Consider the following 56,592-nt stretch of genomic DNA (forward strand, 5'->3'; position numbering starts at 1 on the left):
CCGTCGACGGTGAGGAAGCCGTGCGCAAACACGTTCGTCGGCGTGCGATGACCGGAGAATTCGAGCATCGCCGGCCAGAACAGCGTGTGGAAGTACAGGATGTCCTTGCCGATGAAGTGATATTGCTCGGCCTTCGAGCCGGGCTTCACCCATTCATCGAAATTCACGCCGACGCGATCCGCGAGATTCTTGAAACTCGCGTAATAGCCGACCGGCGCATCGACCCAGACATAGAAATACTTGCCCGGCGCGCCCGGAATCTCAAAGCCGAAGTACGGCGAATCGCGCGAAATGTCCCAGTCTGCGAGCTTGGCTTCGCCCTTGTCGCCGAGCCACTCACGCATCTTGTTCGTGGCTTCCGGCTGCGCGAGGCCGCTCACCCAGCCGCGCAGGAACTGCTCGCAACGCGGATCGGAGAGTTTGAAGAAATAGTGCGTCGATGTCTTGCGGATAGGCGTCGCGCCCGATACCACCGAATACGGGTTGATGAGCTCGGTCGGTTGATACGTCGAGCCGCAGACTTCGCAGTTGTCGCCGTATTGGTCCTTCGCGCCGCACTTCGGACACTCGCCCTTGATGAAGCGGTCCGGCAGGAACATTTCCTTGACCGGATCATAGGCTTGCTCGATGTCGCGCGCCTCGATCAGCCCTGCTTGCTGAAGCGCGCCATAGATCGTGTTGCAGAGGGCGCGGTTTTCCTCGGCATCGGTCGAATAGTAGTTGTCGAACGAGATGCCGAAGCTGTCGAAGTCGCGCTTGTGCTCTTTCCAGACGCGCTCGATCAATGCCTTGGGCGTGATGCCTTCCTTCTCGGCGCGCAGCATGATCGGCGTGCCGTGGGTATCGTCCGCGCCGACGTAATAGACCTCGTGGCCATGCATTCGCAGCGTCCGAACCCAGATATCCGTCTGAATGTATTCGACCATGTGGCCGATATGAATCTGACCGTTTGCATACGGCAACGCGGACGTGACGAGGATCTGGCGGCGGCCGTTCTGGACGGCAGGCGCGGCGGCGGCAGTGGCGGAAATCGGTGCTGACATAAAGGCGCGGCCCGGTGGGAGTGGCTCGAAGTGACTGAAAAAAGCGGAATATCGATTCTAGCAGGGCAAGGGAAGGGGCCGGGTTGGCGCGTTGGCCGAGGCGTCGCCGCGGGACGGCGATGAAAACCGACCGCCCAAAAAAAACCGGGGTCCAATCGGGCCCCGGAGCAACAACGACAAGAGGAGAATGGCAGGCGATGGCATGGCCATCCACCTACCGTAAAGACAGACAACTCCACCGCGCCCAAGTTTCAAAAATTTTTCAGGCGATTTACCGGTGCTTGACCTCTGCTTCGGCCGCCGCCATTGTGGCGGCAACTTCTCCTTTTAAATCAAATGCTTTACTGGCTTTGGCCCGGCTGCGCGGTCGCGCGCAGATAGATCTCCACGCGGCGGTTCTGCGCGCGGCCCGCTTCCGTCGAGTTGTCGGCGACCGGCTGGTTCTGGCCCATGCCCTGCGACGACAGACGCTGCGCCGGGACACCGTGCGTCGCGATGTACGAAGCCACGCTCTGCGCGCGATTCTGCGACAGCGTCTGGTTGTATGCCGGCTGACCCGTGTTGTCCGTATGGCCGATGACGTTCGCGATCAGTTCCGGATGCTGCTGCATCGTCTGCGTGACGGAATTCAGCACCGGATCGAACGAGGGCTTGATCGCGTAGCTGTTCGTGTCGAACGAGATCGAGTTGGGGATGTTCACCTTCAGCGAGCCGTCCTGCTGCTCGGACACTTGCGTGCCCGTGCCCTTCGAGTCGCCCGAAATCTTGTTCTTGATGTTCTGCCAGTTGTAGCCGGTGATGCCGCCGACCGCCGCGCCCGTGGCCGCGCCGATCGCCGCGCCCTTGCCGCCGCCGAAAATGGCGCCGATGCCCGCGCCGGTTGCAGCGCCGACGCCAGTGCCAACCGCCGTGTTGGTGCCTTGCTGCGTCGCGCAGCCGGCGACGAGTGCGCCGGCCACGGCGAACACGGACAGGCGGGTCAAGAACTTGATATTCATCTTCGATCTCCTATGAATCGACAAGCAGTTCGGCGATGCGCCGACAGTGCGAAAGGGTCTTCGGACGAGCTTCCGGACGAGCCTCTACAATATTGAGAAGGCGCCCGGTTACACGATGCGATGCGTCCCCGGAAAGATTTGCAGCGGCATAGTGCAATGCACGCGAGCCGCGCGCAACGGCGCTAACAATTCCTTTCAATTTCTTCAGTTTGTTGCAGTGCGCCGCTGGCTTTGAGCAACAACTGTTCCATGGAGTTTCGATGAGTATTGACCGCGCGAAGATCGACATCGCACTCGCCACACTGACCGATCCCAATACCAACCGCAAGTTCGTCGACACGAAAAGCATTCGCAACGTGACCGTCGAAGGCGCGAATGTCGCGGTGAACGTCGTGCTCGGCTATCCGGCGAAAACGCAGTTCGGCGCGATCCGCGAGCAGGTGGAAAGCGCGCTGCGTCAGGTGCCGGGCGTCGCGAATGTGACCGTGGACGTTGCGTCGCAGGTCGTCGCGCACGCGGTGCAGCGCGGCGTCAAACTCTTGCCGAACGTCAAGAACGTCATCGCGGTGGCGTCGGGCAAGGGCGGTGTCGGCAAGAGCACGACGGCCGCGAACCTCGCGCTCGCGCTGGCGGCGGAAGGCGCATCGGTGGGCATGCTCGACGCGGACATTTACGGTCCCTCGCTGCCGATGATGCTCGGCATCACCGGCCGCCCCGAATCGCCCGACAATCAGACGATGAACCCGCTCACGGGCCACGGCATCCAGGCGAATTCCATTGGCTTTCTGATCGAGCAGGACAATCCGATGGTCTGGCGCGGCCCGATGGTCACCTCGGCGCTCGAACAATTGCTGCGCCAAACCAACTGGAAAGATCTCGATTACCTCGTCGTCGACATGCCGCCGGGCACGGGCGACATTCAGCTCACGCTGTCGCAGAAGGTGCCGGTGACGGGTGCGGTGATCGTGACGACGCCGCAGGACATCGCGCTGCTCGACGCGAAGAAAGGCCTGAAGATGTTCGAGAAGGTCGGCATTCCGATTCTCGGCATCGTCGAGAACATGAGCACGCATGTCTGCTCGAACTGCGGCCACGAAGAGCACATCTTCGGCGCGGGCGGCGGCGAGCGCATGGCGAAGGAGTACGGTGTCGAGATTCTCGGCCAGTTGCCGCTCGATATCGCCATTCGCGAGCGCACCGACGCGGGCCAGCCGACGGTCGTGTCGCAGCCTGAAAGCCGCATCGCGGAGACGTATCGGGCGATCGCCCGGCGCGTCGCGATCTCGATCGCCGAGCGTCAGCGCGACATGACCTCGAAGTTCCCGAGCATCGTCGTGCAGAACACCTGATCCAGAGCATTCGATCGAATCTTCGCGAGCCTTGTGCGATGCGGCTCGCGGTATCATGTCGCCTTCGAAGCGCGGCAGCGTCGACGCACTGGGCGTCGGCGGGCCGCCGAGAGGATCGCATGAGACACAGATTCGACGGGAGGGCGCTTCACGCCTTGATCGCGATGGCCGCTTGCAGCGTCATGCTGAGCGGTTGCGGCCTCATCTTCCAGAATCACGAGAAACGTGCGGACGCGGTGCTGAAGCCCACGACCGGCAACGCCACGCGCGGCACCGTCACGCTGATCGAGCGCGCGGACGGCGTGCAAGTGTCCTACAGCCTCACCGACATGCCGCCGAACAGCGAGCACGCGCTGACCGTGCACGAACGCGGCGACTGCATCGCCGTCAACGGTCCGGACGCGAGCCCCGTGTTCGCGCTGCCGGCCGAGCGCAGGAAGCCGGCAGCGCGGCTCGAGGGCGAGCTGGGCAATATCCGCGCGGACGCGACCGGCTCGGCCACGGGCTTCATTGTCGCGACCGACGTCTCGCTCGACGGCGTGCGCTCGGTCATTTCCCGCGCGATCATGCTGCACCGCGAAGCCCTGGACCCGTACGCGAGCGCGCCGCACAACGTGGGCCCGGCGCTCGCTTGCGGCGTCATCCGCCGCTAGGCGCCATGGCCGTGCGCGTCGCGCCTGACGCCGCGGCTCAATCGCGTAAAATACGCGCTTTCGTTTGGCCCGCGCGCGGCGAGCACGCCGCCCGAGGCCATGCCCCGTTTCACCGCAGGCGGCGGTCGCGAGACCGAGCCGTTCACCGTTGAGTAGCGTCCCCCTATGAGCATCAAGTCCGACAAGTGGATTCGCCGCATGGCCGAAGAGCACCGCATGATCGAGCCGTTCGTGCGCGATCAGGTGCGCGTGACCGAGGATGGCCGCAAGATCGTGAGCTATGGCACGTCGAGCTACGGCTACGACATCCGCGTCGCAGACGAATTCAAGATTTTCACGAACATCAATTCCACGATCGTCGACCCGAAGGCTTTCGATGAGAAATCCTTCGTCGACTTCAAGGGCGATGTCTGCATCATTCCGCCGAATTCTTTCGCGCTCGCGCGCACGGTCGAGTATTTCCGCATTCCGCGCTCGTGCCTGACCGTGTGCCTCGGCAAGTCGACCTACGCGCGCTGCGGGATCATCGTCAACGTGACGCCGTTCGAGCCGGAATGGGAAGGGTATGTCACGCTCGAATTCTCGAATACGACACCTTTGCCTGCAAAAATCTACGCGAACGAGGGCGTCGCCCAAGTCTTGTTCTTCGAAAGCGATGAAATGTGCGAGACGTCGTACGCGGATCGCGGCGGGAAGTATCAAGGACAGCACGGCGTGACGCTGCCGAAAACCTGATCATCGCCGCGCTTTAAGAAACGCACACGGCAAACGCTTGTCGAAAGACCGCTGGCCTTTCGGATTGCATCCGAGCCAGCGGTCGTTCCATTTGGAGATTCGCCTCATGAAGTTCCGCTTCCCCGTCGTCATCATCGACGAAGACTTTCGCTCCGAGAATATCTCGGGTTCCGGCATCCGCGCGCTTGCCGAGGCGATCGAGAAAGAAGGCGTCGAAGTCCTCGGCCTGACGAGCTACGGCGATCTCGCCGCGTTCGCGCAGCAGTCGAGCCGCGCGTCGTGTTTCATTTTGTCGATCGATGACGACGAGCTGCTGCCTTACGCCGACAACGTCGTCGTGGAAGGCGACACCCCGGAACTGGCATCGGCCATCGTCGCATTGCGCGCGTTCATCAACGCGGTGCGCCGCCGCAACGCCGATATCCCGATCTTCCTGTACGGCGAAACGCGCACCTCGCGCCACTTGCCGAACGACATCCTGCGCGAACTGCATGGCTTCATCCACATGTTCGAGGACACGCCGGAGTTCGTCGCGCGCCACGTGATCCGCGAAGCGAAGGTCTATCTCGATGCGCTCGCGCCGCCGTTCTTCAAGGAGCTCGTGCAGTACGCGGACGAAGGCTCGTATTCGTGGCACTGTCCGGGACACTCGGGCGGCGTCGCGTTCCTGAAGAATCCGCTCGGACAGATGTTCCATCAGTTCTTCGGCGAGAACATGCTGCGCGCGGACGTCTGCAACGCGGTCGAGGAACTCGGCCAACTGCTCGATCACACCGGTCCGGTCGCGGCGTCGGAACGCAACGCGGCGCGCATTTTCGGCGCGGATCATCTCTTTTTCGTGACCAACGGCACCTCGACCTCGAACAAGATAGTGTGGCACGCGACCGTTGCGCCGGGCGACATCGTGCTGGTGGACCGCAATTGCCACAAGTCGATCCTGCACGCGATCACGATGACCGGCGCGATCCCCGTGTTCCTCACGCCCACGCGCAATCACTTCGGCATCATCGGGCCGATTCCGCGCGACGAGTTCAAGCCGGAGAACATCCGCAAGAAGATCGAGGCGAATCCGTTCGCGCGCGAGGCGCTCGCGAAGAACCCGAAGATCAAGCCGCGCATCCTGACGATCACGCAGAGCACGTATGACGGCGTGATCTATAACGTCGAAATGATCAAGGATCTGCTCGGCGACCTGCTCGACACGCTGCACTTCGACGAAGCTTGGCTGCCGCACGCCGAGTTCCACTCGTTCTATCAGGACATGCACGCTATCGGCGCGGGGCGTCCGCGTACGGGCGCGCTCGTGTTCGCGACGCACTCCACGCACAAGCTGCTCGCGGGCATTTCGCAGGCGTCGCAGATTCTCGTGCAGGACAGCGAGAACAGCACGTTCGACCGGCATCGTTTCAACGAGGCGTATCTGATGCATACGTCGACGTCGCCGCAATACGCGATCATCGCGTCCTGCGACGTCGCTGCCGCGATGATGGAAGCGCCGGGCGGCGAGGCGCTCGTGGAAGAATCGATCGCGGAAGCCGTCGACTTCCGCCGCGCGATGCGCAAGGTCGACGCCGAATACGGCGACGACTGGTTCTTCACGGTCTGGGGCCCGGACGCGCTGGCGGAAGAGGGCATCGGCGACCGCGAGGACTGGGTTCTGAAGCCCAACGACCGCTGGCACGGCTTCGGCGCGCTCGCGGAAGGCTTCAACATGCTCGATCCGATCAAGGCGACGATCATCACGCCGGGACTCGATGTGGACGGCGAGTTCGGCGAGCACGGCATTCCGGCCGCGATCGTGACGAAGTATCTGGCGGAGCACGGCATCATCGTGGAGAAGACGGGGCTGTACTCGTTCTTCATCATGTTCACGATCGGCATCACGAAGGGCCGCTGGAACTCGATGGTCACCGAACTTCAACAGTTCAAGGACGACTACGACAACAACCAGCCGCTGTGGCGCGTGCTGCCGGAATTCGTCGCGCAGCATCCGTCGTACGAGCGCATCGGCCTGCGCGATCTATGCGAGCAGATTCACAGCGTCTATCGCGCGAACAACATCGCGCGCCTGACGACGGAGATGTACCTGTCGAGCATGGAGCCGGCGATGAAACCGTCCGAAGCGTTCGCGAAGCTCGCGCACCGCGAGATCGATCGCGTGCCCATTGACGAGCTCGAAGGGCGCGTGACGTCGATCCTGCTGACGCCGTATCCGCCGGGCATTCCGTTGCTGATTCCGGGCGAGCGTTTCAATCGCACGATCGTCGATTATCTGCGCTTCGCGCGCGAGTTCAACGAGCGCTTCCCGGGCTTCCATACGGATATCCACGGGCTCGTCGGCGAGATGATCAACGGACGCATCGAGTATTTCGTCGATTGCGTGCGGGATTGATCGCGACGGCGACATTCGGCTCGCCCGGAAGTTGATTCGGAAGCTGATCGTCGCCGTGATCGTGTCGTGGTGGTGTCCCGCGGCCCTGGCCGGTCGCGGTGGCACCGGCGGCACCTGGCCATGCACCGTGAACGTCTGCGCGGAGCCGGTGCCGACGCTGTGCGTCACCGTTGCGCCGTTCGTGCCGTCTCCCCGAATCTGGACGCGCACGGGAACGTAATAGATCTGATAGTCGATCGTTTCCCACGCCGCCTTCCGAGGGCGCGAGCTTGTGTGCCGCGACGGTGCCACCTTCCGTCGTCTCCCCCGCCGTATTGTGGCGAGCAGATTGTCGAGACGTTGGATTGGACCGTCCGGATGAAAGAACGGCCTTCGGATGAAGGCCGCTTCGCCGGGTGCTCCGGGTGCTCCGGGTGCTCCGGGTGGTCGGGCAGTGGGTTTAGATGAGCCCTTCGGCCTTCATCGCCGCCTGCACGCCGGGACGCGCGCCGACACGCGCCTGATACGCGACGAGCGCGGGCCACTTGCCCAGGTCGAGATCGATGTGCTTCGCCCAGCCGAGCACGGTGAAGAGATATGCATCGCCGATGCTGAATTCGTTGCCGAGCAGGAATTGCTGGTCGTCGACCTGTTGCGCGACGTAAGCGAGACGGCGCTCGAGATTGGCCATCGCGGCGGCTTTCCAGTCGCTGCTGGCGGCCGGATTGAAGAACGGCGAGAAGTTCTTGTGCAGTTCCGTGCCGATAAACGTGAGCCAGCCTTGCAGACGATAGCGCGCCATGGCGTCGTTGAGGGGCGCGAGATGCTTCGCCGGAGCCTGGTCCGCGATGTATTGCATGATCGCCGGGCCTTCGGTCAGCAACTCGCCGTTGTCGAGCAGCAGCGCAGGCACGTAACCCTTCGCGTTGATTTTGGTGAAATCCGCGCCGCTCGCGGTGAGCTTGGTCTTGAGGTCGACGGCTTCGGTTTCGTAAGGAAGCCCGGATTCTTCGAGGGCGATGTGCGATGCGAGGGAACAGGCGCCTGCCTTGTAGAACAGTTTCAAAACATGATCTCCAGAGTGAATCGCGCACGATTATGAACGATGTCGTGTGCGCGCCGCATCCGCTGTCATGAAACTATCTGTGTCGTCGGGTGAAAGATAGGACTCGACGGAATGGCTGCTGCTTTGAGGCAGTGAATCGATCGATGTCAGTCGAGGATGAAATCGCGCGGAGGTGTGAACGGCTTCGGCGGCATCGCGAACTCCGGGTCCGCGGCCATATCATGCAACGCGACCTCTATGGTGTCGCACATGGCATTGAGCGCGAGATCGTTCTCTTCGAGCCCGAACGGATCCTCGATCTGCGCGGCGATCGCTTCGAGCGCCATGAACGCATACGCGACGAGCAGCGCGAACAGCGGCGTGAGCAGACCTGCGCCATCGACGAGTCCGAAGGGCAGCAACACGCAGAAGAGATAAACCGTGCGGTGGATCATCACCGAGTACGAGAACGGCAGCGGCGTGGTCGCGATGCGCTCGCATCCGCCGATCACGTCAGACAGCGCGTTCAAATTGTGCTGAATCGCGAGCATCGCACAGCCGTCGAGCGCGCCTTCGCGCTTGCGCCGTGCGACCCATTCGCCGAGCCAGACGAGAATCAACGCGGGCCGGTACTGCGCCGCGGTCACGCGCGCGTGCAACCCGGCTGGCAAGCGCGGTGCAAGATCGGCGAGCGCGTCGGTGCCGCGCAGTTGATGCCGCAGCGCATGCGCCAGTCCGCCCAACGCAGCGAGAAAGTCTCGCGTGTGCATCGGATCGCGCGGATCGGGCAACGACAACACCTGCTGCGCCAGCGCCCGCGACGTGTTGAGCAGCGAGCCCCACAGCTTGCGGCCTTCCCACCAGCGCTCATAACTCGCGCCGTTGCGAAACCCCAGAAACACCGCGAGCGCGATGCCAACGAGCGCGAACGGCGGCGTGCCGAGCCCGATCGGGTAGTGGCGCATGTGATCGTGCATGAAGATGGCCGCCACCGACAGCGTGAAGATCAGCGCGAGCCGCGGCAGCATTTGCGGCAGCACGGAGCCGCGCCACACGAACAGCAGCCGGAACCAGTTCAGTTGAGGGCGGATGATCATATCGCGGGCGCCGGGCGAGTCGGAATCATGAATGATCGACATCATAAGGGAGCTTATCGATTCGCGGAAACGTCACGCTGGTTTCGTCACCGCATCACACGCGATCGATGCGAGGAACGCGCCATTGCGTTGTCTGCTCGTGCGTATTCGTGCTGACTCATAGCCGCCGGGCGGGAAACCAGAATGAAAGCTCCTTCCCGCAGAGCTCGGTCAATTAATCAGGAAACCGGAGCGAATAAGGCCGTTGATCGTTTGAATCCGCATCTTGCGTGCGACGTATAACCATTTCGAATTGCTCGAATACGTCGCCACACCACGGACATCACTTGAGCCCGTCGCTCGTGACTTTCAGCAGCTCAGATTTGGGACCGTCGCCGTCGAGTTGCCACGTGAAGGCGCCGCGCAGGTTCTGCGTTTTGACGTAGTCCATCTTGATCTTGATTCGGGAATTAACCGGCCGGCCGACGCAGGTTCGAAGACCGCGCATTCTTCCCTTCTTCTTTTGCGTTTCAGAACCAATGGCAGGAAAACATGCTCGCCATGTAAAACACCCCAAAGGCCGGACGGATATCCAGCCTTTGGGGTGCGAACGAGCTGATGCGGGACGTTTCAGTCGAGCGCCGCGCGCGCCGCCTTTGCCGCTGCCCGAACCTGATCCGGCGCCGTGCCGCCCGCGTGATTGCGGCTCGCCACCGACCCTTCGAGCGTCAGATATTCGAACACGTCCTCGCCGATGAGATGCGCGACGTTCGGCAGTTCCTTCTTCATTTCTTCGAGCGACAGGTCCGCGATATCGCACTCGCGATCCACGCAAATGCGCACCGCATGCGCGACCGCTTCGTGCGCATCGCGGAAGGGCAGGCCGCGCTTCACGAGATAGTCCGCGAGATCGGTCGCGGTCGAGAAGCCTTGCAGCGCCGCCGCGCGCATCGCTTGCGGCTTCACCGTGATGCCCGCCGCCATTTCCGCGAAGATGCGCAGCGTGTCCGCGACCGTATCGACCGTATCGAACAGCGGCTCCTTGTCTTCCTGATTGTCCTTGTTGTATGCGAGCGGCTGGCCTTTCATCAGCGTGAGCAGCGCCATCAGGTGGCCGTTCACGCGGCCGGTCTTGCCGCGCGCGAGCTCGGGCACGTCGGGGTTCTTCTTCTGCGGCATGATCGACGAACCCGTGCAGAAGCGGTCCGCCAGATCGATGAAACCGACGCGCGGGCTCATCCACAGCACGAGCTCTTCCGAGAAGCGCGACACGTGCGTCATGATGAGCGCCGCTGCCGCAGTGAATTCGATGGCGAAATCGCGATCCGAAACGGCGTCGAGCGAGTTCGCGCAGATGCCGTCGAAGCCGAGCGTCTTCGCGACCGCGTGGCGGTCGATCGGATAGCTCGTGCCCGCCAGCGCCGCCGCGCCCAGCGGCAGGCGATTCACGCGCTTGCGTGCATCGCGCATGCGCTCGGCATCGCGCGAGAACATTTCGACGTAGGCCAGAAGGTGATGCCCGAACGTCACCGGTTGCGCCACCTGCAGGTGCGTGAAGCCGGGCATGATGGTGTCGGCATGCTTTTCGGCCATGTCGATGAGCGCGACGCGCAGATCCTTCAGCAGCCCGCCGATTCGGTCGATCTCGCCGCGCAGCCACAGGCGGATGTCGGTCGCGACCTGATCGTTGCGCGAGCGGCCGGTGTGCAGGCGCTTGCCCGCATCGCCGATCAGCGCGGTCAGACGCGCCTCGATATTCAGATGCACGTCTTCCAGATCCAGCTTCCACTCGAACTCGCCGCGCTCGATTTCGCCCTTGATCTGCGCCATGCCGCGCTCGATGGCGGCGACGTCGTCGGCGCTGATGATCTTCTGCGCCGCGAGCATCGACGCGTGCGCGAGCGAGCCTTGAATGTCGACGAGGGCGAGGCGCTTGTCGAAGAACACCGACGACGTATAGCGCTTGACGAGCTCCGACATCGGCTCGGAGAAGCGAGCCGACCAGGCTTCGCCTTTTTTGTGGAGTTGGGACGTCATGGTGATGTGCAGTGGCGGTTGAGGCGGCTTTCTGCAAGCCGGAAGCCTACGATTTTAACAAAACGAGCTACGCGTCCCCGACGAGAATCACGAGCTTCAAATCCTCCCGATGCGCCGGCTTGAACGTGATCTGATTGAACACCACGCGCCCGTGCGCCGGATGGTTGAACGCGCGCTCGCCGCCCTCGCGCTCGAACACGTCCTGCGACGCCCAGAAGCGCGCGAATGCGTCGCTGGCGGCGCTGAGATTGTCGATGAGCGCGCGCGTCGGCGCATCGTTCAGATGGCGGATCGAGTCGGCGCGGAATTCGGCGGCGAGGCGTCGCGCGCGCGTTTCCCAATCGACGATGAGATCGCACGCCGCCGGCGATGTGAACGTGTACGTCAGCAAATTGCGATCGTTCGTGCCGTCGAGCCAGCCGACGAAGAGATCGGCCGCATGCTGGTTCCAGCGCAGCGCGTTCCATTGACGATCGAGCACGTAGGCCGGCGCGCCGATCAGCGCGACGGTCTGAAGCAGCGCGGCGGGCGCGTCCTGGCTCGCGGGATCGGGCTCGGCGGGATCGCGCTGCGCCGCGAGCTCGAAAAGATACGCACGTTCGGCGCGCGACAGCTGAAGCGCGACCGCGATGCGCGCGAGGGCATCGGCGGAAGCGGACACCGGGCGGCCTTGCTCGATCCACGTGTACCAGGTGGGACTCACGCCGCAGAGTTGCGCCACTTCCTCGCGGCGCAGGCCGGGCGTGCGGCGGCGCGGACCGGCCGCGAGGCCGACGGCTTGCGGCGACAGCCGTTCTCGATGCGCGCGGATGAATTCGCCGAGTGCGTGCGCGGGCGTTTCGGCGAGGGGGTCGTGCTTGTCGGGATGGTTCATTCAGACTTCGAAACGCGTGTTCTGGCGTCGACGGGTGGTATAGATACCAGAATATCTGCTCAACTTGTACTGGTACAAAGGCGGCTCTATTGTAGCGGCAGGCACTAGAGCCATAACGAAACCGGAGCCCACGATGAAACACCACGACCAGGTCGCCGATGCCTTCGGCAGCACCGCCGCCGCCTATCTCACGAGCGCCGTCCACGCGAGCGGCGCCGATCTGCAGAATCTCTCCGCGACCTTCGCGGCCACCTGCGGCAACGCGAGCGTGCTGGACATGGGCTGCGGCGCGGGCCACGCGAGCTTCGCGATCGCGCCGCACGTGCGCGAGGTGGTCGCGTACGACATCGCGCCGCAGATGCTCGCGACGGTCGAAGCCGCCGCGAAGGAGCGCGGCCTGACGACGATCCGCACGCAGCAGGGCGCGGCCGAAACGCTGCCGTTCGCCGACGCCGCGTTCGACTGGGCCGTGAGCCGCATGAGCGCGCATCACTGGCGCGACGTGCCGGCCGCGTTGAATGAAGTGCGGCGCGTGCTGAAGCCGGGCGGGCGGCTGAAGTTCATCGATATCGCGGGCATTGACGATCCGCTCTACGACACGCACATTCAGGCGATCGAAATCCTGCGCGATGCATCGCATATCCGCGACTATCGCGCCGACGAATGGATCGCGATGCTCGATGCCGCCGGCTTCGACGCGCAAGTGACCGAGCGCTGGCGCATTCCGCTGGAATTCGAGTCGTGGGTAACGCGCATGCGCACGCCGCCGGAGCGCGTGACGGCGATCAGGTCGATGTGGAACAGCGCGCCCGATGAAGTGCGCCAGTACTTCGGCGTGAAGGACGATTGCTCGTTCGAGCTGGACGCGATGATGATCGAGGCGAAGCGAAGGGGCTAGGAAGGAAAACGGCGTCGTGCCGCAACGACACGACGCCGCGAAACATCAACCCGTATTGCGCAGCCCCGCCGCGATCCCGTTGATCGTCAGGTGAATCCCGCGCCGCAGCCGCACGTTCTGATCGCCGGCGCGGTGGCGCTTCAACAGTTCCACCTGCAAGTGATTGAGCGGATCGAGATACGGGAAGCGGTTCTTGATCGAGCGCGCAAGCAGCGGGTTGTCCGAGAGACGCTCGCCCTTGCCCGTGATCTCCGCGAGCACGTTCGACGTGCGCTCGTGCTCCGCGACGATCTTGTCGAACACCGTCTTGCGCAGCTTCTTGTCAGTGACGAGCTGTGCGTAGCGCGACGCGACCGCGAGATCGGTCTTCGCGAGCACCATGTCCATGTTCGACAACAGGTTCTTGAAGAACGGCCACGTCTTGTGCATCTTGCGCAGCGTCGCGAGCCGCTTCGCGCGTTCTTCCTCGGAGCCGGCCTTGTCGAGATAAGCGGTCACAGCGCTGCCGAAACCGTACCAGCCGGTCAACAGCAAACGGCACTGGCCCCACGAGAAACCCCACGGAATCGCGCGCAAATCCTCGATCTTGCGCTGCTTCGGGTCCTGCAGCTTGCGCGACGCCGGCCGGCTGCCGATGTTCAGTTCCGCGATCTCGGAGATGGGCGTCGACAGGAAGAAGTAGTCGGTGAAGCCGGGGGTCTCGTAGACGAGCGCGCGGTATGCGGCCATCGCCGAATCGGAGAGCGTCTGCATCGTCGCCTCGAATTGCGGCAACTGCGCGGGCGCGTTCTCGTGCGGCAACAGCGATGCTTCCAGCGTCGCCGCGACGACCGTCTCCAGATTGCGCCGCCCGATCTCGGCGTTGGCGAACTTGCTCGCGATGACTTCGCCTTGCTCGGTGAGGCGGATTTGCCCGTCGACCGTGCCGGGCGGCTGCGACAGAATCGCCTGATAGGTCGGGCCGCCGCCGCGGCCGACCGTGCCGCCGCGGCCATGGAACAAACGCAAGGTCGTGCCGCGTTCCTTGAACAGCGTGACGAGCGCCAGTTCCGCGCGATACAGCTCCCAGTTCGACGTGAGGAAGCCGCCGTCCTTGTTGCTGTCGGAGTAGCCGAGCATCACTTCCTGCTCGTTGCCCTGATTCTCGATCAGCTTGTCGATGCCCGGCAGCGCGAAGAACTCGCCCATGATGACAGGCGCGTTGCGCAAGTCGGCGATGGTCTCGAAGAGCGGAATGACCATGAGGCCGTCGCGCGCCGCGTCGTCCCTGGCGCCGAGGCAACCGTGCAGCACGCCCGTTTCCTTCTGCAGCAGCATCACTTCCAGCAGGTCGCTCACCGTTTCCGTGTGCGAAATGATGTAGTTGCGCACCGCGCGCATGCCGAACTTCTCGCGCGTCTCGCGCGCCGCTTCGAGCACGCCGAGCTCGCTCTTCGCGAGATCCGAATATTGCGCGTAGGGCAGGCGCAGCGGACGCGGCTGCGCGAGTTCCTTCAACAATACTTCGCGCTTCTGTTCCTCGGACAGCGACGCGTAATCCGCGACGACGCCCGCGCGCGCGAGCAACTCCGTGACGACCGCTTCGTGAATGTCCGAGCTTTGCCGTAAATCGATGCTCGCCAGATGAAAGCCGAACACTTCGGCCGCGCGCGCGAGCGGCGACAGTCGCAGGATCGACATCGACGCGCCGTGATGCTCGGCGAGCGAATCGATCAGCACGTGCAGGTCGCGCACGAATTCGGAGGCGTCGGCGTAAGGCTTCGCGCGGATCTGCGGCGCGCCCGGGCCCGCGCTGCGCACGGCGACGACGCCTTCGCCGAGCCGCACGCGCGCGCTCGCCGCGAGCCGCGTGTAGATGCCGATGAGCGCGCGCCGATACGGTTCGTCCGTGCGATGCGGCGACTGGTCGGGCGAGGCATCGGCGAGCGCTTTCAATGCATCGCTCGAACCGGCGAGCAGGTTCGACACGGACAGCTCCGCGCCGAGCTTGTGCACCTCTTCCAGATAGTGTTCGAAGATCACGATGGCTTGCCGCGTGATCGCCGTTTCGAGCGTCTCGCCGGTGACGAACGGATTGCCGTCGCGGTCGCCGCCGATCCAGCTTCCCATCTGGAAGAACGGCGGCAGGCGCACGGGCAGGCCGTGTTCGGCGAGCGCGCCTTCGATATCGGCGTAGAGCGCGGGAATCTCCGCGAGAAAGGTCGCGCGATAGTAGGACAGCGCGTTGTCGATTTCATCGGTGACGGAGAGGCGCGCGTCGCGCAGCATGCGCGTCTGCCATAGCGACGTCACTCGCGCGCGCAGCACGGCTGCATTCTGCGCGCGCTCGCGGGCGGTCAGCTCCTGATCGCGCTCGGCGAGCAGGCGCGCGATGTCGTGCTGCGCATCGAGAATGCTCTTTCTCGACACTTCGGTCGGATGCGCGGTGAGAACGGGGACGATCAGCGCATCGCCGAAAAATTTCTCCAGCATCTTGCGCGTCGCGCTGATGTTCTTGTGCTCGCGCATGCGCTCGATTGCATAGGCGATCGTGCCCGGCTGGGAGCCTGAGCCCGCGAGCGCGTGAATGCGGCGGCGGCGATTGTGATGCCGGTCTTCGGCGATGTTCGCGAGATGCGAAAAGTAGCTGAACGCGCGCACGACGGACACCGTCTGCTCCGGCGTCAGCGCACGCAGCTTCTTCTCCAGCGCCTGGGCGGCTTCGCTGTCGTCCTCGCGGCGGAACTTCACGGCCGTCTGACGAATGGCTTCGACCACATCGAACACGGCGTCGCCTTCCTGCTCGCGCAGCACTTCGCCGAGCAGGCGGCCGAGGAAGCGGATGTCCTCGAAGAGCGGGCGGTCCTTGTCGTCGCGCGTGCGGCTCGTGGGCTTGGAACTGGCCGCGCCGTTCGCACGCAGCGTTTTCGCCCGGGTTGCGACGGGTTTCGCCGCGGCCTTGATGCCTGGCTTCGCCTTCGGCGCGATGGCCGCTTTCGATGCCTTCGCGGCCGTGGCGGCCTTCGTGACGATGGGCGACGACGCCGGGCGGGGCGCGTCGGAGGAGGAAGACTTGGGCAATGCGGCGTTGCGGCGCGCCGCGCGAGCCGATCCAGAAGACGTCACGTTGGGTTCCTCTCAGAAGCTGCGAAGCCAGGGCACATCGACGCGACGCCGCGACCGGAAAGGGCGAGGCATCGAGCAGGAAACCGCAGACCGTGCGAACGGCCGTGCGTCAAACCGGCGACAGCATGCCGCGGCGTTCGGCGCGCCCCGAAGCGTTCATCGCACGCGACACGGCGAGCGCCGCCGTTCACATCGATAGAAACGCACCGCGGACGCCCCGAAAGGCGCATCGGACAAGGCTCTCGCGCGCTGCCTGGGTGTCGGTGGACCTTGGCGTGCGTGCTACCATTGTTCGCTAATGTCTATTCATCCATCCCGTCATTCGATCGAGCATCAATGAATTCCGAGACGCGTTCCACGACACCGCCCACGAGCATAACCATCGCTTCGCGGGAAAGCCGGCTGGCGATGTGGCAGGCCGAGCACGTGCGGTGTGCGCTGCACAAATTATATCCATCTTGCGACGTGAAAATCCTCGGAATGACAACGCGCGGCGATCAGATTCTCGATCGTACGCTGTCGAAGGTCGGCGGCAAGGGTTTGTTCGTGAAGGAGCTCGAAGCCGCGCTCGCCGATGGCCGTGCGGATCTCGCCGTGCATTCGCTGAAGGACGTGCCGATGGAACTGCCCGAAGGCTTCGCGCTCGGCGCCATTCTGGAACGTGAAGATCCGCGCGATGCCTTCGTGTCGCCGCATTTCGAATCGCTCGACGCGCTGCCGGCGGGGAGCATCGTCGGCACGTCGAGCCTGCGCCGCGAAGCGATGATCCGCGCGCGCTTTCCTCATCTCGAAGTGCGCCCGTTGCGCGGCAATCTCGATACGCGTCTCGGGAAGCTCGACCGCGGCGAGTACGCGGCCATCATTCTCGCGGCCGCGGGCCTGAAGCGGCTCGGGCTCGAAGCGCGCATCCGTGCGCTGCTCGATCCCTCCGAGAGTTTGCCGGCGGCGGGCCAGGGCGCGCTCGGCATCGAGATCCGCGCGGATCGCGCCGATATGGCCGCGTGGCTCGCGCCCTTGCACGATGAACGAACCGCGCTCGCGGTCGAGGCGGAGCGCGCCGTGTCGCGCGCGCTCGGCGGCAGTTGCGAAGTGCCGCTCGCGGCGCATGCCGTATGGCACGAGGGCGCGCTGCATCTGCGCGGCGCGGTGTCGATGCCCGACGGCAAGCGCGTGCTGCGTGCCGAAGAAACCGTGCGTTCGCCCGATCTCGCCGCCGCGCTCGCGCTCGGCCAGCGCGTCTCGGCCGATCTCGAAGCGCAGGGCGCGATGGACATCGTCAAGGCACTCACGACGATGAGCCGCGCGGACGGCCCCAACACCGCGCCCCCGGGGCCGAAGTCCTGATGGCGAGCGCACGCCGCGCTACCGTCGTCGTCACGCGTCCGGACGGACAGTCGTCCGCGTTGCTCGCGATTCTTTCCGGCGCCGGCTTCGACACGCTGGAATTCCCGCTCATCGATATCGCGCCCGTTGCCGACGATGCCCCGCTGCGCGCCGCGCTCGACGAGCTCTATCTGCCGCCGGATGCGCCCGCGCGTTACGCGCTCGTCGTATTCGTGTCGCCGAATGCGATCGATCATGCGTTCAGCCGGCTCGCCGCGCCGTGGCCCGCGGATCTGCCGGTCGCGGTCGTCGGTCCCGGCTCGGTGGCGGCGCTCGCGCGGCAGGGCGTGCATGCGCCGTCGCATCGCGTGATCAGTCCGTCGACGGAAGAAGCCGATCCGCGCTTCGACTCCGAAGCGCTCTACACCGCGATCGAAGCGCATTTCGGCACGAACGGTCTGGAAGGCCGGCGCGTGCTGATCGTGCGCGGCGACGGCGGCCGCGAATGGCTCGCCGAGCGGCTCATCGAGACAGGCGCGCGTGTCGAAAAGGCTGCCGCGTATCGCCGCGTGCTGCCCGAGCCGTCGATGCAGAAATGGGAGCGCATTCACGAACTGCTGGCAGGTGAGCCGCATGCGTGGCTGCTGACGAGCTCGGAAGGCGTGCGCAATCTCGCCGAGCTCGCGCACGAGCATCTCACCGCCGACGAAATCGTGCGCCTGAAGCGCGCGCCGCTCGTGTGCCCGCACCCGCGCATCGCCGAAGCCGCGCGCGGGGCGGGTTTTGATAGGATTACGGTGTCCGGCGCGGGCGACGAACGCATCGCACACTCGCTGGAGGCGCTGTTCCCGCCCGCTAGCGCCGCCGCGTCCGCGCAAGCGGCGACATCACGCGATCCGGAGGCCCACGCACACGCGAGCGCATCGAGCTCGATCCATTCCTCATCCGCGCCGACGGACGCCAACCCGGCCACCGCGCCGGCCCACCAAACGGCTCAATCACGCATGACTGACTCGAACGATTCCAAGAAAGCTTCACCTCAGCCGAACGTGACACCGCCCTTGCCGCCGAACACGCCCTTCACGCCTTACGAGCAGCAAAAGCGCCGCGGCGGCGCGGGCATCGTGGTGTTGTGGTTCGTCGTCGTCATTCTGGCGGTGGCGGCGGGCGCGGGCGCCTTCGTCCTGAACCGCAAGTTCGACCGCGCCGACGCGCAACTCTCGCAACGCGTCGCTCAGTCCGACGAGCAGAACGCCGATCTTCGCGCGAAGGCCGATCAGGCCGCGAGCGCCACCACGGCGCTCAACACGCAGATCATCCAGTTGCAGGGCAAGCTCGCCGACGCCGAAGCGCACAGCCAGGCGCTGCAGCAGCAATATCAGGATCTCGCGAGCAACCGCGACGACTGGACCGTCGCCGAAGTCGAGCAGATTCTGTCGAGCGCGAGCCAGCAGTTGCAACTGACGGGCAACGTGCAGCTCGCGCTATTCGCGCTGCAAAGCGCCGACACGCGTCTCGCCGCGACCACCGGCCCGCAGGTGGTGACGATCCGCAAGGCGATCGCGCAGGACATCGACAAGCTGAAGGCCACGCCCACCACGGACCTCACCGGCCTCGCAATCAAGCTCGACACGGCCATCGATCAGGTCGACCAGTTGCCGCTTTCGGGCGAGGCGCCGATCGCGCGCGCCCGTGCGCAGGCAGCCGAGCCGGCCAATAGCGCGTCGATCGCGGCGGCGACCGGCGAGCCGCGCTGGAAGGTGCTGTGGCGTCAGATCACGAACGGCATCGGCCAGCAGTTGTCGAGCCTCGTGTCGGTGCGGCGCATCGACAATGCCGACGCGATGCTCACGTCGCCCGATCAGGGCTACTTCGTGCGCGAGAACGTGAAGCTGCGTTTGTTGTCCGCGCGTCTGTCGCTGCTGTCGCGCAGCGAGACGACCCTCAAGTCGGATCTTCACGCCGCCGACGCCGCGCTCGCGCGCTACTTCGATGCGTCGTCGAAAAAGGTGCAGGCCGTGCGCGAACTCGTGAAGCAGGTCGATCAGGCGTCGCTCGCCGTCGCCGTGCCGAACCTGAACGCGAGCCTCGCCGCCGTCCATCAGTTCAAGCGAGGCGGATGATGACGATTCGTGGACTCATCTGGCTCGCGCTGCTGTTCGCCGTCGCGGTGATCGTCGCGACCGTCGGCGGCTTCAACAACGGACAGATCCTGCTCGTGATCCCGCCGTATCGCGTGGACATGTCGCTCAACCTGTTCGCGGTGGCGCTCGTCGTGCTGTTCATCGTGCTGTACGCGATCGTCCGCGCGGCGCGCGGCGTCTGGAAGATGCCGTCGCGCGTGGCCGCGTACCGGGCGCGCAGCCGGCTCGCGAAGGCGAATGCGTCGCTGCGCGATGCGGTCGGGCATCTCTACGCCGGGCGCTTCTCGAAGGCCGAGAAGGCCGCGCGCGACGCGCTTTCCGTCGACGACAACAAGGGCGCGGCGGGGCTCATCGGCGCGAACGCGGCGCACCGTCTGCATGAATACGCGCGCCGCGACGAATGGCTCGCGCAGGTCAGCGGCGCGGACTGGCAGGATGCCCGTCTGATGGCCACCGCCGACATGCGCGCCGATGGCCGCGACGCCGACGGCGCGCTCGTCGCGCTCACCGAGATGCAGGCGCAGGGCGGACGGCGCATCCACGCGCAGCAGATCGCGCTGCGCGCGCAGCAGCAGTTGAAGAACTGGAGCGAGGTGCTGAAGCTCGTGCGCATGCTGGAAAAGCGCGAGGCGCTGCATCCGGCGGTGGCGGTGCGTCTGCGTCAGGTCGCGGCGGAGAACCTGCTGCGCGATCGCCGGCATAACCCGGACGCGCTCATGGAACTGTGGCAATCGCTGTCGGCGACGGAGCGTCAGTCGCCGCGCCTCGCCGATCTCGCCGCCGAACTGCTGATCGCGCTCGATCGCCGCGCGGAAGCGAAGAAGATCGTCGAGGACGCGCTCGCGCACAACTGGGACGCGCGGCTGTTACGGCGCTATCCGGATTGCATCGTCGGCGGCGACGCGTTCCCGCTGATCCAGCGCGCCGAAGCGTGGCAGAAGGAGCGCACCGAAGACGCCGACCTGCTTTTCACGCTCGGCCGGCTGTGCCTGCATCAGCAGTTGTGGGGCAAGGCGCAGGCGTTCCTCGAATCGGCGCTGAAACTCGCGGACAACGAGCCGCTCAAGATCCGCACGCATCGCGCGCTCGCCCGTCTGCACGAGCAACTGGGCGACACGGAGAAGGCTGCGGAGCATTACCGCGCAAGCGCGCTGGCGATGAACGTCGTGTAATCCGGCGGCACTGCGCTTGCTTGAAGGAAAGGGCCGCTTCGAGCGGCCCTTTTGCATGGCACCCGATGCGTACGGTGCTTTTCGCGTTGTCTGTACGGCATCGCACGGCTACCGTACGGGCAACATGGTCTAGTTTTGGTCTACCAATTGGATGATGGAGACGTGCGTTCGATGCGTCGTTGCCATCGAGACAGGGAGGCGGAGTGAAACGAGGGCTGCACACGTTCATCGGGCTCGCGCTCGTCGTCGTCCTGTCATGGCCCGACACGTCGCATTATTTCGCGCAGGGCATCGTCACGACGGCGCCGTGGACCGGAACGTGGTCCACCGCGCCCGCCATCACCCCCGATTCCGGCTTCAATAATCAGACGATTCGCCAGATCGTGCATACGAGCATCGGCGGCACGGCGGCGCGTCTCAAGTTCTCGAATCTCTTCGGCGAGAAGCCGATCACGATTGGCGACGTGCATATCGCGCGCCGTTCGCGCGCCGCGCGCACGATCGCGAACACCGATCGCCAGGTGACCTTCAACGGCCAGACCTACGTCTCGATTCCGGCGGGCGGCTCCGTGCAGAGCGACGCCGTCGCGTTCCAGGTGCCGGCGCTCGCCGACATCGCCGTGAGCATGCACATTCCTTCGCAGACGCCGCCGCGTTCGACCGGCCATATCGACGCAATGCAGGACGTCTACATCGCGCCGGGCGACGTGAGCGCCGATTCGGCGTTTTCCGGCGGCGTCGCGAATGCGGCGGGCGGCCAGTCCTACTATTTCCTCACCAATGTCGACGTGATGAACGCCGCCGCAACGGGCGCGGTGGTCGCGTTCGGCGCGTCGATCACGGACGGGATGGAGTCGACGCCGAACATGAACCGGCGCTGGCCGAACCGGCTCGCGGACCGGCTGATCCGCGCAGGCATGAATGTCGGCGTGCTGAACCAGGGCATCAGCGGGAATGACTTCTTCACGGACGGCTCGGGCCAGGCCGGGCTCACGCGCTTCGGCCGCGACGTGCTCGGGCAGGCGAACGTGAAGTGGGTGATCATTTCCGACGACGCGGTGAACAATCTCATCAGCGGCAATCCGCCGACCGCGCAGCGACTCATCGACGCGTATCAGCGGCTCGTGAAGCAGGCGAACGACGCGCATGTGGGCGCGATCTGCTCGACCCTGACGCCGTTCGAAGGCGTGGCCGAATGGACGCCCGACATCGAGAACACGCGGCAGACGGTGAATGCGTTTCTGCGCGGCCGAACCAGCGGTTGCGATGCCGTGCTGGATCTGGCCGAGGTGCTGGGCGACCCGGCGGGCTCCGATCGGGCGTCCGCCTATGCGAGTTCCTACAACAGCGGCGACGACCTGCATCCGAACGACGCGGGCATGCAGGCGATCGCCAATGCCGTCGATCTGACCTGGTTCGCCGCGCTGCCGCCGATCAACGCGCCGAGCGCGTGCGGCCGGCTCACGTCAGGAGAAGGGCTCGGGGCAGGGCAAGCGCTCGCGGCGTGCAGCGGGAACGTGGCGCTGAGCATGCGGGACGACGGCTATCTGGTGGCCGTGATGAATGGCCAGGCGATCTGGTCATCGCGTGTGAGCGGCAAGCCGGGCGTCGAAGTCCGCATGCAGGAGGACGGCAATCTCGCGATGTTCGACAACAACGGCGCGATGGTCTGGCAGACGCACACCTCGGTGCCCGGCTCCTATGGGTTGATCCAGAAGGACGGGCATCTCGTCATCTATTCGCCGCATGGCACGGCGCTATGGTCGAGCGCGGGATGAGCGGAGCGTGGGCCCGCCGTCCGGAAGGAATCAGTACGTGGGAACCGAAGGATCGACCTGACGCGACCAGGCGTCGATGCCGCCGTACAGGTTGAACATCTGCGTGAAGCCGCGCGATTCCAGGAACATCGCGACCTGCGCACTGCGCGCGCCGTGATGGCAGATGCAGACGATCTGCGCTTCGTCGTCGAGCTCCTCGCTGCGTGCGGGGATGTCGCGCATCGGAATCGACACGATGTTGGCCATCTGCGCCGTCTGGATTTCCCAAGGCTCGCGCACATCGAGCAGAACGGGAGCGGGGCGCGAGGTATCCGCGAGCCACGCGGCGAGTTCGGGTGCGGTGAGATTTTGCATGGAGATTCCGGCAGGACGCGCGCTGCCGGACTGACCGGCAGCGCGCTTTCGGCTGTTAGAACTTGAACAGCGACGGATGCACCGCGTTCTTGAGCGGAGCGACGAGCGTCTCGAACACGTCCGACACGCGGAACTGCTTTTCATCGACACGCGTGATGATCTGCGCCTTCATGACCGGCGCCGCGCCGACGAACGCCGCAATGCGCCCGCCGATCTTCAGTTGCTCGAGAAACTCCTGCGGCATGACCGGCAGGCCGCCCGACACGCAGATGACGTCGTAAGGCGCGCCCTGATTCCAGCCGAGCGCGCCGTCGCCGGTGATGACTTCGACGTTCGTCACGCCGTTTGCCGTCAGGTTCTGCTTCGCGAAGTCGGCGAGTTCCGGCGAGATTTCGACCGTGGTCACGCTGCGGCCGCGATGCGCGAGGAGCGCCGCCATATAGCCGGAGCCCGTGCCGATTTCCAGCACGGTTTCGCCCTTTTGAACCGCGAGTTCCTGCAGGATGCGCGCTTCGACCCTGGGCGCGAGCATCCGCTCGCCGCCGGGCAGCGGAATTTCGAGGTCCGCGAAAGCGATATTGCGGTACGCGGCGGGAACGAAGTTCTCGCGCTTGACGATCGTGAGCAGATTCAGCACGTCCTGGTCCAGCACTTCCCACGGACGAATCTGTTGCTCGATCATGTTGAAACGCGCTTGCTCGATGTTCATGTTCTGTGTGCGTAATGGCGACCGGAGGCAGGCGTGCATCGCGGCCGGATGCGGGGCTAGAAAACTACGGGATTGTAGCAAAAGGACGGGTTTTCCCGCCTGTTTCGCGCATCGGGCCGGCTGGCGCTAGTGCGGCAGCCGGATATCGAACTTGAAGGTGACGAGCCGCGCGAGCAGGATGAACGCCGTCGAAATGAGCACGTTGTAGATCGTGTCGACGTCGAGCCGGTCGAGCCCGAGATAGATCCAGCAGCCCGCGAACGCGCACACGGCGTAAGGGCGCGAGTCGCGCAGGATCAGCGGGATTTCGTTGCAGAGCACGTCGCGCAGCACGCCGCCGAACACGCCGGTGACGACGCCCATCATCGTCGCGGTGAAGGCGGGCATCTGCGCGTCGAGCGCGATCGAGGTGCCCGACACGCTGAAGAGGCCGAGCCCGACCGCATCGGTGACGAGCAGCGCGCGCTGGTCGAAGAGGCGCGACGTCACGCGCAGAAAGAGCGGCGCGAAGATCGCCATCGCGAAGATGAAGAGCACGTAATCCTGATGCTCGACCCAGTAGAACGGGCGGCGCGAGAGCAGCACGTCGCGCACGGTGCCGCCGCCGAACGCGGTGACGAGCGCGACGAGAAACGCGCCGACCGCGTCGAGCCGGCGCTTGCGCGCCTCGATGAGTCCCGAGAAGGCGTACGCGAAAATCGCGAGCGCCTCCATGATGGCGATAGCGAGGCTGAGTCTAGGATGCACTGTCCGGCCCCGGATTAGGGTGCTTGCCGAGGCTCTTGTCCTGCGGATGATTGTGATGACGCGGCGTGCCGCCCGGCTGCAGCAGCACGAGCACGGCGCCCGCGCCGCCGTCATGCGGCCGCGCCTGACAGAACGCGATCACTTCCGACTTCTGCACGAGCCACGCGCGCACCTTGCCCTTCAGCACCGGCTCGCGGCCGATGGACCCGAGCCCCTTGCCGTGGATCACGCGCAGGCAGCGCAGCCCGCGCTTCACCGATTCGCGGATGAACTCCGCGAGCGCCTCGCGCGCTTCCTCGCGGCGCATGCCGTGCAGATCGAGCTGCGCCTGAACGATCCACGCGCCGCGCCTGAGCTTCTTCACGACTTCCTGGCTGATGCCGGGACGGTAGTAGGACAGCGTTTCGTCGATATCGAGCAGGCTTTCCGGATCGTATTCGTCGGAGAGCGCTTCCTGCAGCACGGCTTCCTCGTCGCGGCGGCTCTGTAGCGGCACGGGCGGAGGCGGCACGCGCGTGACGGTCGTGCGCGGCGGCGTCTTGAGCGGCTCGACTTCGCCGATCGCGCGGCGGAACTCGTCGGCATCGGCGACGGCTTCGCGCTCGGCGCGCGCCGCCGCGACGCGCTGCACTTCGCGCTTCTCGGCGTCGGCCTTCAACGCGCTCTTCAGCGACGAAAGTCCGCCTAAGCCTTCGCGCTTCACGGCGGCGGCGACATGGCGCGCATCGGCCGGCTTCGCTTCAGCGGGCGCGGCCGGGCGCGGCGCAACTTTTTGCCGGGCTTTCGGTTCGTTCGGGTGGGGGAGATTCTTCGGCATCGTTCGGCCAGCGGAAATCGTCAAGGAACGTGAGCGGACACGACGCGTTGCGCGCCGATTGTGCCACGCGCGCCGCATGCCGGATGCCGGCGCGCGCAACGACCGTCCGCGCGCGTCGAAACGAAAACGGGCCGGCGGTTCGAACCGTGGCCCGTCGTTCGTGCGGGCGCGCCGTCTCGCGCCCGCGCGGGTCGATCAGCGATCCGCTTCGTGGCTCATCGAATGCGGCGTCGGCGTCTCGTTGATGGTCTCGAGATAGCGCTGCGCGTCCAGCGCGGCCATGCAGCCGGTGCCCGCGCTCGTGATGGCCTGACGATAGACGTGATCCTGCACGTCGCCCGCCGCGAACACGCCGGGGATGCTCGTCGCGGTTGCGTCGCCGGTGGTGCCGCCCTTCGTGATGATGTAGCCGTTCTTCATCTCGAGCTGGTTGACGAAGAGATCGGTGTTCGGCTTGTGGCCGATCGCGACGAACACGCCCTGCAGCGCGATGTCCGTGGTCTTGCCCGTCTGCGTGTCCTTGACGCGCAGGCCGGTGACGCCGGACTGGTCGCCGGTGACTTCGTCGAGCACGTGATTCCACTTGATGTCGACGACGCCTTCCTTTTCTTTCGCGAGCAGGCGGTCGATCAGGATCGGCTCGGCGCGGAACTTGTCGCGGCGATGCACGACCGTCACCTTCTTCGCGATGCCCGCGAGGTAGATGGCTTCCTCGACGGCCGTATTGCCGCCGCCGATCACCGCGACTTCACCGTTGCGATAGAAGAAGCCGTCGCAGGTCGCGCAGGCCGACACGCCCTTGCCCATGAACGCTTCTTCCGACGGCACGCCGAGATATTGCGCCGATGCGCCCGTCGCGATGATGAGCGAATCGCAGGTGTACTCGCCCGAATCGCCGATCAGGCGGAACGGACGCTCGTTGAGCTTCGCCGTATGGATGTGATCGAACACGATCTCGGTGTTGAAGCGGCGCGCGTGTTCCTCGAAACGCTGCATCAGTTCGGGGCCCTGTACGCCCGAAGGGTCCGCCGGCCAGTTCTCGACGTCCGTGGTGGTCATCAGCTGGCCGCCTTGCGCGAGGCCGGTGATGAGCAGCGGCGACAGGTTCGCGCGCGCGGCGTAGACGGCGGCGGAGTAGCCGGCGGGGCCGGAACCGAGAATCAGCACTTTGGCGTGTTTGGGCGAAGACATGATGATGGTCCGTTATTGGTGGTCAGCTCGGAAGTACGCCGGTTGCGCCTCTTACGGCGCCTGACCGACGTCTGCAACGCAGCAACATCGACGCCAGCCGCGCGAACGCGCCGGAGGCGCTTCCGATGAACCGTATCTAGGAGCAAAAGAGGGATTATAAAGGTCGCCGGAAAAGCCTTCCGAGTGAACCTTTCAATCGGATTGATAGGCGTCGGGCGCGGCGCCGGCCGCATGACGAGCGCGTGACGAGTGTTACAGGTTGCAAGAACGCGCCCGTTTTTGCGCCTTTCACCGCAATGCAGCGTTTACAATAGGCCACCGTTCCATGCGGCCTGTCCAAACGCGCGAGGCCGCAAAAAGCGACACAACGCGACACCGAATCAATGGCCAAAGCAACCTATTCCGCGAGCCCGCAGGCATTGCCGCACCGCATGTCGCGGCTCTTCACCGAGATTCGCTGGATTCTCCAGGTCGCGCTCGGACTGTTCCTCGTGATGGCGCTTCTCTCGTACAGCCGCAAGGATCCGAGCTGGACGCACGCCGTGAGCGTCGATCACATCGCGAACTGGGCGGGGCGCGTTGGCGCGTACACGTCCGATATCCTGCTGCTCATCTTCGGCCTGTCCTCGTACTGGCTGATCGTGCTGCTCGCGCGGCGCATCGTCGCGAACTACCGGCGGCTCGTTCAGCAGACCGCGCAGCCGCCCGTCGCCGATGAAGACGCGCCGAAGGACCGCACCTGGCTCGCCGAAGCGTTCGCCTTCGTCCTCGTGCTGCTCGCGAGCGACGGCATCGAGGCGCTGCGCATGTGGTCGCTCAAGGTGCAGTTGCCGCGCGCGCCGGGCGGCGTGGTCGGCGACGTGATCGCGCGGCATGTATCGCATGCGCTGGGCTTCACGGGCGCCACGCTCTTTCTGTTGATCGCGCTCGCGATCGGCTTGTCGATCTACTTCCGCTTCTCATGGCTGTCCGTGTGCGAAAAGGTCGGCGACGGCATTCTCAACGCGATCACCGGCGCGCAACTGCGCCGCGAAGCCGGGCGCGACCGCAAGCTCGGCGAAGCGGCCGCGGTCAAGCGCGAAGGCAAGGTGGTGCGCTCGCGCGAGAAGAGCGAGGATCACGAGCCGGTGATGATCGTGCCCGCGGCGCCCACGCCCGCGCGCTCCGAGCGCGCCGAGAAGGAAAAGCAGGTGCCGCTCTTCAAGGACCTGCCGGGCGATTCCACGCTGCCGCCGCTCGCGCTGCTCGATCCACCGCCGAAGACGCAGGAAACCATCGCCGCCGATACGCTCGAATACACGTCGCGTCTCATCGAGAAGAAGCTGAAGGATTTCGGCGTCGAGGTGAGCGTGGTCGCGGCTTATCCGGGGCCGGTCGTCACGCGCTATGAAATCGAGCCCGCGACGGGCGTGAAGGGCAGCCAGATCGTCGGTCTCGCGAAGGATCTCGCGCGCTCGCTGTCGCTCGTGTCGATTCGCGTCGTCGAGACGATTCCGGGCAAGAACTTCATGGCGCTCGAATTGCCGAACCAGCGCCGTCAGACCGTGAAGCTGTCCGAAATCCTCGGCTCCGAGGTCTACGCGAACGGCGCCTCGCCGCTCACGATGGGCCTCGGCAAGGACATCGGCGGCAATCCGGTCTGCGCCGATCTCGCGAAGATGCCGCACCTGCTCGTCGCGGGCACGACCGGCTCGGGCAAGTCCGTCGGCATCAACGCCATGATCCTCTCGTTGCTCTACAAGGCGAGCGCGGAACAGGTGCGCCTCATCCTCATCGATCCGAAGATGCTCGAAATGAGCGTCTACGAAGGCATTCCTCACCTGCTGTGCCCGGTCGTCACCGACATGCGGCAGGCGGGCCACGCGCTCAACTGGGCGGTGGCGGAGATGGAGCGCCGCTACAAGCTCATGAGCAAGATGGGCGTGCGCAATCTCGCGAGCTTCAACACGAAGATCGACGAAGCGAAGAAGCGCGACGAAAAGATTCCGAACCCGTTCAGCCTGACACCGGACGAGCCGGAGCCGCTCACGCGCCTGCCGAACATCGTCGTCGTGATCGACGAGCTCGCCGACCTGATGATGGTCGTCGGCAAGAAGGTGGAAGAGCTGATCGCGCGGATCGCGCAGAAGGCGCGTGCGGCGGGCATCCATTTGATTCTCGCGACGCAGCGTCCTTCGGTCGACGTGATCACCGGCCTCATCAAGGCGAACGTGCCGACGCGCATGGCGTTCCAGGTGTCGTCGAAGATCGATTCGCGCACGATTCTCGATCAGCAGGGCGCCGAGTCGCTGCTCGGCATGGGCGACATGCTGTATCTGCCGCCGGGCACGGGGCTGCCGGTGCGCGTGCACGGCGCGTTCGTGTCGGACGAGGAAGTGCACCGCGTGGTCGACAAGCTGAAGGAGCACGGCGAGCCGAACTATATCGAGGGCATTCTCGAAGGCGGTCTCGCGGGGGACGGCGACGAAGGCTCGGCGGGCGCGGGCGGGGCCGGCGGCGCCGATGGCGAAGCCGATCCTTTGTACGATCAGGCGGTCGAGGTCGTCATCAAGAACCGGCGCGCGTCGATCTCGCTCGTGCAGCGGCATTTGCGCATCGGCTATAACCGGGCGGCGCGCCTGCTCGAACAGATGGAGAACTCGGGGCTCGTCTCGGCGATGTCGTCGAACGGCAACCGCGAGATCCTCACGCCGGCGCGCGACGCGGAATGACGCGTCTCATCACGCGCGGCGGGCATTACATGGAGAACAACACAATGAAGCAATACACGGGGCGCACTGTGATCAAGGCAATCGGTGCGGCGATGTTTTCGGCGTCGATGCTCTTCGCATCGCACGCATTCGCGAGCGGCACGGAACAGTTGAAGGCGTTCGTGTCGCAGGTCCGCGCGGCGCGCGGCGACTTCACGCAGCAGGAAATCAAGGCGCCGGGCAAGGCGAACAACGGCGCGACGTCGACCACGGTGCCGACCAAGGGCGCCACGTCGAGCGGCACGTTCATGTTCGCGCGGCCGGGCAAGTTCATCTGGTCGTATCAGAAGCCGTACTCGCAGATCCTCCAGGCCGATGGCGACAAGCTCTACGTCTACGACAAGGATCTGAACCAGGTCACCGTGCGCACGCTCGGCGGCGCGCTCGGCGCGAGCCCGGCGGCTATCCTCTTCGGCAGCAACGATCTGGAAAAGAACTTCAATCTGCGCGATGCGGGCGAGAAGGGCGGCATCGACTGGCTCGAGCTCACGCCGAAGTCGAAGGACACGCAGTTCGAGACGGTCGGCATCGGCTTCAAGGACGGCAATCTGCAGGCCATGGAGCTGCACGACGTCTTCGGCAACGTCACGCTGCTCACGTTCTCGAACATCCAGAAGAACCCGCCGATCAAGAGCGATACGTTCAAGTTCACCGTGCCGAAGGGCGCGGACGTGATCAACGGTTGAGGCTTTGCTGCGCGGCTCCGTGCGGGCCGCGCAATCCCGCATCGATCAACGATAGCTCGTGACGAGCGTCACCTCCGTGCCGGACGGCGGAGCGTCGTCCTTCGCGCGCATCGACAGCGTGCCGCCCATCACGCCCACGTGATAGGTTCCGCCCGGACCGGGCTTCACGATGCGCCCCTTGCCGTCGGTGAAGCTGGCGGTCAGGGCGTCCGCGGTGCGCGCGTGGCCCGCGACCATGAGCGACACATCGGCATTGGTCGGACTGTATGGCACTGGAAGGAAGGTCACATAGGTCGTGCCGCCGCTCGTGCCCGCTATCTGAGTCTGCGCCGCCGTCGGGCCTTGCGCGCGCGCAGCGGGCCCGACGGACATCGCAAACGAAGGCGCCACCAGCGCGCCGATGAACGTAATGGTGCCACCCGTCGCCGGGGTAGCGCCTGCCGCGATCGAAAAACACGCGGTCGCGGCCATTACTGTGATTTTTCCAGCCAGTGCTGCTACTCTCAGGTTCGTTTTATTCATCTTTTCCCCCATAGAAAAGAAGGTCTTCTGTTTTATCGACGCTGTATATCCGGTACGGCAGGAGCGCACATCGGGCCGTCCGGGTAAGTGGTTGGTCTTATTCTTGAGATGTGCGCCGACAGATATGAGGAGAATTCGTATTGATGGGGCAATGCGAATTTGATATTAGAACTGTAAAAATAGATGTTATAAGCCTAAGAGCATTTTTATTGGCGATTAACTTGATTAATAGCAATTAAATCGAAATGCGCTCGCTGCGAATATCAGGCGTGCGCGGCTTGCATGTCCGCGATGAATGCCTCCACGATCTCGCGCTTCGCACCGCGCGCGGCATTTCCGCGCTCAGCGCGCGTGACCATCTGAAACGCGACGCGATAGCGCATCGACTTCGGGTTCAGCGGCGCGAGCAGACCTTCCTTCACATAGGGCGCGGCGAAATGCTCGGGCAGATAGCCGAGATGCCGTCCCGACAGCACGAGCATTGCGACGGCCTCCATGTTGTCCGCGACCGCGCCGATCTTGCGCGGCGTGAGTTCGCCCGCTTCGGGCAGCGGATAGCTGCGCCACGCCCAGTCGTGCTCGAACGCCTGCGCGGCGCCGACGCGTCCCGCCCGCGCGAACAACGGATGCTCGCGCCCGCAATACGCCAGTTGATCCTCCGCGAAAATCTCCGTGTATTCGAGCGACGGCACGCGATGCCAGAAGTACCCGATCGCCATCTGTATCCGCTCCGACAGCAGCATTTCCTCGAGCTCGCCCGGCGAGCGCACGAGCACCGCGAAGCGCACGGATTCGTCGCGCTGCCGGAAGCGCGCGATTGCCTGGCTGACGCGCGCGTTCGCGCTGACCGGCGTATTGCCGATCATTCCGAGCGTGAGCGTGCCGACGAGCTTCTTGCCGACGTTGCGCGCAGTCGAATCGAAAGTGTCGATGGCCGCGAGCAGCGTCCTGCACGCCTCGACGAACTGTTCGCCGCGCGAGGTCAGCGCGAAACCGCCGCGCCCGCGCTCGCACAGCCGATAGCCGAGCCGCGTTTCGAGCGTGGCGAGCTGCGTGCTGATGGTCGACTGACCGACATTGAGCGTCGCCTGTGCCGACGAGACGCCGCCCGCATCGACGATCGCGAGAAAGACGCGGATCAGGCGCAAATCGAGATCGGAGAGGTGAGTGAACATGGGTGCGCCGCCGATACATCGATGGATATCGATGTGAAGTTAATTTCGTCGCCATTTTAACTTCGCTCGGAAGCGGCTATTAATTGTCGGATGACAACTCGCATTCATCTGACGCCATGAATACATCCTCGCTTTTCGCGCCCGCCGAGCACTTCGACTCGCATTTCCTCGAACAGCGCGCCGAGCGCCCGCAGCCGCTCTCAGGCAACCAGATGCCGCGCTGCGGCGGCATCACGACGATGATGCGCCTGCCGCACGTCCAGTCGGCGGAAGGGCTGGATGCATGCTTCGTCGGCGTGCCGTTCGATCTCGGCACGTCGAACCGCACTGGCGCACGTTTCGGTCCGCGTCAGGTGCGCAGTGAGTCCGTGCTGCTGCGCCCCTACAACATGGCGACGCGCGCCGCGCCCTTCGATTCGCTGCGCGTGGCGGATATCGGCGATGTCGCGATCAATCCGTACAACCTGCTCGATTCGATCGACCGCATCGAGCGCGCGTATCGCGAGATCCTGAAGCACGGCTGCAAGCCGCTCACGATCGGCGGCGATCACACCATCGCGCTGCCGATCCTGCGCGCGATTCACGCGAAGCACGGCAAGGTCGGGCTGATTCATATCGATGCCCACGCCGACGTCAACGACACGATGTTCGGCGAGAAGATCGCCCACGGCACGCCGTTTCGCCGCGCGGTGGAAGAGGGCTTGCTCGATTGCTCGCGCGTCGTGCAGATCGGCCTGCGCGGAACGGGCTACGAGGCAGGCGATTTCGACTGGTGCCGCGAGCAGGGCTTTCGCGTCGTGCAGACGGAGGAGTGCTGGAACAAGTCGCTCGCGCCCTTGATGGAGGAAGTGCGCGCGCAGATGGGCGATGGCCCCGTCTACATCACGTTCGATATCGACGGCATCGATCCGGCGTTCGCGCCCGGCACGGGCACGCCGGAAATCGCGGGGCTCACCGTGCCGCAAGCGCTGGAAATCGTGCGCGGCGCGCGCGGGCTGAATATCGTCGGCGCGGATCTGGTGGAAGTGGCGCCGCCGTATGACCCGTTCGGCACGACCGCGCTGCTCGGCGCGAATCTCGCGTTCGAACTGCTGTGCGTGCTGCCGGGCGTGGAGTATCGCGCGGCGAAGTAACGCGGCAGTTCCGCGCGCTGACAGGGAAAAGCCGCCATCCGGCGGCTTTTCTTATTGAAAACGCCTGTCACGCGTAAGCGCGGCGCCTTCCCGACACGAGCAGCAAATAGCACACGGCGCCGAGCGCGAGCGCGGGCAGCGTCGCGCCGAGATTCGGCAGCCATTGATTGATCGCGTGATACGCGGCAATCCCGATGCCCCACGCGATGAATGCGCTCAGGTGCCAGCCGCCCGAATAACCGTAGCGGCCATCGGCAGACCCGAGCGCGGCCGTATCGATGCGGCGCTTTCTCACGATGAAGTGATCCGCGAGCACGACGCCGAAAAGCGGCGCGAAGACCGAGCCGATCAGGAGCAGGAAGTTCTGATACTTGCCCATCTCCACGACGAGCGCGACGAGCGTGCACAGCGCGCCGAACGCGCACGAGAGCATGGGCACGCTGGCGCGCGCCCAGAACGTGCCTGTCGATACGGCCGCTGAGTGGATATCGGCGAAGGCGTTGTCGGTTTCGTCGATCAGGATGAGAAAGAGCGCGAGGCCGCCGCCTGCCTGCGCGAACGCGGTGGTGAGCAAGGCGTCGCCGCCGCCCGCCGCGAGCCCGTAGATCGCGCCGAGCGCATAGAACCACAGATTCGCGATGCCGTAGCCTAGGAGCGTGCCGCGAAATGCGCCGCCGGGGCTCTTGCCGAAGCGCGTGTAATCGGCGATCAGCGGCAGCCATGACAGCGGCATCGCGACGACCAGATCGATGCCCGCGCCGAACGCCATTTCGCCGGTGCCGGGGCGCGCCATCAACGCGGAAAGATCATGCTTCGCGAGCAGATTCCACGTGAGCCAGCCCGCGCCGCCGAGCAGCAGCCAGATGCCCCAGGTCCGCAGGAAGCGCCGCACGAAGGAGAGCGGGCCGCTCACCGCGAGCAGCGTCGCGAGTGCGCCGAAGATGAGCGTCCAGACGAGCGGCATCGAGAAGTGGAACGACTGCTTCGCGAGGGCTTCGGCGGAGTCGCGCATCACAATGATTTCGAACGAGCCCCAGCCGACGAGCTGTATCGCATTGAGCACCGCGGGCACGGACGCGCCGCGCACGCCGAGCGTCGGGCGCAGCGACGACATCGCGGCAAGCCCCGTATCCGTGCCGACGACGCCCGCGAGCGCGAGCAGCACGACGCCGATCACCGTGCCGATGACGATCGCCGCGAGCGCATGCGGCAGCGACAGGCCCGGCACGAGCAGCGCGCCCGCCTGCGCGACCAGCAGGCCAATGCCGAGCGAGAACCACAGCGCGAAGGCGTCGCTCGTGCCGAAGGCGCGCCGCTCGGGCGGCACGGGCGTGAGCGGCGCGTAGGTGGCGCTGCTGTCGATTTCGCCGAGAGTGTCTTGCTGCATGGATTCGCGTCCCTATATTGTCTTGTCGAGCCTGCGCGGGCATGCCTGCGCGCACGGCTGTCATAATGCCCCGATTCTGCGGTCGAACTGCCCGCGTGACCACTCTGCCATTTGGCCGATGCACACGCGCGCCGGAAAAGGGCATGATTATCGCCGCCTTTGATTCACCCGCGCCAATCGAAGCCGATCGAGCCTGATCCGATTCCGATTGACGCCCACGCGCATCTCACTGCGCCCGACAAGCACATGTTCGAAGAAAACCGTGGCACCGTTCCGCTCGCGGAGCGCCTGCGCCCCCGCACCATCGACGACGTGATCGGCCAGAAGCATCTGCTCGGCCAAGCCAAGCCGCTGCGCGTCGCGTTCGAATCCGGCGAGGCGCATTCGATGATTCTCTGGGGCCCGCCCGGCGTCGGCAAGACCACGCTCGCGCGCCTCATGGCCGATGCGTTTCACGCGCAGTTCATCTCGCTTTCGGCGGTCCTGTCCGGCGTGAAGGATATCCGCGAGGCCGTGGAGACCGCGCAGATCCATCGCGCGAACGGGCATCAGACGCTCGTGTTCGTCGACGAGGTGCATCGCTTCAACAAGAGCCAGCAGGACGCGTTCTTGCCGCACGTCGAATCGGGGCTGTTCGTGTTCGTCGGCGCGACGACGGAGAATCCGTCGTTCGAGGTGAACAGCGCGTTGTTGTCGCGCGCGGCGGTGTACGTGCTGAAGAGCCTCGACACCGACGAGCTGAAGGAACTGCTCGAGCGCGCGACGAAGGAACTCGGCGGCCTCACGTTCACCGACGAAGCCCGCGACGCGCTGATCGGTTCCGCCGACGGCGATGGCCGCAAGCTGCTGAACAACCTCGAGATCGTCGCGCGCGCGGCGGCGCAGCAAAAGCAGACCGAAGTCGACGGCACGTTGCTCGGCAGCGCGCTCGCGGAGAACTTGCGGCGCTTCGACAAAGGCGGCGACGCGTTCTACGACCAGATCAGCGCGTTGCACAAATCCGTGCGCGGCAGCAATCCGGACGCGGCGCTCTACTGGTTCTGCCGCATGCTCGACGGCGGCGCCGATCCGCGTTACATGGCGCGGCGCATCGTGCGCATGGCATGGGAGGATATCGGTCTCGCCGATCCGCGCGCCGCGCGCATCGCGCTGGATGCAGCGGAAACCTACGAGCGGCTCGGTACGCCCGAAGGCGAGCTTGCGCTCGGCCAGGCGCTCGTCTATCTGGCGGTCGCGCCGAAATCGAACGCCGGCTACAACGCGTACAACGAGGCGCGGCGCTTCGTCGGCAAGGATCAGTCGCGCGGCGTGCCGGTGCATCTGCGCAACGCGCCGACCAAGCTGATGAAGGAGCTCGGCTACGGCCACGAATACCGCTACGCGCACGACGAGCCCGATGCCTACGCCGCCGGCGAAACCTATCTGCCCGACGGCATGCGCGAGCCGCACTGGTATCGGCCGACACCGCGCGGGCTCGAAGGCAAGATCGGCGAAAAGCTCGCGCGCCTCGCCGAACTCGACGAAGCTTGGCGGCGCGAGCATCGCGACGAAAAGAAGCGGTGAAATCCGCCGCCGTTCGTTTCGCGCGCGGGCCAACGGCGTTTCGTCATTCGGACCGCCGATTGCGCCGGCGCGCGATGACCGTGCGCTAAAATCGGCGTTTCCGATTACTTAACAAGCAGCCCCCGCCATGCTCGACATCCAACACCTCCGCAAAGACCTGGACGGCGTCGCGAAGCGCCTCGCCGATCGAGGCTACACGCTCGACGTCGCCGCCTTCGCCGCGCTCGAAGCCGAGCGCCGCGAGATCCAGACCCGCACCGAAGAACTGCAGGCGCGCCGCAACAGCCTGTCGAAACAGATCGGCGCGATGAAGGGCCGCGGCGAGGACACGTCGGCGGTGATGGCGGAAGTGGGCGGCATCGGCGACACGATGAAGGAATCGGCGGCGAAGCTGGAAGAGATCCAGAAGCGCCTGTCGGACCTGATGCTGACCGTGCCGAACCTGCCGCACGAAAGCGTGCCGGTCGGTAACGACGAAACGCAGAACGTCGAAGTGCGGCGCTGGGGCACGCCGCGTTCGTTCGACTTCGAGATCAAGGATCACGTCGATGTCGGCGCGCCGCTCGGCCTCGACTTCGAAACCGGAGCGAAGCTCTCGGGCGCGCGCTTCACGCTGCTGCGCGGTCAGATCGCGCGGCTGCATCGCGCGCTCGCGCAGTTCATGATCGACACGCACACGGAGCAGCACGGCTATACCGAGGCGTACACGCCGTATATCGTGAATCCGGAGATTCTCTACGGCACGGGCCAGCTGCCCAAGTTCGCCGACGACATGTTCCGCGTCGAGAAGGGCGGCGACGAGAACACGGTCACGCAATACCTCATTTCGACGTCGGAGATCTCGCTCACCAACACCGTGCGCGACGGCATCCTCGAAGCGAACGCGCTGCCGGTGAAGCTCACCGCGCATTCGCCGTGCTTCCGTTCGGAGGCGGGCTCGTATGGTCGCGATACGCGCGGCCTGATCCGTCAGCATCAGTTCGACAAGGTCGAGATGGTGCAGATCGTGGCGCCGGAGCATTCCTATGCCGCGCTGGACGAGATGGTCGGTCAGGCGGAGACCATCTTGCAGAAGCTGGAACTGCCGTATCGCGTGATCACGCTCTGCACGGGCGACATGGGCTTCTCCGCGGCGAAGACGTTCGATCTGGAAGTGTGGCTGCCTGCGCAGAACACGTATCGTGAGATTTCGAGCTGCTCGAATACCGAGGCGTTCCAGGCGCGCCGCATGCAGGCGCGCTTCCGCAATGCGCAGGGCAAGCCGGAGTTCGTGCACACGCTGAACGGCTCGGGGCTGGCGGTGGGACGCACGCTCGTCGCGGTGCTGGAGAACTTCCAGAACGCGGATGGCTCGGTGACGATTCCGGCGGTGCTGCGGCCGTATATGCGCGGTGTGGAAAGAATCGAAGTTCCTGCGTCGGCGTGACGTTTATTTTCAAAAAGGGGCTTGGAAAGGTCAGAAGACTTCGATATACTTTCGTTCTTCGTTGAGCAACGACCCGCTTAACGAAGGCCGATCAAAGCGGAGCGAAAGTAAAGCGCGATTGGTAGACGGAGAGGTGGCAGAGTGGTCGAATGTACCTGACTCGAAATCAGGCGTACGGTTTTCCCGTACCGTGGGTTCGAATCCCACCCTCTCCGCCAGAATACTGAAACCCCGCAAGTCGAAAGGCTTGCGGGGTTTTGCTTTTGGCCGGAACGTTGTTTGAAGCGGCGTCGCTACAAGGCGGCCGCCGCTCATATCTCGCTTACCTCAAGTCGTACACCGCGCAATGTCGAACCGCAGTTCCGGCTCCGGCACGCCGCCATCATCGCCCGACGACTGCTGCACCTTGACGATCGAGCCATAAGCCGAAGGCGTCAGCGTCACGAGCCAGGCATTCGACCCGACCATCAACTCTGTCGATCCTTGATCGCGTCTCGTCTGCGCGGACGGAATCATGCGTTGCAGACAGCTCGAAATGTCCGACGCGGCCCGCGCCGACGAAACATGAATCACAGGCTTGGACGCGCGCAACTCGGGACCGCTCGTCGAGCTGCATGCGGCGAGGGCGGCGACGCCCGTGAAGACAGCGCCAAGGTAGGCAAATCGATGTAAGTTCATATCGCTCCGGCAAGTTCGAAATCGCGCCACTAAAACACAAACACGCGCCCGTCACAAGGGCGCGCGACGAACGCGGCTCATCCGAAAACAACGCACCCGAAGCCTCGAAATGCAGCGCGCAAGCGCCTTTCCAAGAGGCGACCCTCGGCGGGAGTGCTATCATCGGGCCCATTGTCCTCGCGCGCCGTCCGCCTGAAGCATCGGCGAAAACACGCGCGCGGGCAGCACGCATCCGGCACGAACCCATTCGCATTGCTCAATGGCCATCACGCTCAAGACACCCGCCGACATCGAAAAGTTGCGCATCTCCGGCCGCATGGCCGCCGAAGTCCTCGCGATGATCGCCGAACATGTCCGCCCGGGCATCACTACCGACGAACTCGACGCCATCTGCAACCACTTCATCGTCAACGAGTTGAAGGCCATTCCCGCCAACGTCGGCTACATGGGCTTTCCGAAGACGGTCTGCACTTCGGTGAATCACGTCGTGTGCCACGGCATTCCGGGGCCGAAGGAATTGAAGGACGGCGACATCATCAACATCGATGTCGCGATCATCAAGGACGGCTACTACGGCGACACGAGCCGCATGTACTACGCCGGCACGCCGAGCGCACAAGCGCGCCGTCTCACCGAAACGACCTATGAAGCGATGCTCGCCGGCATGCGCGAAGTGCGCCCCGGCGCGACCCTCGGCGACGTCGGCGCGGCCATCCAGAGCGTCGCGCATCGCGAAGGCTTCTCCGTGGTGCGCGAATACTGCGGGCACGGCATCGGCCGCGTCTATCACGAAGATCCGCAAGTGCTGCACTATGGTCAGCGCGGCGCGGGCCTGCGCCTGAAGCCGGGCCTCGTCTTCACGATCGAGCCGATGGTCAACGCCGGCCGCGCGGCCACGCAGCAATCGCGCGACGGCTGGACCGTGACGACGAAGGACCGCTCGCTCTCGGCGCAATGGGAGCACATGGTCGCCGTGACCGATGACGGCTTCGAATTGCTCACGCCGTGGCCCGACGGCACCGGCGCTTATGAAGCGCCGTGAGCATCGCGGCGCGAACCCGTGTGCGCTGTAAAGCACTTTCCGGGATTTAGGAATTGACGGGTTCGCCCGTTCGGTTGAAGCTATGCCAGTGGCCCGCGCGCCGGACCGGCCGACAGAGCCGCACGCGCATGGAGCCTGAAAGTGAGAGAGAAATAGTCTGCATGAGCGCCCGCATGAGTCCCTCATTGACCGTCAGCCGCATCGCCGCGCAACAAGGTTCGGTGTTGCGCGAGCTTCGCACGGCATCGCTGCGCGAAGCACCGTACGCATTCGGCGAGACGCTGGAAGATGCGTTGCTCGTCGAGCCGTCGTGTTTTGACGAAACCGCGGCCCTGCACTCGAGCTCGCCGCGGCTCGCGACTTTTCTGCTCTACACCGAAGGACATCCCTGCGGTCTCGTTCATGCATACGTCGAAGAGTCGCCGGCCGCGCGCGCATTCGTGAGCGCGCTGTGGGTCGCGCCGGCCGTGCGGCATCTGCGCGGCGGCGAGCTGCTCGTGAATGTCGCATCGCAATGGCTCGCCGCGCAGGGCGCCGCCGAGGTGCATGCGTGGATCTCCGAGGAGAACCGCACCGCGATGCGCTTCTATGAGCGTCTCGGTTTCGGCCCCACCGGCGAGCGCCGCGCGATGCCGTCTCACGAGGAAGAAGCCGAGGCGCTCTTCGTGCTTCATATGGACGCCGAGCATCCCGCCTGACGCGCGTCAGGCGCGTTCTGTCGTCGCTTATCGCGCGTGCCATGCGCACCGCGCGGCGCGCGTTGCCCATTTCCGATCGCTGAAATCGGTCTCAAAAATTATGGCCGTGTGCGGCAACGCCTGTAAAATACGCAAAATTTTTGGCCGTTCTTATGTCGCTCAACAAAACGCCCTTTTTCGAACTGCGCAGCGGCTCCGTCGACACGCTTCTCTTCGTCGTCAAGACTCCCGACCTCGATGCCTTGCGCACGGAACTCACGCGGCGCTTCGAAGCGACTCCCGAATTCTTCGCCAATGATGTCGTCGCCATCGACGTGCGCCGTCTCGCCGATTCCGCGAAGGGTGGCGAAGGTGAGCGCGTATCGCTCGCTGAACTCGAGACCTTGCTGAAGAGCGTGCGCATGCGCCCGATCGGCATCGTCGCGCTGCCTGCGCAGACGTGGGCGATCCAATGGGCGAACGAAGGCGGCCTGCCGATTCTCGAAGCGCGTGACCGGCGCGGCGCGCCGAAGCCCTCGGCCGACGAAGCGAAGCCGAACACCGAAGCCGCCGCGGTCATCGAAGCGGCCGTCGCGAAGGAGCCCGCGCCCGCGGTGCTGCCGCAGCCAGCGACCATCATCGATCGTCCGCTGCGTTCGGGCCAGCAGGTCTACGCGAAGGGCGATCTCATCGTGCTCGGACTCGTGTCGTACGGGGCCGAGGTGATCGCCGAAGGCAATATCCATATCTATGCGCCACTGCGGGGCCGCGCGCTCGCGGGCGTGCATGGCAATCTCGACGCGCGCATCTTCTGCACCTGTCTCGAGCCGGAACTCATTTCCATCGCGGGCATCTATCGGACGACCGAGAACCCGCTGCCCGCCGATGTCGCGAGCAAGCCGGTGCAGATCTGGCTGCAAGAAGAAAAACTCATGATCGAACCGCTGCGTCTGACCTGACGGGTTGTATCGACTCGCGCGCCCGATGCCCCTGGCGCGCGCCCGAAAGCAACGCGAGCGGACCTATTGACGAACACAAGGTACTTGTATGGCAAAAATCATTGTGGTGACTTCGGGGAAGGGCGGCGTCGGCAAGACGACCACCAGCGCGAGCTTCGCATCGGCGCTCGCATTGCGCGGCCACAAAACGGCCGTGATCGACTTCGACGTCGGTCTGCGCAATCTCGACCTCATCATGGGTTGCGAACGCCGCGTGGTGTACGACCTGATCAACGTCATTCAGGGTGAAGCGAACCTGCATCAGGCGCTCATCAAGGACAAGAAGTGCGAGAACCTCTACATCCTGCCGGCATCGCAGACGCGCGATAAAGACGCGCTCACGCTGGAAGGCGTCGAGAAGGTCATCGACGAGCTGGTCAAGATGGACTTCGAGTACATCGTCTGCGATTCGCCCGCGGGTATCGAGTCCGGTGCGCTGATGGCGATGCACTTCGCCGACGAAGCGCTCATCGTGACGAATCCGGAAGTGTCGTCGGTGCGCGACTCGGACCGCATTCTCGGCATCCTGTCGTCGAAGACCAAGCGCGCGAAGGAAGGCAAGGAGCCGGTCAAGGAGCATCTGCTCATCACGCGCTACAACCCGAAGCGCGTGAGCGAGGGCGAAATGCTGTCGCTCTCCGACATTCAGGAAATCCTGCGTATCGAGCTGATCGGCGTGATTCCGGAATCGGAAGCGGTGCTGCATGCATCGAATCAGGGTTTGCCGGCCGTGCACCTGGACGGCACGGATGTCGCCGAATCGTACAAGGACGTGGTGTCGCGCTTCCTGGGAGAAGAGAAGACGCTGCGCTTCACCGATTATCAAAAGCCTGGTCTGCTGCAACGCATCTTCGGCACCAAGTAAGGGGACGCAATGTCGATTCTTTCGTTTTTGCTGGGCGAGAAAAGAAAGTCCGCTACGGTCGCGAAGGAACGCTTGCAGTTGATCATTGCGCACGAGCGCGCGGGTGGCAGAGCCGCCGCCGATTATCTGCCGGCGTTGCAACGGGAACTCGTTGCCGTGATTTCGAAGTACGTGAAGATTTCCGATGACGATATTCGCGTGAGCCTCGAGCGTCAGGACGACCTCGAAGTGCTGGAAGTGAAGATCGAGATTCCGCAGGCATGATGCTGCGTGCGGCGCGCGGGTGCGCGTCGCGTTATCGCAAGAAATGCCAAAGGCCAGGATCAGGCGATCCTGGCCTTTTTGCTTATTGCGACAACGTTTGCGCTTCAGTCTTCGCCGGTTTCCGTGTGCGCAGTCGGCGAGCGACAGTTCACAGACACGTCACCACAAAACGTTGCGGATACGACCTCTTGGCTCTGCCGTGCGTGTCATCGCCTGCGCGTGCTTGTGCATTGAAAAAAGCAAGCGGGCATTCTCCTCCGTGAAGCCTTCATCCGCGCGTCATGCGCGTTCGATGTCTTCAGACATGAGGTCGGTTTTCCGTGGGCAGTAGCGCTACGTTCCGGGTCACTGGATCTGATTCGCTGACGCCGCGCAAGGCTTCGTCGCGCGTGCATCTTCATCGTGATGACGAACGTAAGCTGATGCGCAGGCCAGAAAAAAGAACAGGCGCGAGGCTTTCGCCAGGCGCCCAAGAAACGCTCCCGCAATAAGCAGGAGCGGAGAGGAGAAGGGTGCCAGTCGTTCAGTTCGGAGGAACTCAACGAACGGCATTACCTGCTCAGAGCAGGTGCGCCCGCGAAAGTTCAATCAATTCGCAATTTCTTTGCGGACGCGGCGTGCGATACCCGCGTCGATGGGTTCAGGCGGTCAGCACTTCGAACGCGATTACCGCCAGGATCGCGCCGATATTCGCGATGACCGCTTCGCAAACCACGCCGCGCCATGTCGCCGGGCGGAACTTCACCGCGAGAAGCAGCGCCGTCAATAGCGCGATGGTGACCATTGCGACGAGATGCGAACTCTCCAGATGAAAGTGCATGGCGGCCTCCCTTTTTCTGTCGTGCACAACTTTTCGCGCGTTGGTTCATTGAACTCATTTCCAGTATAGGCAGCGACATATTTGCGGGAAAGCGGACAAAAAAGTCATTTTCCCGCCAGCTTGCCGACTGCCATCGAGTGTTAATTTAAATACTGGCTGATTCAGGGAATTTTCTTTCCCGCGTCAGTACAAACCCCGTATGCGCGCCAAGCCAGTCCGGCGGCGCGCCGAACCGCATGTTCGTGGAGCATTCGCCCAGATGACTTCCCCGACGACACGTTCTCTCGAAGTCGATTTCTTTCGGGGAATCGTGCTGCTGATTATCGCGGTGGACCATATAACGGGAAGCGTGCTGTCCCGCTTTACGCTGCATCAATACGCGTTTTGTGATTCCGCCGAAGTATTCGTGTTTCTCGGAGGTTATGCGTCGGCGGCGGCTTATACGGCGCTTGCGACTCGCCGTAGCGATTCATCCGCCCGCCGACGCTTTTTCAAACGCAGCTGGGAAATCTATCGCGCGTACCTGTTGACGGCGTTTCTGATGCTGATCGGCGGCGGACTGCTGATGGCGCTGAAGGTCGACACACCGATGGTCCAGTACACCGAGTGGCCGACCTTTCTCGTGCGGCCGGCGGGCCTTATCGCCGATATCGCGTTGCTGCGTCAGCAGCCGTATCTCTCGGCCGTGCTGCCGATGTACTCCGTGTTCGCGCTCGCCGTGCCCGTGATCGTGCCGCTCGCGCAGAGAAAACCCGTCGTCGCGATCTTCGGCAGCCTGCTCGTGTGGCTCGCGGCCATGCCGCTCTTGCGCTTCCTGCCCGGCACCTACGGCGAAGCGTGGTCGTTCAACCCGTTCGCCTGGCAGCTGATGTTCATGACCGGCGTGCTCGCGCGGGTCCAGCCGATCAGCGGCGAATTCCATGCGGGCAAGCTCGCGCGCTGGCTGACTGCAGGGGCGATCGCGATCGCGCTGACCTTCGCGTTCTTCAAGCTTTTCCTCGAGACGCAGGCGCCGCCGGGATACATGAAGCAGAACCTCGCGACGCTGCGCATCGTGAGCTTCGGGGCGATTGCGTGGATCGTCGCGCGCGGGGTCCACGCGGGCTGGGTCGGCAAGCTGGCGCGCAAGCTGCCGGGCATCGTGACGATCGGGCAGCAAGGGCTCGTGTGCTTCATCGCGGGTACGTGCGTGTCGCTCGTGCTCGATTCGGCGCTGCGCGCGATGGGCGTGCTCGGCCTCGGGCGCTATCCGTCGCACTGGATTCTCGGGCTCATCGCCGATGGCATCGCGATCGTCAGCCTGCTCTGGCTCGCGCGCTTCTGGGCCGATCGCAAGGCGGCGAAGGCGGCGCGCGCGAAGGAGATCGAGCGGCCGACGCCGCGCATTCCGGTTATCGAGGGCAGGCCGGTGCCCGCCCACGCCGCCAGCCGGCGCGATCGCTGAGCGCGCCGGCCGGTCTCCATTTCACTTCAGCGTGATGTTGCGCGTCTCACGCATGCACAACACGGCGACGAGGCTCACCGCCGCCGCCGCCGATACATACCCGCCCACCCACGACAGCCCGCCGCGATTGGCGAGCAGTTGCGCGATGTACGGCGCCACCGACGCGCCCAGAATCCCGCCGAGGTTGTACGCGACGCCCGCGCCCGTGTAGCGCACGTTGGTCGGGAAGAGCTCGGGCAGGAGCGCGCCCATCGGAGCGAAGGTGACGCCCATCAGGAAGAGCTCGATCGTGAGGAAGAGCGCGACCTGGATCGTGTCGCCGCTGCCGAGGAGCGGGGCCATCGCGAAGCCGGAGAGGATCGCGAGAACGCAGCCGACGATCAGCACTGGCTTGCGGCCGAAGCGGTCGCTGGCAATCGCGGAGATCGGCGTGGCAATCGCCATGAAGAGCACGGCGAAGCACAGCAGGCCGAGGAACGTCTCGCGCGCGAAATGCAGCTTGGCGACGCCATACGACAGCGAGAACACCGTCGAGATGTAGAAGAGCGTGTAGCAGACGACCATCGCAAACGCGCCGAGCAGCGTCGGCACCAGATGGCTGCCGAGCAGCGTCGCGACCGGCACCTTGACGCGCTCGTCACGCTCGACGGCGGCGCGAAACGCCGGCGTCTCCGCGATTTTCAGGCGCACGTAGAGACCGAGCGCGACCAGCACCGCGCTCACGATGAACGGCACGCGCCAGCCCCAGCTGCGGAACTGCTCGTCCGACAGCGAAAGCGCGAGACCGAAGAAGAGCCCGTTCGACGCGAGAAAGCCGATCGACGGCCCGAGCTGCGGGAACATGCCGAAGAGCCCGCGCTTGCCCTGCGGCGCGTATTCGGTGGCGAGCAGCGCCGCGCCGCCCCATTCGCCGCCGAGTCCGATGCCTTGCCCGAAGCGCAGGATGCACAGAAGGATCGGCGCGAGGCTGCCGATGGAATCGTAGCCGGGCACGAAGCCGATCAGCGTCGTCGAGACGCCCATCACCAGAAGCGATGCGACGAGCGTCGACTTGCGTCCGATGCGGTCGCCGAAGTGCCCGAACAGGAACGAGCCGATCGGCCGCGCGAAGAACGCAATGCCGAACGTGACGAACGCGGAGAGCGCCTGCGCGGCGGGCGAGTCGTGCGGAAAGAACACGGGACCGATGACGAGCGCGGCGGCGGTCGCATAGACATAGAAGTCGTAGAACTCGATGGCGGTGCCGATGAAGCTCGCGAAAATGACGCGAGAAGCGCTTTGGGACCCGTCGCCGGGCTTTGCGGCGGAAAGCGAGGATGAGGACATGCTGTCTCCGTTGTCGTGTTGCGGTGTTGCGAAGCATTGTCGCGCGCATCGCCGGGCGAGGGCGATCGATCGAAGTGACGAGCGATGTCATCGCTCGATGCGCGTCAGGTTTTTGTAGGGATTGCGATGCGATGGCACGAAAGCCAGGGTTTGACGGCGTGCGCGAGTGGCGCGCGATGTCGCGGCGCAGTTGGGCTGCGCTCAGGCGCTTCGCGCGACGTGCGGGGTGAGCACGAGGCGAAGGCCGCGCCGGAAGCGGGTCCGGCAGGGGTGCCAAAAATTATAACGAGCGTGCGCGGTGAGCGCCAATCAATCGATGGTCGTCGCCTGTGGCGAGTGCGAGGTTTGCAGTTGGAACTGACCGTTGTCGTTGAACATCCAGCCTTCGAAGAGCTCGAGCTGGCCATTGCCGTTCAGAAGCCGCGCGGGCGGCGCGGGCAGCGGCGCAGCGCGGCGCAGCGATGCGAGTGCGGTGGCTTCGGCTTCGTCGTCGCCATTGGTGCGATACACCGACGAGTCGACGACTCGCCCGCCGCGGTCCACGGTGAATGACACGAGCACGAAGGAGCGCAGCATCGCTTGCGGCGTGCCCTTCAGCACGAGCGATGGATTGCGCTCGAAGATGCGCTGCGCGATGCGCGCCTTGTATTCGTCGAGCGTTAAAGCGGGGATGGCCTGCGGGGCGTTGCGTGCAGCCACGACGCTCGGCGGCGGTGTGATCGTGCAGGCGGTCGTCGCGAGCGCGCCGATCACCGCAATGAGGAGAGAGCAGGATCGTGGCGCGAACATCGCAGGCATGACAGAGAGAGCGTTACTTTAATAGTAGTCGCTTCCAACGTCGGGGGCAGGAAATAAACGTGCGCCAGCGCGCGCTCGGGCGCGGGATTTGCTGACGATGCTTTCATTCCAAAGCACCGAGGGAGGAAGTCATGAGCAGCGAGACGAATCGGCCGGAAGGGCAGCCCGTGGAACACAGCGACAACGAAAAGAGCAAGCTGCCCGAGCGCGATGACGAAAACCGCAAGCAAGGCCCGAACGACAGGCCCGGCAAGCAATCGGGCGAGGGCGAGGCGCCGGTCGGCTGAGCCGCGCGCGACGTGTGCGGCATCGGCGCGGCGGTGCTAAGGTAGTGAGGGGATGTCCCCGGTTTTCGGGAGGATGCCATGTCACGCAAGAACGAACCTGCACAGTCGGGCGCGCCCGCACGGCAACAGCAACCGGCTTCCAGCGCGCATTCGAAGGGCGAAGCGAAACCTGCGGCGCCGAAGCAGGATGCGGCGAAGGCGGAGCCGGTTCCGCATGTTCGGCCGCCTGTCAGATCCGACGATAACTGAAACGAAGGGCGGCGCCGATGCGCGCCGCTCCTGGCTTCGAGGTCAGTCGGTATAGGGCTTGACGAGTTCGGCGCAGTGTATCGGCGCGGTCGATCGAACCGTGCCGGTTTCCGCCGCGCGCGTTTCCACGCAGCGATAGACGCTATTGGTTTTCTGAAGGACGTAGGTGTCTTCGGGAAGCCCTGAGCTGCGCGCGGCGACGCTCGTCACCGCGACGATTCCATAGCCGTTCTGGATCAGATCGAAGAGAGTTGCCTCGGTCGCGCGCCATTGCGCGTTGGGCTGAGGCTGGGCATGTGCCGACAGGCTTGCGGCGGCGATGCAGCCGACGAGGATGGGCAGGATGCGGCCTGGCTTCATGGGCGGTTCTCCGCGTTGTTATCGATGAGGCGGTTAGATGCCGTTGCGGCCGCCGTGTTCACACCGATTGCTTTTGAAGCGCGCGGTTGTTGGATTCAGGTGACGGGAAAAAACGGCCTCGCGCTATGCGAGGCCGAAATCCAACCTTACCCATTGAAGGCCTCCTTAAATCGAGAATGGGGAAACTCGGAAAGGAGGCAGGGGGAAGATACGTGGCTGCGGGCGCGTCGGATATGCGGTTTGTCTGAAATTCGCGGAAGGGCGATCATAGGTTGGGTGGCGGCTTCTCTAATCTGTAAGGATATCGAAGCGAGCGGTGGGGCGGTCGTGCGAGTGCTTGCTCCGCATGGGGTGGGTCGAACTCTGCGAAGGCCGGCGCGCGGCTGAGCCTGAGCACACTTGGAAGCTCGTTGCTGATTTTGCCCCTGACGCCCCGGCAACATGAATCAACGCTTGTAGCGTTCAGCAGAAATTCTGGCCGAACGATGGGCTGTCCGTTTCGGAACAACGCACTGGTTTTGGCCGGCTCTTTCGTGTTACCTCTGTCCCCCTTCAAAGACAGCACAAAGGGGGAGCACGGTACATGTTTTATCTTGCACCGTACTACGGCACCGATAGCGAACACCTTAAGCACGTCCACCTCTTCTGGCGCAGCGTGAACCAATCGATTTATCTGAGCGTGCGGGATTCACACACGGTCGACCCGGTTCGCCATTACTGTTTTGGAACCAGCCAACACTTCACCGAGGTGACCCGCAGCGAGATTGCGGACATAACCGTGGCCATGCAGATCGCGCGAGAGGCGTTCCTTCAGCAGGGTTTCCTCCACACTTCCCTGACCGCTTGCGAGACTGAATTGCGGTCTGTGCTCGCGCGTATCGATCTCCATCGCGGCCCAGCATATTTCCCATACGAAGTCAGCGAGGTCGCTGAAGCGGTGCTTGATGAGGTAAGAAGCGGCAATCTCGTCTTCGTGCCGAGGAACGAGGATTTGCGAATTTGCGTCAACGCGATTCAAGAGGATCGGCAAAAGCGGCACGCAGCTGAACCACAGCAGCCACAGGACGCAAACCCATACGCGACCGTTCAGCAGATGATGGGTACACCGTCGCGTATGCCGCAGAATCTCAATACGTCGTCACCGCTCGGCGACGCGTCGGCATTCGAGTATGCTCCAGGCATTACGGGCGACTATACGCAGACTGCTTGGTTGCCGAGTACCGGAGGGCCTCCCAATAGTTGGCTTGAGAATCCTTCTGGAAAAAAACAGTGGCGATACTACGATGCAAACGGCGACGCTGCTATCGACATTGATTTCGGCCACGATCACGGAATCGGTGCGCCGCATTCTCACAATTGGGAAAATGGGAGGCGCGATAACGGAAATCCAGTCTCTATATTCTAAGCTCCATGGATATTCTAAATAAGTTTGTTTTCTTTCACGACTGGCAAATCGATTCCGTTTCAACGCGCGAAGACAACCGGTTAATTTTGAGTCTATGCTTCGAGGGGAGACGAGCGGAGCTCACGTTCGCTGGGACCAGCCGTTGCGTAGTTGAACACTTCGGCATGTTGAACATCGTCTACGACATTACGATCCTGCGACCGGACGATCCGCTATACGAGCGAGCACTTTCAACTTTGACCGAATCAGACCGATTCTCCAAGGTGCCCGGAAAGGAGATTGCGCTGGTTGCCGCCACTGCCGGTGCGGAGATTGTTGTCGAATTCAACGCGCTTGAGATTCGGGAAACGGCAGGAACAGCCGACCGAGAAGATTAGGAGACGGAAAACGCGACAAATTTTGATGCTGCCGACAGCTATGCCGCTGATGGCCGATTGATGGGCTAGAAATCATGAAGCCCCGTAAGCTTTTGAACTTACGAGGCTTTCTATCATTCTCTGGCGGAGGCGGTGAGATTCGAACTCACGGAAGGATCGCTCCTTCGCCGGTTTTCAAGACCGGTGCCTTAAACCGCTCGGCCACACCTCCAGCAAGGCGCGTATTGTAGCGCAAGTCACACGCCGCGAGGAGCGTTCAACCTTCGAGCGATTTCGTCGCCCTGAGCGCGGGGAAAAGGCGCATCCACAAAAGCGCGACGGCGATGGTGCCGATCCCGCCGATCAGCACGGCCGGCACCGCGCCGAAGAGCCCCGCCGTCATGCCCGATTCGAACTCGCCGAGCTGATTCGACGTCCCGATGAACAGCGAATTGATCGCACCGACGCGCCCGCGCATTTCATCGGGCGTCTGCAACTGCACGAGCGACAGGCGCACGACCACGCTGATCACATCCGATGCCCCGAGCATCGCAAGCGCCACGAGCGACACGTAGATATTGCGGGACAGCCCGAACACGATGGTCGCAATCCCGAACGCAATGACACCGCCGAACAGCGCGTGGCCCGCGCGCTGCCGCAACGGAAAGTGCGCGAGCCAGATCGATCCGGCAAGCGCGCCGGCCGCGGGCGCGGCGCGCAAAATCCCGAGTCCCCACGGCCCGGTATGCAGGATATCGCGCGCATACACAGGCAGGAGCGCCGTCGCGCCGCCGAGCAGCACCGCGAAAAGATCGAGCGACAGCGCCCCGAGAATGACCGGCTTGCCGCGGATGAAACCGATACCGGAAAAGAGCGCCTCGAACGACAGCGGCGCGCGCATGCGCACGGCTTCGTCGATCCTGATCGCGGTCACCGCGCACGCCGCGACGAGAAATGCGACCGTCACCGCGCCATAGACCGTCAGCGCGCCGAAGCCATAGAGCACGCCGCCCATCGCGGGGCCGAGAATCTGCGCGGTCTGGTTCGCGGAAGTCGACCACGCGCTCGCATGCTGCAACTGGTTGCGCGCGACGAGATTGGGCAGGAGCGCGGCCATGGACGGCGATTCGAACGCGCGCGCCGCGCCGGTGATGGCGGCGATCGCGTAGATCGGCGCGACGTCGTGCCAGCCGTGCCATGCGCCGAGACACAGCACGAGCGCGGCGATGCCTTCGATCGACTGGCACACGTACGCAATCGTGCGCCGGTCGTAACGGTCCGCGACGTGCCCGACGACGAGCGTCAGCACGAACATCGGCACGAACTGCGCGAGCCCGACGAGACCGAGCGCGTACGCGCTATGCGTGATCGAATAGACCTGCCATCCGATCGCGACCGACATCATCTGGAACGCCACCGAGGACATCACCCGCGCGGTCCAGAAAAGCGCGAACGGGCGATGCCGCATCACCGGGCCGGGCGCCATCGTGGGCGCGCTCAATTTTTCGGGTCCTTCAGAAACAGTTCCTGGAGATCGTTGAGAAAGCGCTGGCCGAGTTCGGTTGGCGCGATGCGCTCGATGTCGCGCGTGATGAGACCGCGCTTCTCGGCTTCGACGAGCGCCGGTTCGACCGCGGATAGCGCGAGCCCTGTGCGCTCGACGAACGCATGCACCGGAAAGCCTTCGACGAGACGCAGCGTGTTCAGCATGAACTCGAAAGGCAGATCGCGAGGGCCGACTTCGCGTTCCTCCTGAATCGCGGTTTCGGTGGGCGAGAGCGCGTGGTCCATGTAACTCGCGGGATGCTTGAAGCGGGCCTGACGCAGAATCTTCGACGGAAACGACAGCTTCGTATGCGCGCCCGCGCCGATGCCGAGGTAATCGCCGAAGCGCCAGTAGTTGAGATTGTGGCGGCTCTGCCGATGCGGCTTCGCATACGCCGACACTTCATAGCGCCCGTAACCGGCCTCGCGCGTGCGCTCGTGAATCCAGTCCTGCATGTCGGCGGAGGCGTCGTCGTCGGGGAGGACAGGCGGATACTTCGCGAAGACCGTGTTCGGCTCCATCGTCAGGTGATACAGCGACAGATGCGGCGGCGCGAAGGAAATAGCCGTTTCGATATCGTGCATGCATTCATCGAGCGATTGCTGCGGCAGCGCGAACATCAGATCGAGATTGAAGTTGTCGAAGTGCTTCGCCGCGATTTCGACGGCGCGCCGAGCCTGCGTCGCGTCGTGAATGCGGCCGAGCGCCTTCAGATGCGCTTCGTTGAAGCTCTGAATCCCGATCGACAAACGGTTCACGCCGCTCGCGCGAAACGATGCGAACTTCGCGGACTCGAACGTGCCGGGATTGGCTTCGAGCGTGATCTCGGCGTCGGCATCGATAGGCAGCAATGCGCGCGCGTCCGACAGGAGCCGGTCGAGTCCTTTCGCCGACAGCAGCGAAGGCGTGCCCCCGCCGATGAAGATCGTATGCACCTGCCGTCCCCAAACGAGCGGCAGCGCGCTTTCGAGATCGGCGCGCAACGCGTCGAGATAGCGGTCCTCGGGGAAGGTGTCGTCTTTCCACTCGTGCGAATTGAAATCGCAGTACGGGCATTTGCGCACGCACCACGGAAAATGCACGTACAGCGAGAGCGGCGGCAGCGACGTCAGCCGGATGCTGCCCGGCGACGTGAATGCCTGCACCACGTTGATGGTCTTCGGTCCGGCGCTCACGCAAGTTCCTTCAATCGTTGCAGCAGATCGCGCAGCGCGAGCGCGCGATGGCTCAGCGCGTTCTTGCGCGCGGGATCGAGTTCGGCGGCGGTGGCATTGAGCGCCGGCAGGAAGAAGTGCGGATCGTAGCCGAAGCCGTTCGCGCCGCGCGGCGCATCGATCACTTCGCCGTGCCAGCGGCCTTCCGCGATGAGCGGCTCGGGGTCATCGGCGTGACGCACGAGCACGAGCACGCAGAAGTAATACGCGCGGCGATCGGCTTTATCGGCGAGATCGGCGACGAGGCGCGCGTTGTTCGCGGCATCGCTCTTTGCGCCGCCATTCATGGATGCATAGCGCGCCGAATACACGCCCGGCGCGCCGTTCAGCGCGCGCACGCACAGGCCAGAATCGTCGGCGAGCGCGGGAAGTCCCGTCGATGAAGCCGCGTGCCGCGCCTTCGCCAGCGCGTTCTCGACGAAGGTCACGTGCGGCTCGGGCGCTTCGGGCACGCCGAGCTCGCCCTGCGCGATCAGTTCGATGCCCGCCGCATCCAGCAGCGATGCGAATTCGCGCAGCTTGCCCGCATTGTTCGATGCGAGCACGACGCGGCCAAGACCATTGACATCAGACACCTTGAGTCTCCAGCGCTTCCTTCTGCTTCAGGATCAGCGCCTTGATGCCGCTGTCGGCGAGCGCGATCAGTTCGTTCATCTCTTCGCGCGAGAACGGCGCGCCTTCCGCCGTGCCCTGGACTTCGACGAAGCCGCCCGCGCCCGTCATCACGACGTTCATGTCGGTATCGCATTGCGAGTCTTCGTCGTAGTCGAGATCGAGCACGGGCGAGCCTTCGAAGATGCCGACCGAGATCGCCGCGACGAAGTCCTTCACCGGCGACTGCGCGATCTTGCCTGCCGCGATGAGCTTCGTGACGGCATCGTGCGCCGCGACGAACGCGCCCGTGATGCTTGCCGTGCGCGTGCCGCCATCGGCCTGGATCACATCGCAGTCGATATGCAGCGTGCGCGCGCCGAGCGCGTTCAGGTCGAACACGGAACGCAGCGCGCGGCCGATCAGCCGCTGGATCTCCTGCGTGCGGCCGGTCTGCTTGCCGCGCGCGGCTTCGCGGTCGCTGCGCGTGTGCGTCGCCCGCGGCAGCATGCCGTATTCCGCGGTGAGCCAGCCTTGCTCGCGTCCGCGCAGGAACTCGGGCACGCGCTCGGCGATGCTCGCCGTGCAGATCACTTTCGTATCGCCGAATTCGACGAGCACCGAGCCTTCCGCGTGCTTCGTGTAATTGCGCGTGATGCGCACGTCGCGCAGCTGATTTGCGCGGCGGCCGCTCGGACGCGTGGGAGAAGGCTTGAGCAGGGGAGAGTCGGTCATGGGTGCAAGGAAGAGAGAGTGGAACCAGCGAACCCACCGATTTTATCGTCATTCAACCGTGGACGTTGCGCGCGGCTCATGCGTCCCGAAGCGGCATCCCGAAGCGCTATCCGGGCGGGCCGTGCGCCAAAAATGGGATAATGCGGATTCCTCGCCCGGCGGCCAAACGCGTGCCATTCCCAGAGCACTTTCGAGAGCGCCCGGGCGTTTCGTATCGAACCGGCCTTCGCAACGAAGGCTCACATCGCGAGACGTACCATGATCTACAGCATGACAGGCTATGCCAGCGCGACGCGCGAAGTCGTCGCGGATGGCGCGGGACCCAATGGCGCCGGCGGTTCGGGCGTCGGTGTATCGGTGGAATTGCGCACGGTGAATTCGCGCTTTCTCGACCTGAACTTCCGCATGCCCGAAGACGTGCGCGCGACCGAGCCGCAATTGCGCGAAATGCTGATGACCAAGCTCTCGCGCGGCAAGGTCGATATCCGCATCAATCTGAATCGCGTCGAGCAGACCGCGAACGCGGGCGCGCTGAATCGCGAAGCGCTCACGCAACTCGCGACGCTCGAGCGCGCCGTGCTCGATATCTTCCCCGACGCCGAGCGCATGCGCACCGGCGAAATCCTGCGCTGGCCCGGCGTGCTCGCGGAAAGCGCGGTGTCGCAGGAAACGCTGCGCGAAGCGGTGCTCGCGTGCGGCAGGCAGGCGATCGCCGATCTCATCGAAGTGCGCGCGCGTGAAGGCGCGGCGCTCGGCAACGTGCTCATCAACAACGTGACGGAAATGGAAGCGATCGTCACGCGCATCACGCCGCTCGTGCCCGAACTGATCGCGAAGCATCAGCAGAAGATCGTCGAGCGTCTGCAGGACGCGCTCGGCATCGCAACCACCGAAGGCGGCACGACGGTCACGACGAGCGTGCCGCGCGAGGAAATCGCGGAGCGCATCCGTCAGGAAGTGACGATGTACGGCATTCGCATCGACATCGCGGAAGAGTTGCAGCGTCTCACCGCGCATCTCGCCGAGACGCGTCACGTGCTGCAAAAGGGCGGAAAGGTGGGCAAGCGGCTCGACTTCATGATGCAGGAGCTGAACCGCGAAGCGAACACGCTCGGCTCGAAGGCCGCCGCGAAGGAACTCGCCGATGCATCGATGACGCTCAAGTTGCTCATCGAGCAGATGCGCGAACAAGTACAGAATCTGGAGTAATGCAACATCATGCCGAACACCACGCACCGCTCGCATAGTCACTATACGGGCATCTATCCCGGCAACCTGTTCATGGTCGTGGCGCCTTCGGGCGCGGGCAAGTCCACGCTCGTGAACGCGCTGCTCGCCGAGGACCGGGAGATCCTCCTGTCGGTTTCATACACCACGCGTGAAGCGCGTTCGAAGGAAACCAATGGCGTGCAGTATCACTTCGTGTCCGTCGATGAATTCATGGAGCGGCGCGATAAGGGCGAGTTTCTCGAAAGCGCCGAAGTGCACGGCAACTACTACGCCACGTCGAAGCTGTGGATCGCGGAGCAGATGAAGCAGGGCCATGACGTGCTGCTGGAAATCGACTGGCAGGGCGCGCAGCAGGTGAAGAAGCAGTTCCGCAACGCGGTGGAGATTTTCATCCTGCCGCCGTCGCTCGATGCGCTCGAAGACCGCCTCAAGAAGCGCGGGCAGGATTCCGAGAAAGTGATCGTGCGGCGTCTGCTCGCGGCCGGCAGCGAGATGGCGCATGCGTCGGAAGCGGAGTATGTGGTGATCAACGAGAACTTCGATCGCGCGCTCAACGAATTGCGCTGTCTCGTCGCCGCGACGCGTCTGCGCTTCACGTCGCAGTACGCGCGCAACACGCAGCTTTTCGTCGATCTCGGCATCCACTCCACGCCGCAATCGTGACGCACTGCAGTGGCCGGGTCATTCGGTCACATAAGGTAGAATAAAACCCACATCGAGAAGGAAACAAACATGGCCCGTATCACCGTTGAAGACTGCCTGAAACAAATCCCGAATCGCTTCGAGCTCGCGCTCGCGGCAACGTATCGCGCGCGTCAGCTCGCACAAGGCCATACGCCGAAGATCGAAAGCCGCGACAAGCCGACCGTCGTTGCGCTGCGCGAAATCGCCGCGGGCCAGGTTGGTATCGAAATGCTGAAAAAGGTGCCGGTCTAAGTACCGCCCGCTTATTCGTTTCAACTCGTTTCATTTAGCAGTTTCATTTTTCGTAACCGACGACCACGCGCGTCACTACCACGGAGGCGAAGATGAGCCAGACACCGTTGCCCGTCTCCGCCGCCGTGGACCCAGACATCGAAATCGACGCCGATTCCGTGCTCGATGCCGATAAGCCGCACGCGGCGCGCAAGTACATCGATGCGGTCCTCGAACAGTCGTTCCGCCATCTGTTCGGCCCGACCGCTACGCCGGAGCAGCCGCGCAAGCATGACGTCGTTTCCATCTCGAAACTGACGAACGCGCTCGCGAGCTACATCACTCCGGAAGAGATCAAGGAAGTCAAGGCGGCTTTCCATTTCAGCGACGAAGCGCACCTCGGGCAGTATCGCCAGAGCGGTGAGCCGTACATCACGCATCCGGTGGCGGTCGCGGAAATCTGCGCGGGCTGGAAGCTGGATGCGCAATCGATCATGGCGGCGCTGCTGCACGACGTGATCGAAGATCAGGGCGTGACCAAGACCGAGATCGCGGAGCGTTTCGGCGCGAAGGTCGCGGAACTGGTCGACGGCTTGTCCAAGCTGGACAAGATGGAATTCCGCAATCGCGAGGAAGCGCAGGCGGAAAACTTCCGCAAGATGCTCCTCGCGATGGCGCGCGACGTGCGCGTCATTCTCGTCAAGCTCGCCGACCGGCTGCACAACATGCGCACGCTGGGCGCGGTGCCGCCGGAAAAGCGCCGGCGCGTCGCGCGCGAAACGCTCGACATCTACGCGCCGATCGCGCACCGGCTTGGTCTGAACAATACGTATCGCGAGCTGCAGGACCTCTCGTTCGCGAACTTCAACCCGAATCGGTACGCCACGCTCGAGAAGGCGGTGAAGGCCGCGCGCGGGAACCGGCGTGAAGTGGTCGGCAAGATTCTCGAAGCGGTGCAGCGCACCATCGCGGACGCCAAGATCAACGCGGAAGTCACCGGCCGCGAGAAGACCATCTACAGCATCTACAAGAAGATGCGCGACAAGCAGTTGTCGTTCTCTCAGGTGCTGGATGTGTATGGTTTTCGCGTGGTCGTCGAGAGTGCGCTCGAGTGCTATACGTGCATCGGCGCGCTGCATGCGCTCTACAAGCCCGTGCCGGGCAAGTTCAAGGACTACATCGCCATTCCGAAGGTGAACGGCTATCAGTCCCTGCACACGACCCTGGTCGGCCCGTTCGGCGCGCCGATCGAGTTCCAGATCCGCACGCGCAAGATGCACGAAATCGCCGAAGCCGGCGTGGCGGCGCACTGGCTCTACAAGAACGGTGGCGCGGATCTGAACGACGTCCAGAAACGCGCGCATCAATGGCTCAAGTCGCTGCTCGACATTCAAAGCGAAGCGGGCGATTCGAGCGAATTCCTCGAACACGTCAAGATCGACCTGTTCCCGGACGCGGTCTACGTATTCACGCCGAAGTCGAAGATCATGCCGCTGCCGCGCGGCGCGACCGCGCTCGACTTTGCGTATTCCATTCACAGCGACCTCGGCAATCAGTGCGTCGCGGTGAAGATCAACAACGAGCTCCTGCCGCTGCGCACGGAGCTGAAGAGCGGCGATATCGTCGAAGTGATCACCGCGCCGTATTCGAAGCCGAATCCCGCGTGGCTCGGCTTCGTGCGCACCGGCAAGGCGCGCTCGGCCATCCGTCACTACCTGAAGACGATGCGCC

At 64.2% G+C, this 56,592-nt stretch carries 51 protein-coding genes, 2 tRNA genes and 1 pseudogene (2 of these 54 cut by a window edge); 28 read left to right on the forward strand and 26 right to left on the reverse strand.

Annotation, left to right across the window (positions count from 1 at the left end; translation table 11 throughout):
- Together metG and AC1Z32_RS17380 are read right to left on the reverse strand one after the other, a co-directional pair.
- Positions 1–1,043 carry the 5' portion of a methionine--tRNA ligase gene (gene metG / locus AC1Z32_RS17375; protein WP_483479793.1) on the reverse strand. 1,078 nt of this gene lie to the left of the window's left edge, so only the first 1,043 of its 2,121 coding nucleotides appear in the window; its start codon is at positions 1,041–1,043; its stop codon lies beyond the left edge, outside the window.
- Positions 1,044–1,384: 341 nt separating this feature from the next.
- Entirely contained in the window at positions 1,385–2,041 is a 657-nt protein-coding gene (locus tag AC1Z32_RS17380) for a YiaD family glycine zipper/OmpA-like lipoprotein (RefSeq protein WP_483479794.1), read from the reverse strand.
- 260 nt (positions 2,042–2,301) lie between these two features.
- On the opposite strand from AC1Z32_RS17380, the gene apbC reads away from it, so the two are divergent.
- From apbC to AC1Z32_RS17400, 4 genes are all read left to right on the forward strand, one after another.
- Positions 2,302–3,390 carry an iron-sulfur cluster carrier protein ApbC gene (gene apbC / locus AC1Z32_RS17385; RefSeq protein WP_483479795.1) on the forward strand — a complete coding sequence of 363 codons (1,089 nt, stop codon included), beginning with the start codon at positions 2,302–2,304 and terminating at the stop codon, positions 3,388–3,390.
- Between the two features lie 119 nt (positions 3,391–3,509).
- Entirely contained in the window at positions 3,510–4,043 is a 534-nt protein-coding gene (locus tag AC1Z32_RS17390; protein ID WP_483479796.1) for a superoxide dismutase family protein, read from the forward strand.
- A 165-nt stretch (positions 4,044–4,208) separates the two neighbouring features.
- The gene (gene dcd / locus AC1Z32_RS17395) at positions 4,209–4,778 is read left to right on the forward strand and encodes a dCTP deaminase (RefSeq protein ID WP_062610084.1); all 570 of its coding nucleotides are present in this window, start codon (positions 4,209–4,211) and stop codon (positions 4,776–4,778) included.
- 106 nt (positions 4,779–4,884) lie between these two features.
- Positions 4,885–7,170, forward strand: a complete 2,286-nt coding sequence (locus tag AC1Z32_RS17400; protein WP_483479797.1) for an Orn/Lys/Arg family decarboxylase — start codon at positions 4,885–4,887, stop codon at positions 7,168–7,170.
- A 60-nt stretch (positions 7,171–7,230) separates the two neighbouring features.
- Here AC1Z32_RS17400 and AC1Z32_RS17405 read toward each other — a convergent pair.
- From AC1Z32_RS17405 to AC1Z32_RS17425, 5 genes and pseudogenes are all read right to left on the reverse strand, one after another.
- A pseudogene (locus tag AC1Z32_RS17405) lies at positions 7,231–7,461 on the reverse strand (spore coat protein U domain-containing protein); the annotation flags it as partial.
- A 148-nt stretch (positions 7,462–7,609) separates the two neighbouring features.
- On the reverse strand, positions 7,610–8,215 hold the full coding sequence (gene gstA / locus AC1Z32_RS17410; protein ID WP_483479798.1) for a glutathione transferase GstA: 606 nt from the start codon (positions 8,213–8,215) through the stop codon (positions 7,610–7,612).
- Between the two features lie 146 nt (positions 8,216–8,361).
- Positions 8,362–9,291, reverse strand: a complete 930-nt coding sequence (locus tag AC1Z32_RS17415) for a bestrophin family protein (RefSeq protein WP_483479799.1) — start codon at positions 9,289–9,291, stop codon at positions 8,362–8,364.
- Positions 9,292–9,900: 609 nt separating this feature from the next.
- Positions 9,901–11,307, reverse strand: a complete 1,407-nt coding sequence (gene argH, locus AC1Z32_RS17420; protein WP_483479800.1) for an argininosuccinate lyase — start codon at positions 11,305–11,307, stop codon at positions 9,901–9,903.
- A 67-nt stretch (positions 11,308–11,374) separates the two neighbouring features.
- Positions 11,375–12,181 (reverse strand): helix-turn-helix transcriptional regulator, encoded by an 807-nt coding sequence (locus AC1Z32_RS17425; RefSeq protein WP_483479801.1) that lies wholly within the window; start codon positions 12,179–12,181, stop codon positions 11,375–11,377.
- Between the two features lie 133 nt (positions 12,182–12,314).
- Between AC1Z32_RS17425 and AC1Z32_RS17430 the strand changes: the two genes are divergently transcribed.
- On the forward strand, positions 12,315–13,079 hold the full coding sequence (locus tag AC1Z32_RS17430) for a class I SAM-dependent methyltransferase (RefSeq protein ID WP_483479802.1): 765 nt from the start codon (positions 12,315–12,317) through the stop codon (positions 13,077–13,079).
- A 45-nt stretch (positions 13,080–13,124) separates the two neighbouring features.
- Here the strand turns inward: AC1Z32_RS17430 and ppc are convergent, their stop codons facing one another.
- Positions 13,125–16,184: a phosphoenolpyruvate carboxylase gene (gene ppc / locus AC1Z32_RS17435; protein ID WP_483479803.1), complete on the reverse strand. Its 3,060-nt coding sequence runs from the start codon at positions 16,182–16,184 to the stop codon at positions 13,125–13,127.
- 336 nt (positions 16,185–16,520) lie between these two features.
- On the opposite strand from ppc, the gene hemC reads away from it, so the two are divergent.
- The 4 genes from hemC to AC1Z32_RS17455 all read left to right on the forward strand — a co-directional run bounded on the left by hemC (position 16,521) and on the right by AC1Z32_RS17455 (position 22,601).
- A complete protein-coding gene (gene hemC, locus AC1Z32_RS17440; protein ID WP_483479804.1) occupies positions 16,521–17,528 on the forward strand; it encodes a hydroxymethylbilane synthase in 1,008 nt (335 codons plus the stop codon).
- On the forward strand, positions 17,528–19,630 hold the full coding sequence (gene hemDX, locus AC1Z32_RS17445; RefSeq protein ID WP_483479805.1) for a fused uroporphyrinogen-III synthase HemD/membrane protein HemX: 2,103 nt from the start codon (positions 17,528–17,530) through the stop codon (positions 19,628–19,630). The genes hemC and hemDX overlap by 1 nt, the downstream gene beginning before the upstream one ends.
- Positions 19,630–20,823, forward strand: a complete 1,194-nt coding sequence (locus tag AC1Z32_RS17450; protein WP_483481665.1) for a heme biosynthesis HemY N-terminal domain-containing protein — start codon at positions 19,630–19,632, stop codon at positions 20,821–20,823. The genes hemDX and AC1Z32_RS17450 overlap by 1 nt, the downstream gene beginning before the upstream one ends.
- Positions 20,824–21,026: 203 nt before the next feature.
- Complete coding sequence (locus AC1Z32_RS17455; protein ID WP_483479806.1) at positions 21,027–22,601, forward strand: GDSL-type esterase/lipase family protein; 1,575 nt, start codon at positions 21,027–21,029, stop codon at positions 22,599–22,601.
- A gap of 30 nt (positions 22,602–22,631) precedes the next feature.
- Here AC1Z32_RS17455 and AC1Z32_RS17460 read toward each other — a convergent pair whose 3' ends face one another.
- From AC1Z32_RS17460 to trxB, 5 genes are all read right to left on the reverse strand, one after another.
- Positions 22,632–22,955, reverse strand: a complete 324-nt coding sequence (locus tag AC1Z32_RS17460) for a rhodanese-like domain-containing protein (protein ID WP_483479807.1) — start codon at positions 22,953–22,955, stop codon at positions 22,632–22,634.
- 55 nt (positions 22,956–23,010) lie between these two features.
- The gene (locus AC1Z32_RS17465) at positions 23,011–23,664 is read right to left on the reverse strand and encodes a protein-L-isoaspartate O-methyltransferase family protein (RefSeq protein ID WP_483479808.1); all 654 of its coding nucleotides are present in this window, start codon (positions 23,662–23,664) and stop codon (positions 23,011–23,013) included.
- A 126-nt stretch (positions 23,665–23,790) separates the two neighbouring features.
- A complete protein-coding gene (locus tag AC1Z32_RS17470) occupies positions 23,791–24,378 on the reverse strand; it encodes a trimeric intracellular cation channel family protein (protein WP_198399211.1) in 588 nt (195 codons plus the stop codon).
- A gap of 22 nt (positions 24,379–24,400) precedes the next feature.
- Positions 24,401–25,228, reverse strand: coding sequence for a Smr/MutS family protein (locus AC1Z32_RS17475; protein WP_483479809.1), 828 nt, complete (start codon positions 25,226–25,228; stop codon positions 24,401–24,403).
- 195 nt (positions 25,229–25,423) lie between these two features.
- Positions 25,424–26,419 carry a thioredoxin-disulfide reductase gene (gene trxB / locus AC1Z32_RS17480; protein WP_483479810.1) on the reverse strand — a complete coding sequence of 332 codons (996 nt, stop codon included), beginning with the start codon at positions 26,417–26,419 and terminating at the stop codon, positions 25,424–25,426.
- A 383-nt stretch (positions 26,420–26,802) separates the two neighbouring features.
- On the opposite strand from trxB, the gene AC1Z32_RS17485 reads away from it, so the two are divergent.
- Positions 26,803–29,130 (forward strand): DNA translocase FtsK, encoded by a 2,328-nt coding sequence (locus AC1Z32_RS17485; RefSeq protein ID WP_483479811.1) that lies wholly within the window; start codon positions 26,803–26,805, stop codon positions 29,128–29,130.
- A gap of 44 nt (positions 29,131–29,174) precedes the next feature.
- Complete coding sequence (gene lolA / locus AC1Z32_RS17490; protein WP_483481666.1) at positions 29,175–29,855, forward strand: outer membrane lipoprotein chaperone LolA; 681 nt, start codon at positions 29,175–29,177, stop codon at positions 29,853–29,855.
- Positions 29,856–29,900: 45 nt separating this feature from the next.
- On the opposite strand, the gene AC1Z32_RS17495 is transcribed toward lolA, so the two are convergent.
- Together AC1Z32_RS17495 and AC1Z32_RS17500 are read right to left on the reverse strand one after the other, a co-directional pair.
- A complete protein-coding gene (locus AC1Z32_RS17495) occupies positions 29,901–30,326 on the reverse strand; it encodes a hypothetical protein (protein ID WP_483479812.1) in 426 nt (141 codons plus the stop codon).
- A gap of 314 nt (positions 30,327–30,640) precedes the next feature.
- The gene (locus tag AC1Z32_RS17500) at positions 30,641–31,552 is read right to left on the reverse strand and encodes a LysR family transcriptional regulator (protein ID WP_483479813.1); all 912 of its coding nucleotides are present in this window, start codon (positions 31,550–31,552) and stop codon (positions 30,641–30,643) included.
- A 116-nt stretch (positions 31,553–31,668) separates the two neighbouring features.
- On the opposite strand from AC1Z32_RS17500, the gene speB reads away from it, so the two are divergent.
- Entirely contained in the window at positions 31,669–32,685 is a 1,017-nt protein-coding gene (gene speB, locus AC1Z32_RS17505) for an agmatinase (protein WP_483479814.1), read from the forward strand.
- 67 nt (positions 32,686–32,752) lie between these two features.
- On the opposite strand, the gene cytX is transcribed toward speB, so the two are convergent.
- Positions 32,753–34,072: a putative hydroxymethylpyrimidine transporter CytX gene (gene cytX, locus AC1Z32_RS17510; protein ID WP_483479815.1), complete on the reverse strand. Its 1,320-nt coding sequence runs from the start codon at positions 34,070–34,072 to the stop codon at positions 32,753–32,755.
- A gap of 246 nt (positions 34,073–34,318) precedes the next feature.
- Here cytX and AC1Z32_RS17515 point away from each other — a divergent pair, with 246 nt between their 5' ends.
- From AC1Z32_RS17515 to AC1Z32_RS17525, 3 genes are all read left to right on the forward strand, one after another.
- Positions 34,319–35,635: a replication-associated recombination protein A gene (locus tag AC1Z32_RS17515; RefSeq protein WP_483479816.1), complete on the forward strand. Its 1,317-nt coding sequence runs from the start codon at positions 34,319–34,321 to the stop codon at positions 35,633–35,635.
- Between the two features lie 127 nt (positions 35,636–35,762).
- On the forward strand, positions 35,763–37,061 hold the full coding sequence (gene serS, locus AC1Z32_RS17520) for a serine--tRNA ligase (protein ID WP_483479817.1): 1,299 nt from the start codon (positions 35,763–35,765) through the stop codon (positions 37,059–37,061).
- A gap of 127 nt (positions 37,062–37,188) precedes the next feature.
- Positions 37,189–37,279: transfer RNA gene (locus AC1Z32_RS17525), tRNA-Ser, on the forward strand.
- A 109-nt stretch (positions 37,280–37,388) separates the two neighbouring features.
- On the opposite strand, the gene AC1Z32_RS17530 is transcribed toward AC1Z32_RS17525, so the two are convergent.
- Positions 37,389–37,739, reverse strand: a complete 351-nt coding sequence (locus AC1Z32_RS17530; RefSeq protein ID WP_483479818.1) for a hypothetical protein — start codon at positions 37,737–37,739, stop codon at positions 37,389–37,391.
- 259 nt (positions 37,740–37,998) lie between these two features.
- Here AC1Z32_RS17530 and map point away from each other — a divergent pair, with 259 nt between their 5' ends.
- From map to minE, 5 genes are all read left to right on the forward strand, one after another.
- Complete coding sequence (gene map, locus AC1Z32_RS17535; RefSeq protein ID WP_483479819.1) at positions 37,999–38,781, forward strand: type I methionyl aminopeptidase; 783 nt, start codon at positions 37,999–38,001, stop codon at positions 38,779–38,781.
- 173 nt (positions 38,782–38,954) lie between these two features.
- Positions 38,955–39,479, forward strand: coding sequence for a GNAT family N-acetyltransferase (locus AC1Z32_RS17540; protein WP_483479820.1), 525 nt, complete (start codon positions 38,955–38,957; stop codon positions 39,477–39,479).
- Between the two features lie 152 nt (positions 39,480–39,631).
- On the forward strand, positions 39,632–40,417 hold the full coding sequence (gene minC / locus AC1Z32_RS17545) for a septum site-determining protein MinC (RefSeq protein WP_483479821.1): 786 nt from the start codon (positions 39,632–39,634) through the stop codon (positions 40,415–40,417).
- Positions 40,418–40,505: 88 nt separating this feature from the next.
- Positions 40,506–41,321 (forward strand): septum site-determining protein MinD, encoded by an 816-nt coding sequence (gene minD / locus AC1Z32_RS17550; RefSeq protein ID WP_062602505.1) that lies wholly within the window; start codon positions 40,506–40,508, stop codon positions 41,319–41,321.
- Positions 41,322–41,330: 9 nt separating this feature from the next.
- Positions 41,331–41,585, forward strand: coding sequence for a cell division topological specificity factor MinE (minE, locus tag AC1Z32_RS17555; protein ID WP_483479822.1), 255 nt, complete (start codon positions 41,331–41,333; stop codon positions 41,583–41,585).
- Positions 41,586–42,225: 640 nt separating this feature from the next.
- On the opposite strand, the gene AC1Z32_RS17560 is transcribed toward minE, so the two are convergent.
- Entirely contained in the window at positions 42,226–42,405 is a 180-nt protein-coding gene (locus AC1Z32_RS17560; RefSeq protein ID WP_483479823.1) for a hypothetical protein, read from the reverse strand.
- A gap of 259 nt (positions 42,406–42,664) precedes the next feature.
- On the opposite strand from AC1Z32_RS17560, the gene AC1Z32_RS17565 reads away from it, so the two are divergent.
- A complete protein-coding gene (locus AC1Z32_RS17565) occupies positions 42,665–43,849 on the forward strand; it encodes an OpgC domain-containing protein (protein ID WP_483479824.1) in 1,185 nt (394 codons plus the stop codon).
- 21 nt (positions 43,850–43,870) lie between these two features.
- Here AC1Z32_RS17565 and AC1Z32_RS17570 read toward each other — a convergent pair whose 3' ends face one another.
- A complete protein-coding gene (locus AC1Z32_RS17570) occupies positions 43,871–45,175 on the reverse strand; it encodes an MFS transporter (RefSeq protein ID WP_483479825.1) in 1,305 nt (434 codons plus the stop codon).
- Between the two features lie 309 nt (positions 45,176–45,484).
- The gene (locus AC1Z32_RS17575; protein WP_483479826.1) at positions 45,485–45,973 is read right to left on the reverse strand and encodes a TonB family protein; all 489 of its coding nucleotides are present in this window, start codon (positions 45,971–45,973) and stop codon (positions 45,485–45,487) included.
- Positions 45,974–46,104: 131 nt separating this feature from the next.
- Between AC1Z32_RS17575 and AC1Z32_RS17580 the strand changes: the two genes are divergently transcribed.
- Positions 46,105–46,260 (forward strand): hypothetical protein, encoded by a 156-nt coding sequence (locus AC1Z32_RS17580; protein ID WP_483479827.1) that lies wholly within the window; start codon positions 46,105–46,107, stop codon positions 46,258–46,260.
- 291 nt (positions 46,261–46,551) lie between these two features.
- Here AC1Z32_RS17580 and AC1Z32_RS17585 read toward each other — a convergent pair whose 3' ends face one another.
- Positions 46,552–46,869 (reverse strand): hypothetical protein, encoded by a 318-nt coding sequence (locus AC1Z32_RS17585; protein WP_483479828.1) that lies wholly within the window; start codon positions 46,867–46,869, stop codon positions 46,552–46,554.
- Positions 46,870–47,452: 583 nt separating this feature from the next.
- Here AC1Z32_RS17585 and AC1Z32_RS17590 point away from each other — a divergent pair.
- Positions 47,453–48,274 carry a hypothetical protein gene (locus AC1Z32_RS17590; protein ID WP_483479829.1) on the forward strand — a complete coding sequence of 274 codons (822 nt, stop codon included), beginning with the start codon at positions 47,453–47,455 and terminating at the stop codon, positions 48,272–48,274.
- A 164-nt stretch (positions 48,275–48,438) separates the two neighbouring features.
- Positions 48,439–48,651, forward strand: a complete 213-nt coding sequence (locus tag AC1Z32_RS17595; protein ID WP_483479830.1) for a hypothetical protein — start codon at positions 48,439–48,441, stop codon at positions 48,649–48,651.
- A gap of 121 nt (positions 48,652–48,772) precedes the next feature.
- Here the strand turns inward: AC1Z32_RS17595 and AC1Z32_RS17600 are convergent.
- The 5 genes from AC1Z32_RS17600 to rph form a co-directional block, all read right to left on the reverse strand.
- Positions 48,773–48,862: transfer RNA gene (locus tag AC1Z32_RS17600), tRNA-Ser, on the reverse strand.
- A 45-nt stretch (positions 48,863–48,907) separates the two neighbouring features.
- Positions 48,908–50,116, reverse strand: coding sequence for an MFS transporter (locus tag AC1Z32_RS17605; RefSeq protein ID WP_483481667.1), 1,209 nt, complete (start codon positions 50,114–50,116; stop codon positions 48,908–48,910).
- An 11-nt stretch (positions 50,117–50,127) separates the two neighbouring features.
- A complete protein-coding gene (gene hemW, locus AC1Z32_RS17610; RefSeq protein ID WP_483479831.1) occupies positions 50,128–51,351 on the reverse strand; it encodes a radical SAM family heme chaperone HemW in 1,224 nt (407 codons plus the stop codon).
- Positions 51,348–51,965, reverse strand: coding sequence for an RdgB/HAM1 family non-canonical purine NTP pyrophosphatase (gene rdgB, locus AC1Z32_RS17615; protein WP_483479832.1), 618 nt, complete (start codon positions 51,963–51,965; stop codon positions 51,348–51,350). Before rdgB ends, hemW begins: the two co-directional genes overlap by 4 nt.
- A complete protein-coding gene (gene rph, locus AC1Z32_RS17620) occupies positions 51,958–52,716 on the reverse strand; it encodes a ribonuclease PH (RefSeq protein WP_483479833.1) in 759 nt (252 codons plus the stop codon). The genes rdgB and rph overlap by 8 nt, the downstream gene beginning before the upstream one ends.
- A 258-nt stretch (positions 52,717–52,974) precedes the next feature.
- On the opposite strand from rph, the gene AC1Z32_RS17625 reads away from it, so the two are divergent.
- The 4 genes from AC1Z32_RS17625 to AC1Z32_RS17640 form a co-directional block, all read left to right on the forward strand.
- Positions 52,975–53,925 (forward strand): YicC/YloC family endoribonuclease, encoded by a 951-nt coding sequence (locus tag AC1Z32_RS17625; RefSeq protein WP_483479834.1) that lies wholly within the window; start codon positions 52,975–52,977, stop codon positions 53,923–53,925.
- Between the two features lie 9 nt (positions 53,926–53,934).
- Positions 53,935–54,609: a guanylate kinase gene (gene gmk / locus AC1Z32_RS17630; RefSeq protein ID WP_483479835.1), complete on the forward strand. Its 675-nt coding sequence runs from the start codon at positions 53,935–53,937 to the stop codon at positions 54,607–54,609.
- Between the two features lie 69 nt (positions 54,610–54,678).
- Positions 54,679–54,882 carry a DNA-directed RNA polymerase subunit omega gene (gene rpoZ / locus AC1Z32_RS17635; RefSeq protein WP_006999799.1) on the forward strand — a complete coding sequence of 68 codons (204 nt, stop codon included), beginning with the start codon at positions 54,679–54,681 and terminating at the stop codon, positions 54,880–54,882.
- A 92-nt stretch (positions 54,883–54,974) separates the two neighbouring features.
- Positions 54,975–56,592 carry the 5' portion of a RelA/SpoT family protein gene (locus AC1Z32_RS17640; protein WP_062602540.1) on the forward strand. The gene runs 779 nt beyond the window's last position, so only the first 1,618 of its 2,397 coding nucleotides appear in the window; its start codon is at positions 54,975–54,977; the stop codon falls past the right edge of the window.

The sequence above is a fragment of the Caballeronia sp. 11_S32 genome (assembly GCF_056930355.1).

Excerpts from the sequence above, each read along its gene's own strand:
- gmk (WP_483479835.1), top strand. The coding sequence starts at position 53,935 with ATGCCGAACACCACGCACCGCTCGCATAGTCACTATACGGGCATCTAT.
- AC1Z32_RS17450 (WP_483481665.1), top strand. The coding sequence starts at position 19,630 with ATGACGATTCGTGGACTCATCTGGCTCGCGCTGCTGTTCGCCGTCGCG.
- AC1Z32_RS17575 (WP_483479826.1), bottom strand. The coding sequence starts at position 45,973 with ATGCCTGCGATGTTCGCGCCACGATCCTGCTCTCTCCTCATTGCGGTG.
- minD (WP_062602505.1), top strand. The coding sequence starts at position 40,506 with ATGGCAAAAATCATTGTGGTGACTTCGGGGAAGGGCGGCGTCGGCAAG.
- AC1Z32_RS17465 (WP_483479808.1), bottom strand. The coding sequence starts at position 23,664 with ATGAACATCGAGCAAGCGCGTTTCAACATGATCGAGCAACAGATTCGT.
- AC1Z32_RS17605 (WP_483481667.1), bottom strand. The coding sequence starts at position 50,116 with ATGGCGCCCGGCCCGGTGATGCGGCATCGCCCGTTCGCGCTTTTCTGG.
- AC1Z32_RS17495 (WP_483479812.1), bottom strand. The coding sequence starts at position 30,326 with ATGGCCGCGACCGCGTGTTTTTCGATCGCGGCAGGCGCTACCCCGGCG.
- AC1Z32_RS17430 (WP_483479802.1), top strand. The coding sequence starts at position 12,315 with ATGAAACACCACGACCAGGTCGCCGATGCCTTCGGCAGCACCGCCGCC.
- AC1Z32_RS17415 (WP_483479799.1), bottom strand. The coding sequence starts at position 9,291 with ATGATCATCCGCCCTCAACTGAACTGGTTCCGGCTGCTGTTCGTGTGG.
- AC1Z32_RS17585 (WP_483479828.1), bottom strand. The coding sequence starts at position 46,869 with ATGAAGCCAGGCCGCATCCTGCCCATCCTCGTCGGCTGCATCGCCGCC.
- AC1Z32_RS17470 (WP_198399211.1), bottom strand. The coding sequence starts at position 24,378 with ATGGAGGCGCTCGCGATTTTCGCGTACGCCTTCTCGGGACTCATCGAG.
- minE (WP_483479822.1), top strand. The coding sequence starts at position 41,331 with ATGTCGATTCTTTCGTTTTTGCTGGGCGAGAAAAGAAAGTCCGCTACG.
- AC1Z32_RS17475 (WP_483479809.1), bottom strand. The coding sequence starts at position 25,228 with ATGCCGAAGAATCTCCCCCACCCGAACGAACCGAAAGCCCGGCAAAAA.
- AC1Z32_RS17530 (WP_483479818.1), bottom strand. The coding sequence starts at position 37,739 with ATGAACTTACATCGATTTGCCTACCTTGGCGCTGTCTTCACGGGCGTC.
- rpoZ (WP_006999799.1), top strand. The coding sequence starts at position 54,679 with ATGGCCCGTATCACCGTTGAAGACTGCCTGAAACAAATCCCGAATCGC.
- AC1Z32_RS17515 (WP_483479816.1), top strand. The coding sequence starts at position 34,319 with ATGTTCGAAGAAAACCGTGGCACCGTTCCGCTCGCGGAGCGCCTGCGC.
- AC1Z32_RS17560 (WP_483479823.1), bottom strand. The coding sequence starts at position 42,405 with ATGCACTTTCATCTGGAGAGTTCGCATCTCGTCGCAATGGTCACCATC.
- AC1Z32_RS17390 (WP_483479796.1), top strand. The coding sequence starts at position 3,510 with ATGAGACACAGATTCGACGGGAGGGCGCTTCACGCCTTGATCGCGATG.
- AC1Z32_RS17400 (WP_483479797.1), top strand. The coding sequence starts at position 4,885 with ATGAAGTTCCGCTTCCCCGTCGTCATCATCGACGAAGACTTTCGCTCC.
- cytX (WP_483479815.1), bottom strand. The coding sequence starts at position 34,072 with ATGCAGCAAGACACTCTCGGCGAAATCGACAGCAGCGCCACCTACGCG.
- AC1Z32_RS17425 (WP_483479801.1), bottom strand. The coding sequence starts at position 12,181 with ATGAACCATCCCGACAAGCACGACCCCCTCGCCGAAACGCCCGCGCAC.
- AC1Z32_RS17625 (WP_483479834.1), top strand. The coding sequence starts at position 52,975 with ATGATCTACAGCATGACAGGCTATGCCAGCGCGACGCGCGAAGTCGTC.
- AC1Z32_RS17565 (WP_483479824.1), top strand. The coding sequence starts at position 42,665 with ATGACTTCCCCGACGACACGTTCTCTCGAAGTCGATTTCTTTCGGGGA.
- hemC (WP_483479804.1), top strand. The coding sequence starts at position 16,521 with ATGAATTCCGAGACGCGTTCCACGACACCGCCCACGAGCATAACCATC.
- speB (WP_483479814.1), top strand. The coding sequence starts at position 31,669 with ATGAATACATCCTCGCTTTTCGCGCCCGCCGAGCACTTCGACTCGCAT.
- AC1Z32_RS17590 (WP_483479829.1), top strand. The coding sequence starts at position 47,453 with ATGTTTTATCTTGCACCGTACTACGGCACCGATAGCGAACACCTTAAG.
- serS (WP_483479817.1), top strand. The coding sequence starts at position 35,763 with ATGCTCGACATCCAACACCTCCGCAAAGACCTGGACGGCGTCGCGAAG.
- AC1Z32_RS17595 (WP_483479830.1), top strand. The coding sequence starts at position 48,439 with ATGTTGAACATCGTCTACGACATTACGATCCTGCGACCGGACGATCCG.
- AC1Z32_RS17380 (WP_483479794.1), bottom strand. The coding sequence starts at position 2,041 with ATGAATATCAAGTTCTTGACCCGCCTGTCCGTGTTCGCCGTGGCCGGC.
- AC1Z32_RS17500 (WP_483479813.1), bottom strand. The coding sequence starts at position 31,552 with ATGTTCACTCACCTCTCCGATCTCGATTTGCGCCTGATCCGCGTCTTT.
- AC1Z32_RS17570 (WP_483479825.1), bottom strand. The coding sequence starts at position 45,175 with ATGTCCTCATCCTCGCTTTCCGCCGCAAAGCCCGGCGACGGGTCCCAA.
- AC1Z32_RS17485 (WP_483479811.1), top strand. The coding sequence starts at position 26,803 with ATGGCCAAAGCAACCTATTCCGCGAGCCCGCAGGCATTGCCGCACCGC.
- trxB (WP_483479810.1), bottom strand. The coding sequence starts at position 26,419 with ATGTCTTCGCCCAAACACGCCAAAGTGCTGATTCTCGGTTCCGGCCCC.
- map (WP_483479819.1), top strand. The coding sequence starts at position 37,999 with ATGGCCATCACGCTCAAGACACCCGCCGACATCGAAAAGTTGCGCATC.
- apbC (WP_483479795.1), top strand. The coding sequence starts at position 2,302 with ATGAGTATTGACCGCGCGAAGATCGACATCGCACTCGCCACACTGACC.
- hemDX (WP_483479805.1), top strand. The coding sequence starts at position 17,528 with ATGGCGAGCGCACGCCGCGCTACCGTCGTCGTCACGCGTCCGGACGGA.
- AC1Z32_RS17540 (WP_483479820.1), top strand. The coding sequence starts at position 38,955 with ATGAGTCCCTCATTGACCGTCAGCCGCATCGCCGCGCAACAAGGTTCG.
- rph (WP_483479833.1), bottom strand. The coding sequence starts at position 52,716 with ATGACCGACTCTCCCCTGCTCAAGCCTTCTCCCACGCGTCCGAGCGGC.
- AC1Z32_RS17580 (WP_483479827.1), top strand. The coding sequence starts at position 46,105 with ATGAGCAGCGAGACGAATCGGCCGGAAGGGCAGCCCGTGGAACACAGC.
- lolA (WP_483481666.1), top strand. The coding sequence starts at position 29,175 with ATGAAGCAATACACGGGGCGCACTGTGATCAAGGCAATCGGTGCGGCG.
- minC (WP_483479821.1), top strand. The coding sequence starts at position 39,632 with ATGTCGCTCAACAAAACGCCCTTTTTCGAACTGCGCAGCGGCTCCGTC.
- argH (WP_483479800.1), bottom strand. The coding sequence starts at position 11,307 with ATGACGTCCCAACTCCACAAAAAAGGCGAAGCCTGGTCGGCTCGCTTC.
- dcd (WP_062610084.1), top strand. The coding sequence starts at position 4,209 with ATGAGCATCAAGTCCGACAAGTGGATTCGCCGCATGGCCGAAGAGCAC.
- AC1Z32_RS17460 (WP_483479807.1), bottom strand. The coding sequence starts at position 22,955 with ATGCAAAATCTCACCGCACCCGAACTCGCCGCGTGGCTCGCGGATACC.